The organism is Acidovorax sp. GW835-FHT14G06 (assembly GCF_058793595.1).
Window position 1 is genome coordinate 57168 of sequence record NZ_JBXAGA010000002.1, and the last position, 55276, is coordinate 112443.

At 65.5% G+C, this 55276-nt stretch carries 55 protein-coding genes (2 of these 55 only partly in view); 19 read left to right on the plus strand and 36 right to left on the minus strand.

Going from position 1 to position 55276, the window contains the following annotated elements; all coding sequences use genetic code 11:
- The 6 genes from AC1Q64_RS02690 to sbmA form a co-directional block, all read left to right on the plus strand.
- Positions 1-327, plus strand: partial view of a malate dehydrogenase gene (locus AC1Q64_RS02690; RefSeq protein WP_291435950.1) — the end only. 660 nt of this gene lie to the left of the window's left edge; the window shows 327 of its 987 coding nt (coding positions 661-987); its start codon lies off the left edge, out of view; its stop codon occupies positions 325-327.
- A gap of 20 nt (positions 328-347) precedes the next feature.
- Entirely contained in the window at positions 348-1415 is a 1068-nt protein-coding gene (locus AC1Q64_RS02695) for an HpcH/HpaI aldolase/citrate lyase family protein (RefSeq protein ID WP_492250363.1), read from the plus strand.
- A 32-nt stretch (positions 1416-1447) separates the two neighbouring features.
- A complete protein-coding gene (locus tag AC1Q64_RS02700; protein WP_492250364.1) occupies positions 1448-2089 on the plus strand; it encodes a hypothetical protein in 642 nt (213 codons plus the stop codon).
- Between the two features lie 106 nt (positions 2090-2195).
- On the plus strand, positions 2196-4787 hold the full coding sequence (gene acnB, locus AC1Q64_RS02705) for a bifunctional aconitate hydratase 2/2-methylisocitrate dehydratase (RefSeq protein WP_291435955.1): 2592 nt from the start codon (positions 2196-2198) through the stop codon (positions 4785-4787).
- Between the two features lie 143 nt (positions 4788-4930).
- Positions 4931-7489 carry an ankyrin repeat domain-containing protein gene (locus tag AC1Q64_RS02710; RefSeq protein WP_492250365.1) on the plus strand — a complete coding sequence of 853 codons (2559 nt, stop codon included), beginning with the start codon at positions 4931-4933 and terminating at the stop codon, positions 7487-7489.
- Positions 7490-7634: 145 nt separating this feature from the next.
- Positions 7635-8624 (plus strand): peptide antibiotic transporter SbmA, encoded by a 990-nt coding sequence (gene sbmA, locus AC1Q64_RS02715; protein WP_291435962.1) that lies wholly within the window; start codon positions 7635-7637, stop codon positions 8622-8624.
- 102 nt (positions 8625-8726) lie between these two features.
- Here sbmA and AC1Q64_RS02720 read toward each other — a convergent pair whose 3' ends face one another.
- Genes AC1Q64_RS02720 through cyoA form a run of 7 tightly spaced genes read right to left on the minus strand, consistent with a single transcriptional unit; the run spans position 8727 to position 15543 of the window.
- Positions 8727-9272 carry a response regulator transcription factor gene (locus AC1Q64_RS02720; RefSeq protein ID WP_492250366.1) on the minus strand — a complete coding sequence of 182 codons (546 nt, stop codon included), beginning with the start codon at positions 9270-9272 and terminating at the stop codon, positions 8727-8729.
- Positions 9273-9291: 19 nt separating this feature from the next.
- Positions 9292-10620 (minus strand): ATP-binding protein, encoded by a 1329-nt coding sequence (locus tag AC1Q64_RS02725; protein ID WP_492250367.1) that lies wholly within the window; start codon positions 10618-10620, stop codon positions 9292-9294.
- On the minus strand, positions 10598-11422 hold the full coding sequence (locus AC1Q64_RS02730; protein ID WP_492250368.1) for an SURF1 family protein: 825 nt from the start codon (positions 11420-11422) through the stop codon (positions 10598-10600). The genes AC1Q64_RS02725 and AC1Q64_RS02730 overlap by 23 nt, the downstream gene beginning before the upstream one ends.
- Positions 11422-11844: a cytochrome o ubiquinol oxidase subunit IV gene (cyoD, locus tag AC1Q64_RS02735; protein WP_291435970.1), complete on the minus strand. Its 423-nt coding sequence runs from the start codon at positions 11842-11844 to the stop codon at positions 11422-11424. The genes AC1Q64_RS02730 and cyoD overlap by 1 nt, the downstream gene beginning before the upstream one ends.
- Positions 11845-12480, minus strand: coding sequence for a cytochrome o ubiquinol oxidase subunit III (gene cyoC, locus AC1Q64_RS02740; RefSeq protein ID WP_291435971.1), 636 nt, complete (start codon positions 12478-12480; stop codon positions 11845-11847).
- Entirely contained in the window at positions 12473-14476 is a 2004-nt protein-coding gene (gene cyoB / locus AC1Q64_RS02745) for a cytochrome o ubiquinol oxidase subunit I (RefSeq protein ID WP_291435973.1), read from the minus strand. The genes cyoC and cyoB overlap by 8 nt, the downstream gene beginning before the upstream one ends.
- Positions 14477-14487: 11 nt before the next feature.
- On the minus strand, positions 14488-15543 hold the full coding sequence (cyoA, locus tag AC1Q64_RS02750) for a ubiquinol oxidase subunit II (RefSeq protein ID WP_492250369.1): 1056 nt from the start codon (positions 15541-15543) through the stop codon (positions 14488-14490).
- Positions 15544-15802: 259 nt separating this feature from the next.
- Between cyoA and AC1Q64_RS02755 the strand changes: the two genes are divergently transcribed.
- A complete protein-coding gene (locus AC1Q64_RS02755) occupies positions 15803-17143 on the plus strand; it encodes an MFS transporter (RefSeq protein ID WP_274114426.1) in 1341 nt (446 codons plus the stop codon).
- Between the two features lie 277 nt (positions 17144-17420).
- Here AC1Q64_RS02755 and tolA read toward each other — a convergent pair whose 3' ends face one another.
- The 11 genes from tolA to AC1Q64_RS02810 all read right to left on the minus strand — a co-directional run bounded on the left by tolA (position 17421) and on the right by AC1Q64_RS02810 (position 25477).
- A complete protein-coding gene (gene tolA / locus AC1Q64_RS02760) occupies positions 17421-18392 on the minus strand; it encodes a cell envelope integrity protein TolA (RefSeq protein WP_492250370.1) in 972 nt (323 codons plus the stop codon).
- Between the two features lie 31 nt (positions 18393-18423).
- A complete protein-coding gene (locus tag AC1Q64_RS02765; protein WP_291438153.1) occupies positions 18424-18846 on the minus strand; it encodes an ExbD/TolR family protein in 423 nt (140 codons plus the stop codon).
- Between the two features lie 15 nt (positions 18847-18861).
- A complete protein-coding gene (gene tolQ / locus AC1Q64_RS02770) occupies positions 18862-19575 on the minus strand; it encodes a protein TolQ (protein WP_291438154.1) in 714 nt (237 codons plus the stop codon).
- Entirely contained in the window at positions 19572-19991 is a 420-nt protein-coding gene (ybgC, locus tag AC1Q64_RS02775; RefSeq protein WP_056065182.1) for a tol-pal system-associated acyl-CoA thioesterase, read from the minus strand. Before ybgC ends, tolQ begins: the two co-directional genes overlap by 4 nt.
- 20 nt (positions 19992-20011) lie before the next feature.
- Complete coding sequence (locus AC1Q64_RS02780) at positions 20012-21196, minus strand: pyridoxal phosphate-dependent aminotransferase (protein ID WP_492250371.1); 1185 nt, start codon at positions 21194-21196, stop codon at positions 20012-20014.
- A gap of 118 nt (positions 21197-21314) precedes the next feature.
- Entirely contained in the window at positions 21315-21854 is a 540-nt protein-coding gene (gene nusB, locus AC1Q64_RS02785; RefSeq protein ID WP_492250372.1) for a transcription antitermination factor NusB, read from the minus strand.
- Positions 21851-22315, minus strand: a complete 465-nt coding sequence (ribH, locus tag AC1Q64_RS02790; protein WP_492250373.1) for a 6,7-dimethyl-8-ribityllumazine synthase — start codon at positions 22313-22315, stop codon at positions 21851-21853. The genes nusB and ribH overlap by 4 nt, the downstream gene beginning before the upstream one ends.
- 5 nt (positions 22316-22320) lie before the next feature.
- Entirely contained in the window at positions 22321-23442 is a 1122-nt protein-coding gene (gene ribBA, locus AC1Q64_RS02795; protein WP_492250374.1) for a bifunctional 3,4-dihydroxy-2-butanone-4-phosphate synthase/GTP cyclohydrolase II, read from the minus strand.
- A 226-nt stretch (positions 23443-23668) separates the two neighbouring features.
- A complete protein-coding gene (locus tag AC1Q64_RS02800) occupies positions 23669-23965 on the minus strand; it encodes a 2Fe-2S iron-sulfur cluster-binding protein (protein ID WP_492250375.1) in 297 nt (98 codons plus the stop codon).
- Between the two features lie 13 nt (positions 23966-23978).
- Positions 23979-24617, minus strand: a complete 639-nt coding sequence (locus AC1Q64_RS02805; protein ID WP_291438160.1) for a DUF938 domain-containing protein — start codon at positions 24615-24617, stop codon at positions 23979-23981.
- 578 nt (positions 24618-25195) lie between these two features.
- Complete coding sequence (locus tag AC1Q64_RS02810) at positions 25196-25477, minus strand: DUF427 domain-containing protein (RefSeq protein WP_056064826.1); 282 nt, start codon at positions 25475-25477, stop codon at positions 25196-25198.
- Positions 25478-25795: 318 nt separating this feature from the next.
- Between AC1Q64_RS02810 and AC1Q64_RS02815 the strand changes: the two genes are divergently transcribed.
- Both AC1Q64_RS02815 and gshA read left to right on the plus strand, forming a co-directional pair.
- Positions 25796-26704 (plus strand): SDR family oxidoreductase, encoded by a 909-nt coding sequence (locus AC1Q64_RS02815; RefSeq protein ID WP_492250376.1) that lies wholly within the window; start codon positions 25796-25798, stop codon positions 26702-26704.
- Positions 26705-26775: 71 nt separating this feature from the next.
- Positions 26776-28302 carry a glutamate--cysteine ligase gene (gshA, locus tag AC1Q64_RS02820; protein ID WP_492250377.1) on the plus strand — a complete coding sequence of 509 codons (1527 nt, stop codon included), beginning with the start codon at positions 26776-26778 and terminating at the stop codon, positions 28300-28302.
- A gap of 94 nt (positions 28303-28396) precedes the next feature.
- Here gshA and AC1Q64_RS02825 read toward each other — a convergent pair whose 3' ends face one another.
- Both AC1Q64_RS02825 and AC1Q64_RS02830 read right to left on the minus strand, forming a co-directional pair.
- On the minus strand, positions 28397-28567 hold the full coding sequence (locus AC1Q64_RS02825; protein WP_492250677.1) for an oxidoreductase-like domain-containing protein: 171 nt from the start codon (positions 28565-28567) through the stop codon (positions 28397-28399).
- A 56-nt stretch (positions 28568-28623) separates the two neighbouring features.
- Positions 28624-28875 carry a hypothetical protein gene (locus AC1Q64_RS02830; RefSeq protein WP_291438163.1) on the minus strand — a complete coding sequence of 84 codons (252 nt, stop codon included), beginning with the start codon at positions 28873-28875 and terminating at the stop codon, positions 28624-28626.
- Between the two features lie 96 nt (positions 28876-28971).
- On the opposite strand from AC1Q64_RS02830, the gene ylqF reads away from it, so the two are divergent.
- Both ylqF and AC1Q64_RS02840 read left to right on the plus strand, forming a co-directional pair.
- The gene (ylqF, locus tag AC1Q64_RS02835; protein ID WP_492250378.1) at positions 28972-29943 is read left to right on the plus strand and encodes a ribosome biogenesis GTPase YlqF; all 972 of its coding nucleotides are present in this window, start codon (positions 28972-28974) and stop codon (positions 29941-29943) included.
- A 190-nt stretch (positions 29944-30133) separates the two neighbouring features.
- Positions 30134-32410: a putative bifunctional diguanylate cyclase/phosphodiesterase gene (locus AC1Q64_RS02840; RefSeq protein WP_492250379.1), complete on the plus strand. Its 2277-nt coding sequence runs from the start codon at positions 30134-30136 to the stop codon at positions 32408-32410.
- Between the two features lie 141 nt (positions 32411-32551).
- Here AC1Q64_RS02840 and AC1Q64_RS02845 read toward each other — a convergent pair whose 3' ends face one another.
- On the minus strand, positions 32552-32695 hold the full coding sequence (locus tag AC1Q64_RS02845; protein WP_274114443.1) for a hypothetical protein: 144 nt from the start codon (positions 32693-32695) through the stop codon (positions 32552-32554).
- A gap of 80 nt (positions 32696-32775) precedes the next feature.
- Positions 32776-34062, minus strand: coding sequence for an MFS transporter (locus tag AC1Q64_RS02850; protein ID WP_492250380.1), 1287 nt, complete (start codon positions 34060-34062; stop codon positions 32776-32778).
- Positions 34063-34371: 309 nt separating this feature from the next.
- Here AC1Q64_RS02850 and AC1Q64_RS02855 point away from each other — a divergent pair, with 309 nt between their 5' ends.
- Positions 34372-35394 (plus strand): OmpA family protein, encoded by a 1023-nt coding sequence (locus tag AC1Q64_RS02855; protein ID WP_291438788.1) that lies wholly within the window; start codon positions 34372-34374, stop codon positions 35392-35394.
- 388 nt (positions 35395-35782) lie between these two features.
- Here AC1Q64_RS02855 and AC1Q64_RS02860 read toward each other — a convergent pair whose 3' ends face one another.
- Positions 35783-38911 carry a polymer-forming cytoskeletal protein gene (locus tag AC1Q64_RS02860; RefSeq protein WP_492250381.1) on the minus strand — a complete coding sequence of 1043 codons (3129 nt, stop codon included), beginning with the start codon at positions 38909-38911 and terminating at the stop codon, positions 35783-35785.
- 105 nt (positions 38912-39016) lie between these two features.
- Here AC1Q64_RS02860 and AC1Q64_RS02865 point away from each other — a divergent pair, with 105 nt between their 5' ends.
- Positions 39017-39952 (plus strand): M14 family metallopeptidase, encoded by a 936-nt coding sequence (locus AC1Q64_RS02865; protein WP_492250382.1) that lies wholly within the window; start codon positions 39017-39019, stop codon positions 39950-39952.
- A gap of 41 nt (positions 39953-39993) precedes the next feature.
- On the opposite strand, the gene AC1Q64_RS02870 is transcribed toward AC1Q64_RS02865, so the two are convergent.
- Positions 39994-40209 carry a hypothetical protein gene (locus AC1Q64_RS02870; protein ID WP_492250383.1) on the minus strand — a complete coding sequence of 72 codons (216 nt, stop codon included), beginning with the start codon at positions 40207-40209 and terminating at the stop codon, positions 39994-39996.
- A 128-nt stretch (positions 40210-40337) separates the two neighbouring features.
- Positions 40338-41267 carry a DMT family transporter gene (locus tag AC1Q64_RS02875; protein WP_492250384.1) on the minus strand — a complete coding sequence of 310 codons (930 nt, stop codon included), beginning with the start codon at positions 41265-41267 and terminating at the stop codon, positions 40338-40340.
- Between the two features lie 293 nt (positions 41268-41560).
- On the opposite strand from AC1Q64_RS02875, the gene AC1Q64_RS02880 reads away from it, so the two are divergent.
- Positions 41561-41986, plus strand: coding sequence for an NAD(P)H-dependent oxidoreductase (locus AC1Q64_RS02880; RefSeq protein WP_492250385.1), 426 nt, complete (start codon positions 41561-41563; stop codon positions 41984-41986).
- 34 nt (positions 41987-42020) lie between these two features.
- Here the strand turns inward: AC1Q64_RS02880 and AC1Q64_RS02885 are convergent, their stop codons facing one another.
- Positions 42021-42971 carry an NAD(P)H-dependent flavin oxidoreductase gene (locus tag AC1Q64_RS02885; RefSeq protein WP_492250386.1) on the minus strand — a complete coding sequence of 317 codons (951 nt, stop codon included), beginning with the start codon at positions 42969-42971 and terminating at the stop codon, positions 42021-42023.
- Positions 42972-43039: 68 nt separating this feature from the next.
- Positions 43040-43831: a pseudouridine synthase gene (locus AC1Q64_RS02890; RefSeq protein WP_492250387.1), complete on the minus strand. Its 792-nt coding sequence runs from the start codon at positions 43829-43831 to the stop codon at positions 43040-43042.
- Between the two features lie 273 nt (positions 43832-44104).
- Between AC1Q64_RS02890 and AC1Q64_RS02895 the strand changes: the two genes are divergently transcribed.
- Positions 44105-44440 (plus strand): ankyrin repeat domain-containing protein, encoded by a 336-nt coding sequence (locus tag AC1Q64_RS02895; RefSeq protein ID WP_056064787.1) that lies wholly within the window; start codon positions 44105-44107, stop codon positions 44438-44440.
- A 76-nt stretch (positions 44441-44516) separates the two neighbouring features.
- On the opposite strand, the gene AC1Q64_RS02900 is transcribed toward AC1Q64_RS02895, so the two are convergent.
- Positions 44517-44996 carry a tellurite resistance TerB family protein gene (locus AC1Q64_RS02900; protein ID WP_260667999.1) on the minus strand — a complete coding sequence of 160 codons (480 nt, stop codon included), beginning with the start codon at positions 44994-44996 and terminating at the stop codon, positions 44517-44519.
- Positions 44997-45120: 124 nt separating this feature from the next.
- Here AC1Q64_RS02900 and AC1Q64_RS02905 point away from each other — a divergent pair, with 124 nt between their 5' ends.
- On the plus strand, positions 45121-46038 hold the full coding sequence (locus AC1Q64_RS02905) for a DHH family phosphoesterase (RefSeq protein WP_146871464.1): 918 nt from the start codon (positions 45121-45123) through the stop codon (positions 46036-46038).
- A gap of 98 nt (positions 46039-46136) precedes the next feature.
- On the opposite strand, the gene AC1Q64_RS02910 is transcribed toward AC1Q64_RS02905, so the two are convergent.
- From AC1Q64_RS02910 to AC1Q64_RS02930, 5 genes are all read right to left on the minus strand, one after another.
- Positions 46137-47363 (minus strand): DUF1501 domain-containing protein, encoded by a 1227-nt coding sequence (locus AC1Q64_RS02910; protein WP_492250388.1) that lies wholly within the window; start codon positions 47361-47363, stop codon positions 46137-46139.
- Positions 47364-47375: 12 nt separating this feature from the next.
- Positions 47376-47498, minus strand: a complete 123-nt coding sequence (locus AC1Q64_RS02915; RefSeq protein ID WP_255409862.1) for a hypothetical protein — start codon at positions 47496-47498, stop codon at positions 47376-47378.
- 57 nt (positions 47499-47555) lie between these two features.
- A complete protein-coding gene (locus AC1Q64_RS02920) occupies positions 47556-49166 on the minus strand; it encodes a DUF1800 domain-containing protein (RefSeq protein WP_492250389.1) in 1611 nt (536 codons plus the stop codon).
- A 175-nt stretch (positions 49167-49341) separates the two neighbouring features.
- Positions 49342-50634: an MFS transporter gene (locus AC1Q64_RS02925; protein WP_492250390.1), complete on the minus strand. Its 1293-nt coding sequence runs from the start codon at positions 50632-50634 to the stop codon at positions 49342-49344.
- A 148-nt stretch (positions 50635-50782) separates the two neighbouring features.
- Complete coding sequence (locus AC1Q64_RS02930) at positions 50783-51217, minus strand: thermonuclease family protein (protein WP_099732174.1); 435 nt, start codon at positions 51215-51217, stop codon at positions 50783-50785.
- Positions 51218-51686: 469 nt separating this feature from the next.
- Between AC1Q64_RS02930 and AC1Q64_RS02935 the strand changes: the two genes are divergently transcribed.
- Positions 51687-52181: a DUF2242 domain-containing protein gene (locus AC1Q64_RS02935; RefSeq protein WP_492250391.1), complete on the plus strand. Its 495-nt coding sequence runs from the start codon at positions 51687-51689 to the stop codon at positions 52179-52181.
- Between the two features lie 28 nt (positions 52182-52209).
- Here the strand turns inward: AC1Q64_RS02935 and AC1Q64_RS02940 are convergent, their stop codons facing one another.
- Both AC1Q64_RS02940 and AC1Q64_RS02945 read right to left on the minus strand, forming a co-directional pair.
- Positions 52210-52764, minus strand: coding sequence for a dihydrofolate reductase family protein (locus AC1Q64_RS02940; protein ID WP_492250392.1), 555 nt, complete (start codon positions 52762-52764; stop codon positions 52210-52212).
- 97 nt (positions 52765-52861) lie between these two features.
- A complete protein-coding gene (locus AC1Q64_RS02945; RefSeq protein ID WP_492250393.1) occupies positions 52862-53752 on the minus strand; it encodes a LysR family transcriptional regulator in 891 nt (296 codons plus the stop codon).
- Positions 53753-53893: 141 nt separating this feature from the next.
- On the opposite strand from AC1Q64_RS02945, the gene gstA reads away from it, so the two are divergent.
- Positions 53894-54502 (plus strand): glutathione transferase GstA, encoded by a 609-nt coding sequence (gene gstA, locus AC1Q64_RS02950; RefSeq protein ID WP_492250394.1) that lies wholly within the window; start codon positions 53894-53896, stop codon positions 54500-54502.
- Positions 54502-55212, plus strand: coding sequence for a glutathione S-transferase family protein (locus AC1Q64_RS02955; protein WP_492250395.1), 711 nt, complete (start codon positions 54502-54504; stop codon positions 55210-55212). The genes gstA and AC1Q64_RS02955 overlap by 1 nt, the downstream gene beginning before the upstream one ends.
- A gap of 19 nt (positions 55213-55231) precedes the next feature.
- On the opposite strand, the gene AC1Q64_RS02960 is transcribed toward AC1Q64_RS02955, so the two are convergent.
- A protein-coding gene (locus AC1Q64_RS02960) for a pseudouridine synthase (protein ID WP_444825215.1) crosses the window boundary here: on the minus strand, positions 55232-55276 show its final stretch. Its footprint extends 492 nt past the window's final position; 45 of the gene's 537 nt are visible here — the last part of the coding sequence; its start codon lies beyond the right edge, outside the window; the stop codon is at positions 55232-55234.

A 55276-nucleotide genomic window follows, 5' to 3' on the forward strand; every position in this document is an offset into this window, starting at 1 on the left:
ACCTTCCTGCCCACCGTTGGCAAGCGGGGCGCCGCCATCATCGAAGCCCGTGGCCTGTCTTCGGCTGCGTCCGCAGCCAATGCAGCCATCGACCACATGCGCGACTGGGCTCTGGGCACCAATGGCAAGTGGGTCACCATGGGTGTCCCATCCAACGGCGAATACGGCATTCCCAAGGACACGATGTTTGGTTTCCCCGTGACCTGCGAAAACGGCGAGTACAAGATCGTTGAAGGTCTGGAAATCGATGCGTTCTCGCAAGAGCGTATCAACATCACGCTGGCCGAACTGCAAGGCGAGCAAGACGGCGTCAAGCACCTGCTGTAAGCGAGCCGGTGAACGACGCAATGCAGCCGACGCCTGTGGCATCGGGCCTTCGGGCCACCCAAGCCCCCGTATCGGGGCAGGGTGCTGCGTCCGTCCATCCGCGCGATGTGTTGCTCGGCGCCCAAGCGCAGACCGGTTTTCTACCGGTCTGCGACCACTACAGTGGCGTGGAAGTGCGCATGCGCAAAAGCCTGCAATTGCAGGCGGAGATGACCCAGGAGTTTGGCACCTGCGTCTTTGATGTCACCCTCGACTGTGAAGATGGCGCACCCGTCGGGCTGGAGTCGCAGCATGCGTCCCTGGTGGCAAGTCTGGCAGCCACTGCGGCCCCCGCAGCTCGGGTAGCGGCCCGCGTTCACGCGGTGGACCACCCTGCGTTTGCCAATGATGTCGCCACGATCGCGGGCGAGGCAGGGCACAAGCTGTGCCACTTCATGGTGCCCAAGGTCGAGTCAGTGGACGATGTGCTGCTGGCTGAACGTGCGCTGGAGCGCGCGTCGGCGGCCCATGTGCCTCTGCATGTGCTGATCGAATCCCCAGCTGCCGTGCAGCGCGCCTTTGAAATCGCTGCCCACCCCCGTGTGCAGAGCCTGAGTTTTGGCCTGATGGACTTTGTGTCCGCCCATGGGGGCGCCATTCCCGCGCAGGCCATGACCTCTGCCGGGCAGTTCACGCACCCGCTGGTGGTGCGTGCCAAGCTCGAAATTGCCTCGGCCTGTCATGCGCACGGCAAGGTGCCCTCACATTGCGTAGTCACTGAATTTGCGGGCATGGTTGCCCTGCAAGGCGCTGCCAGCCGCGCATCGCGCGAACTGGGCTACACACGGATGTGGAGCATCCATCCGGCGCAGATCCGCACCATCTTGAAGGCCTTTGCGCCGCAGCAGGACGATATCGATACCGCATCCCGGATCATTGCAGCGGCTGCGTTGGCAAACTGGGCCCCCATCAGTGTGGATGGGGTATTGCATGACCGTGCGAGCTACCGTTTTTATTGGCAGATTCTGGAGCGCGCCCACAGCACTGGGCGCGCGTTACCCTTGGCGGTGCGTCACTGGTTTGACGCATCGACTCTCGTTCCATCGTGAACACCCCTGGATATTTCCACGCAGGACTTCCCATGAAATTCGTCATTGCCTCCGCTCTCTTGTTGCTGGCTCCGGCCTTCGCCTTGGCACAAACAACAGCTCAGCCAGCGGCCAAGTCCGACACCAAGGCTGCAGCCAAACCCGCTGCCAAGCCAGCCGCCAAAACGGCCGCCAAGCCTGCTGAGGGCAAGACTGCGGCCAAGGCTCCTGCGAAGAGCCATGCCACTGCCAAGGCTGAACCCACCAGCAGCCGTACCCAACTCAAGAGCGCCACCAACCAGGTGGCGGCCGGCATCATCGCCGCTGAAGCGGCCCTGTCGCCTGCCGAGCTGGCGATTGCCGAGCGCGTGCATGTGGGGCGCATGCCCTGCGAGCTGGGGGCCTTTGTCACGGTGACAGCCGATCCCGCAACCCCCGGCCACTTCCATGTGGAAGGCAAGGGCTTTAAGTACTACATGTCGCCGGTGGCCACGACCACGGGCACGGTGCGCCTGGAGGACACAAAGGGTGGTGCGGTGTGGCTGCAGATCGCCAACAAGTCCATGCTGATGAACCAGCGTGCGGGCCAGCGATTGGCCGACGAGTGCATGAGCCCTGAGCAGGTGGTGGTGGCGGAAGCCATCAAGAAGAACCCGCCCGTGAGCGTGCTGGACCCCTTGCCCGCCGCCAAGTAAGCCGCGCGGATCAACCAACGACCGGTGTGTGCGGAGCACGTGGGCCCTGGTGCCAACCCCTCCGTCACACGCTACGCCCCAACTTAGAACGCAACTGGAGAAAACGATGTTGAAAGCCTACCGAGACCATGCCGCCGAACGCGCTGCACTGGGTATCCCGCCTCTGCCCCTGGACGCCAAGCAGGTGGCCGAACTGATCGAACTGATCAAGAACCCACCGGCTGGTGAAGATGCCTTTTTGCTGGACCTGCTGACCCATCGCGTGCCTCCTGGCGTGGACGATGCTGCCAAGGTCAAGGCCAGCTTCCTGGCTGCTGTGGCGCATGGTGACATCACCGTGGGTCTGATCTCCAAGGCCAAGGCCACGGAACTGCTGGGCACCATGGTGGGTGGTTACAACGTGCACCCGCTGATCGAATTGCTGGACGATGCCGAAGTGGCCGGTGTGGCCGCTGAGGGCCTGAAGAAGACGCTGCTGATGTTCGACTTCTTCAACGACGTTGCCGTAAAGGCCAAGGCGGGCAACGCCAAGGCGCAGGAAGTCATCAAGAGCTGGGCCGATGCCGAGTGGTTCACCACCCGCCCTGAAGTCGAAAAGAAGATCACCGTCACGGTGTTCAAGGTGCCCGGTGAAACCAACACCGACGACCTGTCGCCTGCCCCCGATGCATGGAGCCGCCCTGACATTCCTCTGCACTATCTGGCCATGCTCAAGAACACCCGCGAAGGCGCGGCGTTCAAGCCAGAAGAAGACGGCAAGCGCGGCCCGATGCAGTTCATCGAAGACCTCAAGAAGAAGGGCCACCTCGTGGCCTATGTGGGCGACGTGGTGGGCACGGGCTCCAGCCGCAAGTCGGCCACCAACAGTGTGATCTGGGCCACGGGCCAGGACATTCCGTTTGTGCCCAACAAGCGCTTCGGTGGCGTGACGCTGGGTGGCAAGATCGCCCCCATCTTCTTCAACACGCAAGAAGACTCTGGCTCCCTGCCCATCGAAGTGGATGTGTCCAAGCTCGAAATGGGCGACGTGGTCGATATCCTCCCCTACGACGGCAAGATCGTGAAGAACGGCGAGACCGTGGTGGAGTTCAAGCTCAAGAGCGATGTGCTGTTTGACGAAGTGCGCGCTGGTGGTCGTATCAACCTGATCATCGGGCGTTCGCTGACCGCCAAGGCCCGCGAATTCCTGGGCCTCCCTGTTTCCACGTTGTTCCGCCTGCCGACCGCGCCTGTGGCAACGACTGCAGGCTTTACGCTGGCACAGAAGATGGTGGGCCGTGCCGTGGGCTTGCCAGAAGGCCAGGGCGTGCGCCCCGGGACGTACTGCGAACCCAAGATGACCACCGTGGGTTCGCAAGACACCACGGGCCCCATGACCCGTGACGAGCTGAAGGACTTGGCCTGCCTTGGCTTCTCGGCCGATCTGGTCATGCAGTCGTTCTGCCATACCGCGGCCTACCCCAAGCCTGTGGACGTGAAGACCCACCGCGAACTGCCCGCGTTCATCAGCAACCGTGGTGGCGTGGCCCTGCGTCCTGGCGACGGTGTGATCCACAGCTGGCTCAACCGCCTCCTGCTGCCTGATACCGTGGGTACGGGCGGCGACTCGCACACGCGTTTCCCCATCGGTATTTCTTTCCCGGCAGGCTCTGGCCTGGTGGCTTTCGGCGCTGCAACTGGCGTGATGCCTCTGGACATGCCCGAGTCGGTGCTGGTGCGCTTCAAGGGCGAAATGCAGCCTGGCGTGACGCTGCGCGACCTTGTGCACGCCATTCCTCTGTATGCCATCAAGGCGGGTCTGCTCACGGTGGCCAAGGCTGGCAAGAAGAACGTCTTCTCCGGCCGCATCCTTGAAATCGAAGGCCTGCCAGACCTGAAGGTTGAGCAAGCGTTTGAACTGTCTGATGCATCCGCAGAGCGTTCTGCTGCCGGTTGCACCATCAAGCTCAACCCCGAGCCGGTCAAGGAATACCTCACCAGCAACGTCGTGCTGATGAAGAACATGATTGCCGACGGCTACGCCGATGCACGCACACTGCAGCGCCGTATCGAAAAGGTGGAAGCCTGGTTGGCCAAACCCAACCTGCTCGAAGCCGACAAGGATGCCGAATACGCAGCCGTCATCGAGATCGATCTGGCCGACATCAAGGAACCCATCCTGTGCTGCCCCAACGATCCTGACGACGCCAAGACCCTGTCGGAAGTGGCCGGCACTAAGATCGATGAAGCCTTCATCGGTTCTTGCATGACCAATATCGGCCACTTCCGCGCAGCTGCCAAGCTGCTGGGCGGCAGCCGTGACATCCCCGTCAAGCTGTGGGTGGCACCACCCACCAAGATGGACGAGAGCGAGCTGATCAAAGAAGGCCACTACGCCAACTTTGGTGCCGCTGGTGCACGTACCGAAATGCCCGGCTGCTCGCTGTGTATGGGCAACCAGGCACAGGTGCGCGAAGGCGCTACCGTGGTGTCTACCTCCACCCGTAACTTCCCCAACCGCCTGGGCAAGAACACCAACGTGTTCCTGGCCTCTGCCGAGCTGGCTGCCATCGCGTCCAAGCTGGGCAAGATCCCGACGGTGGCCGAGTACCACGACGCCATGGGCATCGTGAACAAGGACGGCGCGTCGATCTACAAGTACCTCAACTTCGACCAGATCGAAGAGTACGCAGAAACCGCCAAGGGCGTCACCGCCTGATCCTCGCGTTTTTTGCGCAACAGAAGCGGCCCTCAGGGGCCGTTTTTTTTGGCCCACCTTGTGTGTCACACAAACGTCATCCATTCGTCACTATGCTGGAGCCCATAACAAGACATCCATAACAACAACAAAAGGAGGGAGCCATGGGCAACACCATGGGACGAGGGGTTTTGCTGGTTTTCTGCGCCATCTTTGCGGTGGGGTTCGGGGCCGGCGGGTATTGGGCAGGTTTGCGGCCCTTGGCTGAAACGGCGCTGGCAGCCTGGACCGTGAGACCATGGCAGCCCGTGCCAGCCCAGGTGCTGGATGTGCAATTGAAACAGCACGCGGGCAGCGAGGGCGGCACCACCTACCAGGTGCTGGCCCGGTACCGCTACACCGTGGCGGGGAAAACGTACGAAGCGCAGCGCGTGGGGCTGGACCGGCACCCCAGTGCCGACAACGTGGGCGACTGGCAGGCGCAATGGCACCGCACCCTGCACCAAGCGCAGGAGCGGGGCGAATCCATCACCGCCTGGGTCAACCCTCAGGCCCCAGCCCAAGCCCTGCTGGACCGCAGCATTCGCTGGCGGCTGCAAATTTTTCGACTGCCGTTTGCCCTGGTGTTCACCGGCGTCGGGGGGACTGCTGCATGGATGTTCCTGCGCATCTTGAGGCGCCCCCAGGACGATGTGCCCGACGACCTGGAGCCAAAGCATTCCCTGGCCAAGGGGCAGGGGGCGTTGTGGTTCTTCGCGGTATTCTGGTGTGGCATCGCTTTCCCTATGGCAGCCTTGTTCTGGTCGGACGGCAAAGGGCCCTGGTGGGCCAAGGGCTTCATGGGCGTCTTTGTGGTGATCGGCGTGGGCTTGGTCGCTGCCGCCTGGCAGAACAGCCGCAAGGCCTGGCGCTACCAGGGGGTTGGTATGACGGCCCTGCCATCGCGGCCCACGGCGGGGCGGCCGGTCGAAATCACACTGGTGCTGCCTGTGCGGGCTGTGCAGCAAGCCGGGGCCGAAAGCCTGCACCTGCAACTGGCGCAATACCGTGTGGACGAATCCAGCTCCGGCTCGCCCGAGCGCCAGGTGGAGGTGCTGAAGGCCACGGCGCGGCGCCAGCCGACCGGTGAGGGCGCGATGCGCCTGGTGGCGCGTTTTGAGCTGCCTGATGACGCCCCCACCCACGGTGCGCGGCGCGGTGGCGAGCGGGTGGACTGGCGGCTGGAACTGGTGCGAGCCGATGGTGCGTTGGAGCTCGCGTACGACCTGGCGGTCCAGGCTGTCACCCCGTCCTGGGCGGAGGCCGCTTCGGTGCCAGACCGTTTCGACCGGCGGACCCAGTGGACGCAGGAAGTCCCGATCGAACCACCCGCCTTGGGGCGTGATGTGGCCTCTCAGCTGTTGGATTCTCCGGGCATGGGGAAGTCGGTTGAATCCCCGGGCTTTCTTCCCCCTGGCGTGCGTTTGACCGAAACGCCAGATGCTTGGTCCCTCGCGTTCACGCAGACCGCTTGGCGCTGGTCTGCGGCGGTGGCCCTGGCTTTGCTGGCGCTGGAGTGGTGGGTGAATGACCGCATCCAGCCCAGCGCCCTGGTGCTGCCGAGTGGCTTTGGGGGTTGGTTGGCTGTGTTGGCGCTGCCCGCCTGGGCCTTGCATGCCGCCACCCGGCGGTGGACGCTGCGGGTGCAGGACGATGGCCTGGTCGTGCGTCGCGGCTCTTGGGTTTGGTCTCGCGTGGCAACCCTGCCAGGCGAATCCAGCCAGTCGCTGGTGCACAAGCTGCAGTTCACGGCAGGGACCCAGGCCTACCACGCGGTGCTGGGCAAGGATGCGTCAGGGCATTCGCAAAAGCTGACGCCAGGGCTGAGCGGCCCTGCCGCCGCGCAGGCCGTGGGCCAGGCGGTGGCCCTTGCGTGGCTGGACCGACGGGGGCGCTTCACGCCAGGGGCGCAGCGGCCCCAGGTGGCTGCCCATTCACGCCCAGTCTGGGGAGGCTGGGCATGGCTCTTGTTTTTCGGCTTGCTCGTGTGGTGGGCCCATGGCGGGCGCGCGTTGTTGGGGACAGGTCGCAGCGCAGTGCTGCAAGCACCTGCGGCAGTGGCCTCATCGCGCATTTGGGCACCTGCAGATGCCCGCCTGATGGACGCCCAGAATGCGGGCGATGCCAGCGCACTGGCGCAGGCACTGCGCGATGGCGCCAACCCCAACCTGCTGGCAGACACCGGCTCCTCCGTGCTGATGCTGGCCGCCCACCGGGGGCAGCTGGCGCACGTGCAGGCGCTGCTGCAAGCGGGGGCCCAGCCCGATTTGCGGCAAACGGCCAAAGACAGCGAGCGCGGCGACACGGCCCTCCTGCGGGCCTTCTATGGCGGCCATCTGGCGGTGGCGCAACGCCTGGTGCAGGCAGGGGCCAGCCTGCAGGCCCGCAATCGCTGGGATTGGGGCCCTGTGCACATGGCAGCGCAAAGCGGGTGTGTTCCATGCCTGCAGTGGTTGGTGTCCCAGGGGCAGTTGCTGGATGAGCCTGCGCCTGCCAGCCGGGGCGAAACACCGGCCATGCTGGCCGCAGCCAAGGGGCAGGTGGCCGCGCTGCGTTGGCTGGATGAGCATGGGGTGGATCTTTCGCGGCGTGATCCGCACGGAAACAGTGCGATGGATTGGGCGCGTTTTGGTGGACAGCAGCCGGCGCAGCAGTGGCTGGAGGAGCGAGCCCGGCAGCGCTAGAGTCAGGAGTCTGGCATGCCCTGTGCAAGGATGCTGGTTCGCGTGTGCACCCTGTGGGATGTGATGAAGGGCTTGGTGTTCTCAGCGGAACGTTCATTCTGTGTTGCACTCAGAGTCCGCAGAACCATTCCAACACGGCCCTACGATGTTCAAGTCCTTCTTTTTTGCCCGCCGCTGGTGGGCCTGGTCTATCTTGGGTTCTGTCGTCATTCTTTTGGCCACGGCATACCGCGTGCAGCTGGACGTGCAGATCAACGACTGGTTCGGCAGCTTTTACGATCTCATCCAGGAGGCTTTGGGCAAACCTGGCAGCATCACTGCAGAGCAGTTCTGGGGGCAGCTCACGACCTTTGCGCGCATTGCCATGATCTACGTGACGACGGCAGTGCTGGTAGATTTTTTCAGCAAGCACTACATCTTCCGCTGGCGCCAGGCGATGAACGAACACTACATGGCAGCCTGGCCACGCCTGCGCCATATTGAGGGTGCGGCCCAGCGTGTTCAGGAAGACACCATGCGTTTCGCCCGCACCATGGAGGACCTGGGCCTGAGCTTCATGCGCAGCCTCATGACGCTCGGGGCCTTTCTGCCGGTGCTTTGGGCGCTGTCAGACAAAGTCACCGCGTTGCCTTTGATCGGTGCCGTTCCTCACTCCCTGGTCTGGGTGGCATTGGCCTGGTCATTGGGAGGCACGCTGCTGCTGGCCTGCGTGGGCGTGAAGCTGCCGGGGCTGGAGTTTCACAACCAGCGCGTGGAGGCGGCGTACCGCAAGGAGCTGGTATTGGGTGAGGATGATCCGAACCGGGCCTCTCCACCCACCGCAGCCGAGCTGTTCGCAGGCGTGCGCCGCAATTACTTCCGGCTGTTTTTTCACTACCTGTACTTTGATGTGGTGAAGTGGTCTTACCTGCAGGTCAGTGTGTTGGTGCCCCTGGTGGCTCTGGGCCCCACGCTGATTGCGGGCGTGATCACCCTGGGCGTGATGCAGCAGATTGCACGGGCCTTTGACAAGGTGCTGGAGTCCTTCCAGTTTCTGGTGCTGAACTGGAGCACGGTGGTGGAGCAGATCTCGATCTACAAGCGCTTGCGTGCGTTCGAGCAGCAGATGCTGAAGGCAGTGCCTGAGGCTGCCTGAGTGCCTTCGGGGCCCCAGAGGAGCGCATGACGGCCGTGCAGATTGCGCTCCACGAGATGGCTGGGCACCGCACAGGGGAGAGCGGGCCCAAAGCCGTTGGCGCTAACGCACCTGCTTTTTTTCGAGCTTGCGCGTGAGCGTGCGGCGGTGCATGCCCAGGCGCCGCGCGGCCTCTGACAGGTTAAAGCCAGTCTCTGCCAGGACCTCGTTGATGCGTTCCCATTCCAGGGTTTTGATGGAGCTGGAGCGATTGGTCAGCTCCACTTCGGCATTGCCTGCTTTCAGGCCAAAAGCAGCTTCTATGTCGTCGGTGTTGGAGGGCTTGGCAAGATAGTGGCAGGCGCCCAGTTTCACCGCCTCCACGGCTGTGGCAATACTGGCAAAGCCGGTCAGCACCACGATCAGCATCCCATCGTCAGCTGCGTGCAGCGTCTGCACGCAGGCCAGGCCAGAGGCCTCGCCCTTGAGCTTGAGGTCCACCACCGCATAGCCGGGCTGGTGCTGCTTCAGCAAGGCCTCCACATCGGCGAGGCTTGCAGCCTGCAACACGCTGTAGCCGCGCCGCTCAAACGAGCGTGCCAATGTTCGCGCGAAAGCCTCGTCGTCTTCGACGATCAGCAGCTGTCGTTGCGCTTCTTCAATGTCCACGGCGGGTTCTTTCGTTCATTCATACTTTCTCGGGCAGCGCAATGGCGGCCAGGGGCAGCTCTATGGTCACCCGTGCGCCCCCTTCGGGCCGGTTGCGTGCTTCGACGCTGCCACCCAGAGTCCGGGCCACGTTCAGTACCAGATACAGGCCCAGACCACCGCCGGGGCGGTTTTTGGAGGACTGGTACGGGGTGCCCAGCTTGGAGAGCATGTCGGGCGCAAAACCAGGGCCTGCATCGGTCACGGTCATGCACAAGGCGTCTGCATTGCGCGTGACCGCCAGCCGTACCCAGCCTGGCGAGGCGTCGCGTGCATTGTCCAGCACATTGAAAACCATTTGCTTGAGGGTGGTGTCCGACACCATGGGGGTGTCGGCGCCAAAGTCGTTGTCATAGTCAAACTGGGGGATCGTGCGCGTGCTGCGCCATTCCTGCGCCAGTGCATCCACAAACTTGCGCACGGTGGTCTGCATCGACGCCTCGCCCCGCGTTTCACCCGCCGACAGCAGGATGCCGCTCACGATGCTCTTGCACCGTTGCACCTGGGTCTGCATTTCGGCAATGTCTTCCTTGAGTGCTGCGTTGGCGGCCAGTCGCTTGTCGTGCTGCCAGTCGCCAAGGATGACCGCAAGTGTGGACAGCGGAGTGCCCAGCTCGTGCGCGGCGCCGGACGCCAGCAGGCCCATGCGCACGATGTGCTCTTCTTCGACGCGGCGACGCCGCGCTGCCGCAAGGCGGGCGTCGCGCTCGCGCAGGTTGCGGTTGATGCGGGTGATGAACACCATCACCAGCGTGGCGTTGAGCACGAAGCACACCAGCAGCCCGAGCACATACAGACTCGACAAGCCCTGGTGCAGATCCTGGGGCAGGGCCAGCGGCAGGTGGTGGTCTGCCAGCGCAGCAAAGCACAGGACGGTGATGATCACGATGGACCAGATGTAGGCCCCGCGCAGCAGCACCGCGCCCAGCGTGATCTGCAGCAGGTACAGAAAAACAAACGGGTTGCTGGTGCCGCCGCTCAGGTACAGCTGCACGGTGAGCACCGCCACGTCAATCAGCAGCGCCAGGAAGAGCTCCACGTTGCGCACCGCGCGGCCCGTGCCCAGGCGCAGCAGGCTCACCACGTTGAAGACCGCCAGGCAGCCGACCACGAGCAGCATCTCCTGAAGCGGGAGCTTCAAGCCTAGGCTGTAGTGCGCCATCTCGATGGTGAACACCTGGCCCACCACCGCAATCCAGCGCAGCTCGATCAGTTGCTGCAGGTTCTTGATGCCGGCTGCCGCGTCGGCTGAACGCGCATTGCGCTGCGCAGGGGGCGTGACGGGGTCAGGGCGTTGGAGGGTGTTCATCGGTGGTTGGTGGGCGGCTCTGGGCGCTCAAGCTGCGCTCGTAGCGTGCCACATACCAGCCCGCCGCCACAACCATGAGCGCAAGACCATACCAGGTCAGGGCGTACACCAGATGGCTGTTGTGGAATCGGATGACCGTCATGCCCGCGCGGGGCCAGCTGGGAGCTGCTGAAGCAGCCGCCGTTGCACCCGGAACTCCAGCACCCGGAAGTCCAGCGTCTACAAAAAACGGAGCCGCCCGGGGCAGACCCAGCGCGCTGCTGATGGCCGCCACATCGCGCGAGTACCAGCGCTGCTGCGCTGGGTCGTTTGTACGCAGAAAGCCGCCGTCTGGTTCGGTCATGCGCAACAGCCCCTGTACGGTGACAGGGCCACCAGCAGGGGTCGACGCTTCCAGCCATTGGGTGCGCTGCTCTTGGGGCACAAAACCCCGGTTCACCAGCACCTGGGTACCGTCATCCCGTTGCAGGGCCGTGATCACCCAGAAGCCTGCGCCCAGCTCAGTGACAGCCTGCGTCAGCACCGTCTTGCCGGGCAACCAGCGGCCCTGGAGGGCCACGGGCTGGTACTCATGGCGTGCTGCATCGATGCTGGACCAATGCTCCACAGGGGGCGGCGCGACCGGTGCTGCATGCACCCGTTGGTCCACCCTTTCGATGAGATCCAGCTTCCAGATACGGCGCTGGACCTGCCAGGTGCCCAGAGAAACAAAGCCCAGGAACAAGGCAATGCCCAGCACCAGCAGGACCGCGCGGCGCAACCCCCGGCGCGGCGGGGCCATGGTGGCGTGGGCTGCCGGCATCAAGGTGTGGAGTGCCCTGGCGCCTCGTGTGTGGGAGGCGTGGGGGTGGGGTGCTCCGGCATCATGTTGGCATTCATGTGGAACATCACCCACAAGGTACCCGCAATGGCGATGGCTACAAACACCACTGTGAAGATGGTGGACAGCAGGGTCCAGCCCCCTTCGATCTTGCCGTTCATGTGCAGGAAGAACACCATGTGTACCAGGATCTGGATCACGGCGAAGCCGCCCAGCACCAGCACGGCCGTGTTGCGGTCCGCGATCACCTTGGCCATCACCAGCCAGAAGGGAATGGCTGTGAGGATGATGGACAGCACAAACCCCGTCATGTAGCCCGAGAACGTGCTGTGCGGGCCTGCGTCGTGGTGGTGATCGTCATGACCATGCGCATCGTGCGCTTGTGTTGCGTGTTGTGCGCTCATTTACAGCACCCCCATCAGGTACACAAAGGTGAAAACGCCGATCCAGACCACGTCCAGGAAGTGCCAGAACATGGACAGGCACATCAGGCGGCGGTTGTTCTCGGGGATCAGGCCATGCTTGCCAATCTGGACCATCAGCACCACCAGCCAGATCAGGCCGAAGGTGACGTGCAGGCCGTGGGTGCCCACCAGCGTGAAGAATGCCGACAGGAAGGCACTGCGCTGCGGGCCAGCGCCTTCGTGCAGCAGGTGCGAGAACTCATACAGCTCCAGCCCCAGAAAGCACAGGCCAAACACGCCGGTTACCGCCAGCCACAGCAGCGTGCCGCGCACATCGCCCAGCTGCTTGCGCAGCATGGCAAAACCGAAGGTGATGGACGACAGCAGCAGGAAGGCGGTGTTGATGGCCACCAGGGTCAGGTCGAACAACTGCGCACCGGTGGGGCCTGCGGCATAGCTGCGACCCAGCACGCCGTAGGTGGCGAACAGCGCTGCAAAGATGAGACAGTCGCTCATCAGGTACAGCCAGAAACCCAGGGCCGTGCCGTTTTCAGGATGGGGCTCGTGCGCGAGGTGGTACTCGCGCGGGGCCAGGGCGCCTGCTGCGGCGCCAGCGTGGATGCGGATATCAGACATGGCGGGCCAGTTGGAGTGTGCGGGCTTCTTCGGTGGAGATCACCTCGGATGCCGGGATGTAGAAGTCACGCTTGTAGTTGAACGTGTGGATGATGGCGGCCAGAACGACGGCCGCAAACGAGACGCCCGCCAGCAGCCACATGTGCCAGATCAGTGCAAAGCCGAACACCAGCGACAGCCCCGAGATCACCACGCCAGCGCCAGTGTTGGCCGGCATGTGGATGGGCTGGAAGCCCGCCAGAGGACGCTTGTATCCGTGCTTCTTCATGTCCCACCACGCGTCGATCTCGTGCACCACGGGGGTGAAGGCAAAGTTGTAGTTGGGTGGAGGCGACGAGGTAGCCCACTCCAGCGTGCGGCCGTCCCAGGGGTCGCCCGTCCAGTCGCGCAGTTGGTCGCGCTTCAGGAAGCTGACCACCAGCTGGATCAGGAAGCAACCAATGCCTGCGGCAATCATGGCCGCGCCGATGGCAGCGATCACGAACCAGATCTGAAGTGACTGGTCTTCGAAGTGGTTGGCACGGCGGGTGACGCCCATCAGGCCTAGCACATACAGCGGCGTGAACGCCACCCAGAAGCCCACCAGCCACAGCCAGAAGGAGCGCACGCCCCAGGTGCGGTCGAGCTTGTAGCCAAACGCCTTGGGGTACCAGTAGTTGATGCCGGCAAACATGGCAAACACCACGCCGCCGATGATCACGTTGTGGAAGTGGGCGATGAGGAACAGGCTGTTGTGCAGCACGAAGTCGGCCGGGGGCACGGCCAGCAGCACGCCGGTCATGCCGCCGATGGCGAACGTGACCATGAACGCCACGGTCCACATCATGGGCAGCTCAAAGCGGATGCGGCCCTTGTACATGGTGAACAGCCAGTTGAATATCTTCGCGCCCGTGGGGATCGAGATGATCATGGTCGTGATACCGAAGAAGGTGTTCACGCTGGCACCCGAACCCATGGTGAAGAAGTGATGCAGCCACACCAGGTACGACAGGATGGTGATACACACCGTGGCGTACACCATGGAGGTGTAGCCGAACAGACGCTTCTTGCTGAAGGTGGCGACCACTTCGGAGAACACACCGAAGGCAGGCAGCACCAGGATGTACACCTCAGGGTGGCCCCAGATCCAGATCAGGTTCACGTACAGCATGGGGTTGCCACCCAGCTCATTGGTGAAGAAGTTGGTGCCGACATAGCGGTCCAGCGACATCAGCACCAGTGCGGCCGTGAGCACGGGGAACGACGCAACGATCAGCGCGTTGGTGCACAAGGCAGTCCAGGTGAACACGGGCATCTTCATCAGGCTCATGCCCGGTGCGCGCATCTTGATGATGGTCACGATCAGGTTGATACCCGAGAGCGTGGTGCCCACCCCGGCAATCTGCAGTGCCCAGATGTAGTAATCCAGACCCGTACTCGGGCTCTGCGCCCCCAGGTTGGACAGTGCCAGCCAGCCGGAGGTGGAGAACTCGCCCAGGAACAGCGACACCATCACCAGCACGGCGCCCGCCGTGGTCATCCAGAAGCTGAAGTTGTTCAGGAACGGGAAGGACACGTCGCGCGCCCCGATCTGCAGGGGCACGAGGTAGTTCATCAGCCCCGTGACCAGCGGCATCGCCACGAAGAAGATCATGATCACGCCGTGTGCGGTGAAGATCTGGTCGTAGTGGTGCGGCGGCAGGTAACCCATGTTGTCGCCAAAGGCCATGGCCTGCTGCAGGCGCATCATCACAGCGTCGGCAAAGCCACGCAGCAGCATCACCAAGCCCAGGATCATGTACATGATGCCGATGCGTTTGTGGTCAATGCTGCAGATCCAGTCGCGCCACAGAGGGCCCCACAGGCGGAACTTGGTGATGCCGGCCACGACGACCAGGCCGCCAAGCACCACGGCAATAAAAGTGGCCAGCACGATGGGCTCGTGCGCCATCGGCACGGCGTCCCAGCTGAGGCGGCCCAGCGCCCAATGGGCAGGAGATACGGTTTCGGAGGACATAGGAGTGCTCATTAACGGATGCTGGCGCCAGACGTTGGTGCCGGTGCGTTGCGGGTTTCGAGTGCTGCCACAACCTGAGAGGCGTTTTGCACGGTGCAGACGTCCTGGGGCAGGTTCAGCCCTGCAGCGCGCACGTAGGCGTCGCCACCCAGGGCGTCAACGGCCATCATGTGGTGCATGCACATCTTTCCGTCTTCGACGCAGCGGTTCAGCACCTTGTCATACAGGCCTTCTTCCACCGAGGCAAAGCGCTGTACCGGATCGCGTTCGCTGGGCTTGACCAGGTTCAGGTAGGTGCCCTTGTCCAAGGGCTTGCCTTCGGTCTTGGCTTTTTGCACCCACTGCGCAAATTCATCGTTGCTCAGGCCATGGAACTTGAACGTCATGCCCGAGAAGCCTGCGCCGCTGTAGTGCGAAGACATGCCCTTGAACACGCCGGGCCTGTTGATCACCGCGTTCAACTCGGTCTGCATGCCGGGCATGGCGTAGATCATGCCGGCAAGGTCTGGCACATAAAACGCGTTCATGGTGGACGTGGCCGTCAGCTTGAACAGGATGGGGCGGTCCACCGGCGCTGCCACTTCATTCACGGTGGCGATGCCTTGCTCGGGGTAGAAGAACAGCCATTTCCAGTCCATGGCCACCACCTGCACTTCGAGCGGCTTCACGTCGGCGGGGACGGCGCGCTGTGCGTCGATGCGGTCCAGGGGGCGGTAGGGGTCGAGCTTGTGGGTGCCGATCCAGGTGATGGCGCCCAGGGCGATGATGATCAGCAAGGGCACGGTCCAGATCACCAGTTCCAGCGTGGTGGAGTGGTGCCATTCCGGGTCGTACTCGGCCTCGGTGTTGCCCTGGCGGTATTTCCAGGCAAACAGCAGGGTGAGCGCGATCACGGGCACGATGATGATCAGCATCAGCAGCGTGGCGGTGATGACCATCTGGCCCTGCTGGGCAGCGACGTCACCGGCAGGGTTGAGCACGACAGCCTTGCTGCAGCCTGCCAAGCTGCCCAGGGCTGCCAGAGCGAGCAGCCAGGTGGGCCCACGAAGTTGGGGAAGTTTGAGCATGTGTATTGCGCGATCAATGCGTTTCAGGGTAAACGCGGATAACGGGATGTGTGCGAATGTACTAGCGCTAGCTTTTTTGTCGATTGGACATTTTGTCCAAGGTCAAACGCACGGATGGAAATTGCACCAAATTGGTGCAATTGGGGCTTTGAAGGACATTTCCTGCAGCCGGCATAGTGAAACCGCACTTGTGGCCTGCCAGCGTTGCGTGTAGAACGGAGTGGTCTTAGTTAGCTAACAACGTCAAGGAGCCATGTTCATGAGCAGCCCCGCCACTGCCACTTACCCTGCGGCCGGTTTTCAAGAAAGTGCCGCCTCTCTCTCGCGGGCTGATACGCATGAAGACGTCACCCCCAGCGAAATCGCTGTGGGCGTGATCATCGGGCGCTCGTCCGAGTATTTCGACTTCTTCGTTTTCGGGATCGCCTGCGTTCTTGTCTTCCCGTCCTTCCTTTTTCCCTTCCTGTCCCGTCTGGACGGCACACTGATGGCGTTCGCGCTGCTGGCCGTCGCCTTCGTGGTTCGCCCGGTGGGCACCGCCATCTCCATGGCCATCCAGCGGCGCTGGGGGCGGGGCACCAAGCTGACCATTGCGCTGTTCGTGCTGGGCGTCTGCACGGTGGGCATGGCGTTTTTGCCTGGCTACAAGGATGTGGGCACCGCAGCCATCGTGGCCCTGCTGATCCTGCGAGTGGGTCAGGGGCTCGCGCTCGGTGGCTCGTGGGACGGCCTGCCTTCGCTGCTGGCCATGTCGGCTCCCAAGGAGCGCCGTGGCTGGTACGCCATGATTGGCCAGTTGGGCGCGCCACTGGGCTTTGTGCTGGCTGCGGGCCTGTTTGCCTACCTGTACAGCAGCCTCACAGTGCAAGAGTTTCTGGCCTGGGGCTGGCGTTATCCGTTTTTTGTGGCTTTTGCCGTGAACGTGGTGGCCCTGTTTGCGCGCCTGCGCCTGGTGGTGGGGCAGTCGTACTCCGAACTGCTCAAGGACCGCGAGCTGCAGCCCGTACCTGTGAGCCGCGTCATGCGTGACGAAGGCAGCAACGTGCTGCTGGGCGCTTTTGCGGCGCTGGCCAGCTTTGCACTGTTCCACCTGGTCACGGTGTTTCCGCTGTCGTGGATCACGCTGTACTCCGACCAGCCCGTTACCCAGATCCTGGGCGTGCAGATCGTCGGCGCGTTCCTCGCGGCGGGCGCCATCATGGTGTCGGGCTGGCTGTCAGACCACCTGGGTCGCCGCAAGCTGCTGGGCGGCATGGCCGTGCTGATTGGCGTGTTCAGCTTCATGGCGCCCGTACTGCTCAACACTGGCGAAGTGGGCAGCACCATGTTCCTGCTGCTGGGCTTCGTGCTGCTGGGCCTGTCGTATGGCCAGGCATCGGGCACGGTCACGGCCAATTTCTCGCCGCAGTACCGCTACACCGGCGCCGCCCTGTCAGCCGACCTGGCCTGGATCATTGGCGCAGCCTTCGCACCGCTGGTGGCCCTGTATCTGTCGTCGCAGTTTGGCCTGCTGGCGGTGACGGTGTACCTGCTGTCGGGCGTGGCCTGCACGCTGGGCGCGCTGAACCTGAACCGTCGCATGGAGCGTCGCGACCGCTGATTGATGTTTTCGATTTGCTATTGAATGTATAGCTTGCGGCGCATATTCCACTAGCGCTACAGTCGTATAACTCTAAAAAGGGCGCCCGGTTCTGCCGGGCGCTTTGCTTTTGGGAGTTCGCAGGGCACGGCCCAGTCCAGCGTGTCAGGGCAAACTGCCACGAGGCTTCAGGCGCAGGCGGTAAACGCCGCTGCTGCGTGGACTCCCTGAGCGCATCAGCAACGAGGCAAGGGCCCACCGCAGCAGGGCAAGCCCTTGCCGGGGCTCGGAGTCCAGCTCAGTCTTGAGGCCTGAAGCCGATGGTGAGGGAGGGTGGCACGCGACCGTCCACATCGCGCGGCAGCGTCTCGGTCTTGTCCAGGGCCCGCAGCACCGCGTCGTCCCAGGCCTTGTTGCCGCTGGACTGCACCAGGCGCTTGCCCACGATGGTGCCGTCGGGCGACAGCCGCACTTCGACCTCGGCGCGCGGGTTGCCCGAGATCGCGTCCGGGTACACGATGTTGGGTTTGACCTTGGCCGCCACCTTGCCGCCGTAGCTGCCCGAGGGGCCCGCGCTGCGCTGCGCAGTGCCCGTGGCGTTCTCGCCCCCTGTGGCCCCGGCCATGCCCTGGATGCGGCGCAGGTTGGCCTCACGCTGTTCAGCCAGTTGCTTGGCCTCGGTTTCTGCCTTGCGCTTGGCGGCCTCGTCGGCCTTGCGTTTGTCTTCGGCCAGCTTCTTCTGCTTGTCCTGCTCAGCCTTTTTCTGCTCGGCCAGCTGCTTTTCGCGCTGTTCCTTTTCTTTGTCGCGTTCTTTTTGCAGACGCTCTTTTTTCTCCTGCTCCAGGCGGTCGCGGCGTTCTTCTTCCTTGCGCTCACGCTCGCGCTTTTCGCGCAGCTGCTGTTGCTCGCGGGCTTTCTTTTCCTGCTCCAGGCGCTTTTTCTCGCGCTCTATGGCGATGTCCGCCTCGCGTGTGTCGGGCGGCTCGGCAGCACGCACAGGGGGCGCGGGGGGCGGGGGAGGGGTGACTTGCTGTACCGGAGGCGGTGGCGGGGGCGGTGGGGGCTCCACGGCGCGCGGCGCGGCCTGTGTGGGCACGGCGGCCCACAGCTCGGCCTCCACTGCGGGCTGGTCGGCCGTGTTCTTCCAGTTCACACCCCAGGTCAACGCGCCGATCAGCACCGCATGCACCAGCACCGCCAGCGTGATGGCGCGCAGGCGTGCCGGTGGGCGGGGCGGGGCAAACTGGTCGCGGTCGGAGTGGGCGTGCATGGGCGTCTGAGCGGTGCCGGGCGGGTTCGGTTCAACCGCCTTGCTTGACCGACAGGCCTACGCGTTGCACGCCTGCTTTCTGCAGGGCATCCATCGCCTTCACCACGGTTTCGTACTGCACGCCTTTGTCGGCGCTGATGACTACGGCACTCTCGGGCCCTTGGCTCTTTTGCCAGCGGCTGGCGGCGTCGCCGATCTCGCGCTGGTTCAGGCTGCGCGTGGCTTCGGGGGTTTTGAACTGCAGCGTGCCGTCCTTGTTGACGATGACCTGGGCCACCACCTTGGGCATGTTCTTGCTCTTGCCCACGCTGGGCACATCAACAACGCCGGGCGTGAGCATGGGCGCCGTCACCATGAAGATGATGAGCAGCACCAGCATGACGTCGATGAACGGGACCATGTTGATCTCGTTGATGGTGCGGCGGCCTCGGCCGCGAGATGCCATGGCGGGCATGGGGTGCCTCCCGGATCAGTGGCCGGAGGCCGTGTGGCCCGTAGGCGCAGGCTGGGCGCCCAGGTTGCGCTGCAGGATGTTGGAGAACTCTTCGATGAAGGTCTCCTGGTGTGTGGCCACGCGGTCAATGTCGCGCGCAAAGCGGTTGTAGGCGATCACGGCCGGGATGGCCGAGAACAGGCCGATGGCGGTGGCGACCAGCGCCTCGGCAATGCCAGGGGCCACGGTGGCGAGCGTGACCTGTTCCATGCCTGCAAAGCCGGTGAAGGCGTGCATGATGCCCCACACGGTGCCGAACAGACCCACGTACGGCGATACGGAGCCGACCGAGGCCAGGAACGAAAGGCTCGACTCGACCACATCCATCTCACGCTGGAAGCTCGCACGCATGGCGCGGCGCGCGCCGTCCAGCAAGGTGCCCGGGTCGGTGATCCGGCGCTCGCGCAGTTTCTGGTACTCACGCATGCCGCTGGCAAAAATGCGCTCCATGGGTCCCGCCTGCTTGGCGTTTTGCGCGGCGGCGGCGTACAGGTCGTTCAGGCTGGTGCCCGACCAGAACTCGCGCTCGAAGTCTTCGTTCAGAGTCTTCACGCGCTTCAAGGCAAACAGCTTGCGGAAGATGGCGGCCCAGCTAGCCACCGACACGCCCAGCAGCAGCAGCATCACGAGTTGCACCACCCAGCTGGCGTGCAGCACCAGGGAGATGATGGACATGTTTTGGGAATTCATGGTGTGAGTTGTTCCAGGAGGGTGCTCGGAATTCTGGCGGGGCGCAGGGTGGCGGCATCAACCCATCCGATGCGGATGGTGCCTTCGGTCAGCAAGGTGGGGGGCTGGTCGGTCATCTGCTCTGGTTTCAGGAGCGCCTGCTGCACTATTGTCAACGATGCGCGGCCACTGCTCTGTAGGGCGGCGGTAACAATCAGTTCATCGTCCAGCCGTGCGGGGCGGTGGTAGCGCAGCTGCGCGTCGGTTACGACAAACATGCCGCCGGTTTGTTCCCGCAACTGCTGTTGGCCCACACCCAACGAGCGCAGCCATTCGGTGCGCGCGCGCTCAAAGAATTTGAGGTAGTTGGCGTAGAACACGATGCCACCGGCATCGGTGTCCTCCCAGTAAATCCGGATCGGAAATTCAAACGCCATCGTGGGGTCGCTCGCCTTGGTCATCCGAGCAGCTTGCGCAGCCGCTCCACGGACTCCTGCAGTTGCGCCATGGAGTTGGCGGTCGAAAAGCGGATGAAGCGCTCAGGCTCGGCCGTGCCAAAGTCTCGACCCGGCGTGACGGCAATGTGCGCGCGGCGCATCAGCTCAAACGCAAAGTCCCAGCTACCTGTCACACCCAGGCGCTGCGCGGCCTGCGTGCAATCGGCCCAGGCGTAGAACGCACCGTCGGGCATCACGGGCACATTCAGGCCCAGCGACTGCAGCGCGGGGATGAAGAAGTCGCGCCGGGCCTTGAACTCGGCGCGGCGGCGTTCGTATTCGGCAATGCTTTCGGCCTCGAAGCAGGCCAGTGCTGCGTGTTGCGACACGGTGCTGGCGCAGATGAACAGGTTCTGCGCCAGGCGCTCGACCACCGGCACCATCGCGTCGGGCACCACCATCCAGCCCAGGCGCCAGCCGGTCATGTTGAAGTACTTGCTGAAGCTGTTGATGCTGATGATGTTGTCGTCGATGGCCAGTGCGGTGTGGCCAAACTCTTCCTCGTACGACAGGCCCAGGTAGATCTCGTCGATCATCGTGATGCCGTCGTGCGCACGCACCACGTCGTGGATGCGGCGCAGCTCATCGGGCGCAATCGAAGTACCCGTGGGGTTGGAGGGCGAGGCCAGCAGCACGCCGCGCGTTTTTTCATTCCACGCCGCGCGCACCTTGTCGGCGCTCAGCTGGTAGCGCTCTGCCGCCGTGGTGGGCAGCAGCACGGCCTTGCCTTCTGCGGCGCTCACAAAGTGGCGGTTGCAGGGGTAGCTCGGGTCGGGCATCAAAATTTCGTCGCCCGAATCGATGAGCGCCAGGCACGCCAGCTGCAGCGCGGCCGATGCACCGGCGGTGACCACGATGCGGCGCGCAGGCACGTTGACGCCAAAGCGGCTCTGGTACCAGCCGCTGATGCGCTCGCGCAGCGCATCCAGTCCCAGCGCGTTGGTGTACTGCGTGGCGCCGTTGTGCACGGCGCGGGCTGCGGCTTCCTGCACCAGGGGCGGGGCGGTGAAGTCGGGCTCGCCGATGTTCAAGAAGATCATCGGTTCGCGCGTGCCCGCCACCTCGCGGGCCAGGGCCTGCGCGGCCTTGGCGACCTCCATCACATAAAACGGTTCAATGCGCTCGGCGCGCGTGGAAAACTTCATGGAATGGCATCCTGCCCCGACCGGGCCCCTTGTGGACGTGGTGGCGTGAGGGCGTAGAAAGAAAAGAAACCAAGCCGCCCCGGTTCAACGGGCAGGGCGGCAGCGGGGCGGTGACAGGTCAGGCAGCGCCCGCGCCTGCGGCCTTGTCGGCCGCCACTTCCACGGCGCGCAGTTGGGGGGCCAGGCCGTTGAGCACGGCGTTCACGTACTTGTGGCCGTCCGTACCACCAAACTCCTTGGCGAGTTCGATGCATTCGTTGAGCACCACGCGCCAGGGCACATCCAGGCAGTTCTGGAACTCGTACACGCCGATCCACATGCTGGCGTGTTCGATGGGCGAGATCTCGGCCATCTTGCGGTCCAGCAGCGGGGTGATCAGTGCATCCATGCTGGCGGCGTGCTCGATGCAGCCGTGCAGCAGTGCGTCGTAGTGTGCCGAGTCGGCCTTGTGAAAGCCCGCCAAGTCGCGCGTGAACGCGTCGATGGCCGCAGCGTCGTTGCCGCCCACCAGGTGCTGGTACAGCGCCTGCAGCGCGAACTCGCGCGCGCGGCTGCGGTTGGACTTGGAGGCGGCCTTGCGTGTGCCCGTGCTTTTGAGGCCGGTGCGGGTTTGCTTGGGCGGACGTGCCGACGATGGCGTAGGGGTGTTTTCGCTCATGACAGTGCGTCCAGCAGGTTGGCCATTTCCACAGCGACGCGGGCCGCGTCCACACCCTTTTCGGTCTGGCGGGCAATGGCCTGTTCCAGGTTTTCGGTGGTGATGATGGCGTTGGCAATCGGGATCTGGTAGTCCAGCGACAGGCGTGTGACGCCCGCGCCGGATTCGTTGGCCACCAGCTCGAAGTGGTAGGTTTCGCCCCGGATGATGCAGCCCAGCGCGATCAGCGCGTCGTACTCGTCGCTTTCGGCCATGGCCTGCAAGGCCACGGGCACTTCGAGCGCGCCCGGCACCAGCACATGCTTGATGTGTTTTTCTTGGACGCCCAGGGCCAGCAGCTCTGCGCGGCAGGCGGCGGCCAGGGTGTTGGTGATGCTCTCGTTGAAGCGGGCCTGCACGATGCCGATGTGCAGCTTCTTGCCGTCCAGCTTGTCCGCTGTTCCTTTGTCTGCGCCAAACATGTTCTTTATTCCTTGGGGATGAAACCGGTGATTTCGAGGCCGTAGCCGGTCATGCTGGGCATGCGGCGCGGCTGGCCCATCAGGGCCATCTTGTGCACGCCACACTCGCGCAGGATCTGCGCACCCACGCCATAGGTGCGCAGGTCCATGCGGCCGCGCTCGGGCGCCTGGGCGGAGCGGGCGGTGCCTTCAAATTGCGCCAGCAACTGGTCCGCACTTTCGCCGCAGTTCAGCAGCACGGCCACGCCCTGGCCCTGTTTGGCCAGGTACTGCAGGCTGGTGTCCAGCCCCCAGGAGTGCATGGAGCGGTTGACCTCCAGCGCATCGAACACCGACAGCGGCTCGTGCACGCGCACGGGCACCACGTCGTCGGCGCTCCACTGGCCCTTGACCAGCGCCAGGTGCACGGCCTGGCTGGGCTTGTCGCGGAACGCGTGGGCGGTGAACTGGCCATACGCCGTCTGCAGCGTGCGTGTGCCCACCTTTTCAACCAGCGACTCGTTGCGGCTGCGGTATTCGATCAGGTCGGCGATGGTGCCGATCTTGAGGCCATGCTCGGCCGCAAACAGCTGAAGATCGGGCAGGCGGGCCATGGTGCCGTCGTCCTTCATGATCTCGCAGATCACCGATGCGGGGCTGCAGCCAGCCATGGCGGCCAGGTCGCAACCGGCTTCAGTATGGCCTGCGCGCATCAGCACGCCGCCGTCCACTGCCTGCAGCGGGAAGATGTGGCCGGGCTGCACCAGGTCGGTGGGCTTGGCGTTGCGGTCCACCGCCACCTGCACGGTGCGGGCGCGGTCGGCGGCCGAGATGCCGGTGGTCACGCCCTCGGCGGCTTCGATGGAGACGGTGAACGCTGTGCTGTACACCGTGCCATTGCGTGCGGCCATGGGCGGCAGCTTGAGGAACTCGCAGCGCTCGCGGGTGAGCGTCAGGCAGATCAGGCCCCGGCCGAAGCGGGCCATGAAGTTGATGGCCTCGGGCGTCACATGGTCGGCGGCCAGGACGAGGTCGCCTTCGTTTTCGCGGTCTTCTTCATCCACCAGGATGACGATGCGCCCGGCGCGCATCTCGGCCACGATGTCCTCGACGGGCGAGATCGGCACGGGGGTGAGGGGGGTGTTCATGGAAGGTTGGGGCTTTCTGTGGAGCCTCTGGCGGTTGCCAGCTGGCGGCGTGCTGCAGCACAGGTTCCCGTGGCCGAAGGCAACTGCTGTGCCTCCAAGAAACCGCCCCAAAGAACATGCGATGCGGCGCTGCCGCACGTCAAAGGGGCATCGTGCCCCCAAAAACCTTGGATTTTAGTGCACCGGGGCTTGTCGCGTGCCTGAAAGGGGTTGCCCCTGACGCAGATCAGATGGCGCTGCCCTGCAGCACCACGTCCGATGTGGGGTAGGCCACGCAGGGCAGCACGCAGCCTTCTTCCTTTTCCTCGGCCGTGAGGCCCGGCCATTCGATGGCGTAGCGCACCGTGCCTTCGACCAGCTGGCCCAGGCAGGTGCGGCAGGTGCCGTTGCGGCAGGAGCTGGGCCAGTCGATGCCACCTTGCTCCATGGACAGCAGCAGGGGTTGTTCGGGCCACGCATCGCACTGGGTGCCATCGGGCTCGACCTTGGCGATGAAGAAGGGGGCTGCGGTAGATGTGCTCATGGGGCGTGTCTCTTCAGGGATTGCGTGCGGCGTGCGTCCAGACCAGCAGCAGATTGTTGGCGGGGAGCGCATGGCGCGCGGCCAGTTGCAGCCCTGCCTGGGCGGCAACGGCGGCCACGTCTTCGATGCGGCGGATGCCCCAGTGGGCGTCTTGCGCGCGCAGGCTGGCGTCAAAGGTCAGGTTGCCGGGGGCGGTGGGCACGCCGTCTTCCAGGTAGGGGCCGTAGGTGACCAGGTGGCCGCCCGGCGCCAGGTGGCGGGCGGCGCCCTGCATCAGCCCGGTGCAGCAGGCCCAGGGCGCGATGTGCAGCATGTTGGCGCAATAGACCAGGTCGAACGACGCAGCACCGAACGCCGGGCCCTCGCTGGGCCAGCGGTCATGCAGCACGTTGAGCCGCTGCGGCGCTTGCACGTTGCGGGCACCGGCCTGCGCCGCCCAGCCGGTGATCGATGCGAAGTGGGTGTCCTGCAGGTCGGTGGGCTGCCAGCTCCAGCCGGGCAGGGCGGCTGCAAAGTGCGCGGCGTGCTGGCCCGTGCCGCTGGCGATCTCCAGTGCGGCGCCGGTGGCGGGCAAAAGGGCCAGCAGCTGCGCCAGGATAGGGCCCTGGTTGCGCTCTGCGGCCGGGCTGTGCTGAAGGTGCGTGGTGGACACTGGGATATGGAGTGTTTTGGGCCGCTAGCGCTAGTGCATCATGCGCTGGCAGCTATGAAATAAAGAGCGGCCAGCAAAGGGCCGACGTGGACTGTACCGCAGACGCTTTACCCACCTCTGCTGCCTGTTTTTTCAGCGGTACAAGAACTGTCCTTGTAAATCAATGACTTAAGACTGTCATACAAGGCTTGTTCACAGTTATCCACAAGATTGTCCAGTGCAGGCAGGGATAACCGGGGGGTTTGGTGGCTTCGAAGGGGTGCCGGCTGCAAGTGGCGATTGAGGTTCCGCAATTGCCTGTTTTTTGAGCGGTGCAAGGATATCCCTTGTAAATCAACCACTTAAACCTGTCATACAAGGCTTATCCAAGGTTATCCACACCATTGTCCAGTGCCTGCCGGGATAACCCATGCCATGATTTTGCGGATTGATTAAAAATGAGGCAACGCAGTGCATTGCCTTGTAAATCAAGCACTTGCCACTGTCATACAGGACTTGCCAAAACTTATCCACATGATTGTCCAGCGCGGGCAGGGATAACCCGAACGGGGGCTGCCGCCGCGCGGCGGGACGCTCGTTCAGGCCGTGACCTTCACACCCTTCCAGAACGCCACACGGCCCTTGATTTCTGCGGCCTCGGGCTTGGGGTCTGCATAAAACCAGGCGGCGTCGGTGTTCATTTCGCCGTTGACCAGCAGCGACAGGTAGCTGGCCTGGCCTTTCCAGGCGCAGGTGGTCTTGTGGTTGCTGAACGTGAAGTAGTCGCGGTGGAGCGCGCTCTCGGGAAAGTAGTGGTTGCCTTCCACCACCACGGTGTCGTCGCTCTCGGCAACCACCACGCCGTTCCAGATTGCTTTCATGGGAGATCCTTGGGTAAAAATGGGCAATAGCGCCGGTGCTACATGCGCTAACAGCTATCAAAAAATGAGTGCAGGAGGGCTGCGCCGGCCCTACCTCAGGGCCTGTGCAGGCACCCATTATTCCCAATGTGCCGTGTGGGCGTGTGCGGTGCTCGGCCAGCGTGGGGGCCGGTGGCGGAGGATCCAGTCGCCTGTGCAACCCGCACGGGCTGCGCTGTGGCTTACAGTGCAGCGCGCGGCGCCAGCACATTCGGGCAGGTGCCATAGGTTTTTGTATTCCACTGATTGATTGACCAAGACAACAGGAGAACCTTCACCATGGGTATTGATTTCCAAGGCCGCGTGGCCATCGTGACGGGCGCAGGCGGCGGCCTGGGCCGCCAGCATGCACTGGCGCTGGCCCAGCGCGGCGCCAAGGTGCTGGTCAACGACCTGGGCGGCGCGGTAGACGGCAGCGGCGGTACCGTGGGTGCGGCGCAGGCCGTGGTCGATGAGATCCGCGCAGCCGGCGGCGAGGCGCTGGCCAATGGCGCATCGGTCACCGACTTTGCTGCGGTCGAAGCCATGGTGCAGCAGGCCATCGACGCCTGGGGCCGGGTGGACATTCTGGTCAACAACGCCGGCATCCTGCGGGATAAGTCGTTCGCCAAGATGAGCATGGACGACTTCCGCCTGGTGGTGGATGTGCACCTGATGGGTGCCGCCAACTGCTGCAAGGCCGTGTGGCCGCACATGGCGGCCCAGCAATATGGCCGCATCGTCATGACCACCTCGTCCACCGGCCTGTATGGCAACTTTGGCCAGGCCAATTACGGTGCGGCCAAGCTGGCCCAGGTGGGGCTGATGCAGACCCTGGCCATCGAGGGCGCCAAGTACAACATCCACGTGAACGCCCTGGCCCCCACGGCCGCCACGCGCATGACCGAGGGCCTGATGCCCCAGGAGGTGCTGGACGCCTTGAAGCCCGAGGCCGTGGTACCCGCCATGCTGGTGCTAGCGCACGAAAGCGCGCCCACGCGCACCATCCTGTGTGCGGGTGCGGGTACGTTTGAAGCAGCCCACATCACCCTCACGCAGGGTATTCATCTGGGCATCGGCGCCGATGTGCCCGAGCAACTGGCGGCCCGCCTGGCCGAGGTGACGGAGCGCGCTGGCGAGCAGGTACCACAAAGTGGCGCAGCCCAAGGAACCAATGAGGTTGGACGCGCTTTGGCCGCAAGGGCTTGATACCCCAGTGGGCGGGCCAGCGCTCAACGTGCTAAGTTCCGGGCCGACAGAAGTTGGATCGGTATAAACATATGAGCAAACTGCACGAGAGACTGGCCGCCTACCCGGCGGACGCCCTGGGGGGAATTCGCCGTGGCATCGAAAAGGAAGGGCTGCGTGTGCTGCCCACGGGCGGCCTGGCCCTGACGCCCCACCCGCTGGCGCTGGGCTCGGCCCTCACCCACCCCCTGATCACCACGGACTACAGCGAGTCGCAGCTGGAGCTGATCACCGGCGCCCACAAGGGCGTGCAGCAGTGCCTCGATGAGCTGACCGAGGTGCACCAGTTCGTGCACCACACCCTGAAGGACAGCGGTGGCGAGCTGCTCTGGGCCTCCAGCATGCCCTGCGGCCTGCCCACCGACGAGACGATTCCGATTGGCCGCTACGGCAGCTCCAACGTGGGCCGCGCCAAGAGCGTTTACCGCATGGGCCTGGGCCACCGCTATGGACGGCGCATGCAGACCATCTCGGGCATTCACTACAACTGGTCGCTGCCGGGCGTGGACAGCGAGCAATATTTCGCGCTGATCCGCAACTTCCGCCGCCACGCGTTTGTGCTGCTGTACCTGTTCGGCGCGTCGCCTGCCTTGTGCCCCTGTTTTGTGGAGGGGCGTGAGCACCGACTGCAGCGCATGGAGGGCGGCAGCGCGCTGTACCTGCCCCACGCCACGTCGCTGCGCATGGGCCGCCTGGGCTACCAGAGCGACGCGCAGGCCACGCTGGCCGTGAGCTACAACGGCCTCACGGGCTACGCCAATTCGCTGCATGAGGCGCTGACCAAGCCGTACCCGGCCTACGAAACCGTGGGCGTGCGCAACCCGGGTGGCGACTACAACCAGCTGGGCACCAGCCTGCTGCAGATCGAAAACGAGTTCTACGGCACCATCCGCCCCAAGCGCACCGTGCGCACGGGCGAACGCCCGCTGCACGCGCTGCGCGAGCGCGGGGTCGAATACGTCGAAGTGCGCCTGATGGACCTGGACCCGTTTGTGCCCGTGGGCATCACCGCGCCCACCATGCGGCTTCTGGATGTGTTTTTGCTGCACTGCCTGCTGTCCGACAGCCCGCCCGACACGCCCGCAGAAATTGCCGAACTCAAGCAGAACCAGCACCTCACCGCAGAGCGGGGCCGCGAGCCCGGCCTGCGCCTGTCGCGCAACGGCCAAAGCGTGCCGCTGACCGAATGGGGCTCCGAAGTGCTGGCTGCCTGCGAGCCTTTGGCCGCCGCGCTGGATGCCACCCATGGCACCAACGACTACAGCGCCGCACTGCGCGATGCCCGCGCGCTGATGGCTGCGCCCGAGCGCACGCCATCGGCCCGCGTGCTGGACAGCATGACGAGTGAGCACCAGCACAACTTTGAGGCCTTTGCGCGCCAGCAGTCCATGGCTGCGCGCGACGCACTGCTGGCCCTGCCCTGGACGGTCGAGCAGCAGGCGCGCTACCTGGCGATGGCTGACGAGTCAATTGCCGCGCAAAAGGCGATCGAGGCCGCCGACACGCTGCCGTTTGAGGAATGGCGCGAGCAGTACATGGCGGTGGAGCAGCTCGGCTGAGGGTGCGAACCGTGCCGAGTGGCATGGGTGCGCTATTTATTTGGTAGCTGCCTTGGCATATTGCACTGGCGCTACCAGCCAAAATGGCTGCAAATCAGTCTTGCAGCTGCAGCAGGGCCTCTTGCCGCCAGTATTCGGCGGCGTCCAGAAACCCCTCCCACACGCAGCCATTGCAGCCCCGGCCGCAGCAGGTGGTGGGCTCGGGTGGGGGGTTGCGCAGCGTGATGCCCGCAGTGGCCGCGCGCTGCTGCAGCGCCGTGAACATGGCTTGCGCCGTGGCGCCGTCCAAAGCCGGGCCTGGGGCAATCCCCTCCGGCAACGTCACGGCTTGCGGTGCCCGGCCTTGGCGCGGCGCATGCCGTACTGCACGCCGAACGCAATGCCCAGCACCAGCGCAAACCAGCCCACCAGCGCCGCCTGGGTCATGAGGTCGCGCACGCTGCTGGAGCGCGCCACATAGGGCGCCAGCAAGATGACCAGGCCGATGAGAGCCAAGGTCACGCCCTTGAACAGCACCTCCTTGTCGGCCTTGGTGGCAGTGGCTTTGCGCGGGGTGTCGATAGGGGCTGGCATGGTGGTCGAAAGCGCAGTGGCGCGGGGCAAGGGATGACCGCGATTATCCTTGCCACCCTCAGATCGTTTTGAATCAAGAAGAAAGTACCCCCCCGCATGGCCATCCAGTGGTTCCCCGGTCACATGCATCTGACCCGCAAAGCCATCACCGAACGCATCAAGGACATTGACGTGGTGATCGAGGTGCTGGACGCCCGCCTGCCCGGCTCCAGCGCCAACCCGCTGCTGGCCGAGATCACCGGCCACAAGCCCACGCTCAAGGTGCTCAACAAGCAGGACGTGGCCGACCCCGAGCGCACGGCGCTGTGGGTGGACTGGTACAACGCCCAGAGCGACACGCGCGCCTTGCCGCTCGATGCGTCCGACCCGGCCCCCACGCGCAAGCTGATTGACGCGTGCCACCTGCTGTCGCCCAACCGCGGCGGCATGGCCAAGCCCATGCGGGTGCTGATATGCGGCGTGCCCAACGTGGGCAAGTCCACGCTCATCAACACGCTCAGCAACAAGCGCCAGGCCAAGACGGGCGACGAGGCGGGTATCACAAAGCTGGAGCAGCGCATCACGCTGGCCGACGACTTTTATCTGTGGGACACGCCCGGCATGCTGTGGCCGCGCATTGTGGTGCCAGAAAGTGGCTACAACCTGGCGGCCAGCGGTGCCGTGGGGCGCAATGCGTATGACGAAGAACTGGTGGCGCTGGAGCTGCTGCGCCGCCTTCAGAAACACTACGCCCCCTTGCTGGAGACGCGCTACAAGCTGGGTCTGCCTGCAGGCGCCGTCGCCGAGATGCACGACGAAGAACTGCTCGAAGCCATCGGCCGTAAACGCGGAGCCATGCTGGGCGGTGGCCGGGTCAACCTGCAAAAGACGGCCGAGATTGTGATGACGGACTTTCGCACCGCCATCCTGGGCCGCATCACGCTGGAGACACCCACCGAGTTTGAGGGCTGGCGCGTTGCGGGTCTGGCCGAAGATGCCAAGCGCCAAGCCAAAAAGGATGCGCGCGCCAAAGCCAAGGGCAAGGGCTCCGGCGTGCGCGAGCCTGCGCCGGACAGCGACGCGGACTGATTGACCAGGCCTGCGCCTGCGGGCCTGTAGGCTGCGGCGGCCATTCTGGGACGAAGCTGGCGACGGTTCCTGGTGACACCGATGCAGATGCCGATGGATGGGCGCCGCAGCCACGCCAGCGGCGTTTTGTTCATAGGCGTTTTCTATGCCTGCGGTTACGATGGTTTCCTCCCCCGCAATTTCCGTCGCCATGGCCGAAGCCCCCGTTGTTCCGCTGCCAGACCACGAAGACGCTACAACGCGCCACCTGGTGCGCGTAGCGGGCTGGTCCGTGATGTTGCTGGGTTTTGTCATCGGCTTGCTGCTGCTGTGGGACCAGCCTGTGCAGCCGGTGCGCGTGGCGCTCAACTTTGTCGCCGGCTGCATTGGCGGCACGGCGCTCCTGCTGGCGCGCTGGCGTCGGTGGACGCTGGCCATCCATCTGCTGGTGTGGGGCGTGTGGGTATCGGTGTCGCTGGTGGCGGCTCGCAATGGCGGCGTGAACGGCCCCAACCTGCTGAACTATCCCGTGATCATCGTGCTGGCCGGATGGCTGCTGGGCGCGCGTGCCACGCTGACGCTTGTGGGGCTCACGGCCCTGCTGTTCCTGGGCTTCATCTGGGCGGACGTTCAGGGCCTGCTCAAGCCCGTGCAGGTGGCCAACCGCGTGGCGGGTGCGGTGTACCTCGCGGGCATCCTGGTGCTGACCGCTGCAGCCACGCTGCTGTCGCGCCGCAACTACATGAGCCGGGTGCGCGAGGCCCAGCAGACCGCGGCCAACCTGGCGGCCAGCGAGGCGTCGCTGCGCAAGCTGTTGCGGGCCGTGGAGCAAAGTCCCGAGGCCATCGTTATCACCGATCTGCGCGAGGACATCGAGTACGTGAACGAGGCCTTTGTGCGCCGCACGGGCTACGCGCGCGACGAGGTGGTGGGCCGCGCCTCGGCAGACTATTCCAGCAACGGCCTGGCGCCCGCGCAGCGCGAGGGCCTGCGCAGCACGCTGGCGCGCGGTGACAGCTGGGCGGGTGAGCAGGTCAACTACCGCAAGGACGGGCAGGCATTGATCGAGTCTGTGGTGGTGGCACCCATCCGCCAGACCGATGGTCGCGTGAGCCACTTTGTGGAACTCAAGCAGGACGTCACCGAGCGCAAGCGCGCTGCCGACGAGATCCATCGCCTCGCGCATTTCGACAGCCTCACCAGCCTGCCCAACCGCTCCACGCTGATGGAGCGCCTGCATGCGCTGCGGGGGCGTCCAGGCCGTCCGCCGTCCACCCAGCACGCCCTGCTGCTGCTGGACCTGGACCGGTTCACCACCTTCAATGACGCGCGCGGCAGCGAAATGGGCGACCGCCTGCTGTGTGCCGTGGCGCTGCGCCTGTCCGAGATCCTGCCCCCCCAGGACCTGCTGGTGCGGGTGGCGGGTGACGAGTTTGCTGTGGTGCTTCACGGCCTGGGGGTTGACGCCTCGCTGGCGGGCCGCCACGCACTGGCCTTTGCCGAAAAGCTGCAGACAGCCTTGCTACTCCCCCTGCGCCTGGAGGGCGATGCGCAGGACGCCCAACTGGGCGCCAGCGTGGGCATCACCCTGTACCCCCAAACGTCGGACGACGGTGCACACGATGCGCTGCGGCGCGCGGGCACCGCCCTGCACCGTGCCAAGCAGGCCGGGGGCGGACGGGCTGCGTTTTTTGAGCAGGGCATGGGCGAGGCCGCCGAGCAGCGCTTTCGGGTGGAGCGCGAACTGCGCCATGCCATTGGCGCAGGCGAGCTGCGGCTGCACCTGCAGTCGCAGGTGGATGTGTCGGGCCAGGTCACAGGCGCCGAGGTGCTGGTGCGCTGGCAGCATCCGCGCGACGGCCTGGTGGCGCCGGGCGTGTTCATCCCAGTGGCCGAGGAGTCCGACCTCATCGTCAGCCTGGGCGATTGGGTGCTGGCCCATGCCTGTGCGCTGCTGGCGCAGCCGGTGTTCCGCGAACGCCGGTTGCGGCTGTCGGTCAACCTCAGTGCGCGGCAGTTCCGGCAGGCGGGTTTTGTGGGGCAATTGCGGACGGTGCTGGCTGCCACGGGGGCCGACCCGCGGCTGCTCACGCTGGAGGTGACCGAGGGTCTGGTGATCGATGACTTTGATGATGCAGTGGCCAAAATGCGCGCCCTGGCTGCGCTGGGCGTGGACATGTCGCTGGACGACTTTGGCACCGGCTACTCATCGCTGGCCTACCTCAAGCGCCTGCCCATCCAGGAGATCAAGATCGACCGGTCGTTTGTGCACGAGGCACCCACCAACGCCGACGATGGTGTGCTGGTCGAGGGCATCTTGTCGGTGGCCCGGCACTTCGGCCTGCGTGTGGTGGCCGAGGGGGTGGAGACCCATGCCCAGGCCGACTTTCTGCGCCAGCGCGCGCCGGACATCGTGTACCAGGGCTACCTGTTTGGCCGGCCAGAGCCGGATGCCCAGTGGCTGGCGCGGTTGACCCAGCCTGCCTGAGCCATGGGGCGGTGCGCGCCGGATGAGGGGCTGCTTATTGCGGCTTTTGAAAAAAATAGCCGCAGGCGCTTATGCAATATGCGCCCGCAGCTATTGTTTTGGTAGCGTATTCGCCTGGCCCAGGCGGTGCGCTGTCGTGACTTACTTGTTTTTGTCTTTGCCCTTGGGCAGGACGGTGGTCATCGGCGGCATGGGCCGGTCCGATGCGCTGTGTTCCTTGGGCGGCGAGGTGTCCTTTTTGGGTTTCTTCGCCATCTTGTTGCTGCGCTGTTCGCCTTTGGCCATGGGGCCTCCTTGAAAGGTCTCGGGATGGGACCGTGCGAGGATGTTACGTCACAAATTGCGTCGTTGGCGGCTGCAGGTGGCTACGCGCCCGCGCCTTCCGTGGCCCCCCGTGCGGCATCACTGCGCGCCTGCACGGCCAGCCGCTGGTCGCAGGCCAGTGCCAGTGCGTTCAGCACAGCAATGCCCATCCCCAGCGCGCAAGTGGCGCTCCAGCCGCCCCACAGCCAGGCCACCGACCCCATCGCCGAGCCCGTGGCCGCGCCCACAAAGTAGCTGGTCATGTACACCGCGTTCAGCCGCGCGCGGGCCGTGGGGTCCAGCCGGTAGATCACGTTCTGGTTGCTGATGTGCACACCCTGCAGCGCCAGGTCGGCCACCAGCATGCCCACCACAAACCACACCAGGCTGCTGGCGCCCAGCCACAGCGCGCCCCAGCCCAGCAGCAGCAAACCTACCGATGCGGTGGTGGCCACCTGCGCTTGCCCACGGTCGGCCATGCGGCCCGCCACATTGGCCATGAGCGCACCGGCCACGCCCGCCAGCCCCACCAGGCCGATGCCCGCGTCGCTCAGTCGGTGTGCAGGCCCCGCCAGCAGCAGCGCCATGGTGGAGAACAACACACTGACCGAGGCAAATGACAACCCGCCCAGCAAGGCCCGGCTGCGCAACCGGGGGTGGCGCAGCGCCAGTGTGCCCAGCGACCGCAAGACCTGCCCATACCCCTGCGTCTGAGCCGAGGCCGCATTGCGCGACACGGGCATCACCCACCACAACGCCAGCGCCACGGCCACCATGGCGACGCCCGCCACGCGGTACACCAGCGTCCAGCCGCCCACCTCCGAAAGCAGTCCCGCCACACTGCGCGCTGCCAGAATCCCGGTCAGCAGCCCGCTCATCACCAGCCCCACGGCCCGGCCGCTGCGGCCCGGCGCTGCCAGGGTGGCTGCCAGCGGCACCAGCACCTGTGCCGCCACCGAAAACAGGCCAGTGAGCAGCGTGCCCAGCGCCAGCATGGCGTAGTTGTGCGCGAACCCGCTGGTAAACAGCCCCAGAGCTGCCAGCAGCATCAGCGTGGTGATGAGCCGCCGCCGCTCCAGCAGGTCGCCCAGCGGCACCAACAGCAGCAGCCCTGCTGCGTACGCCACCTGCGCCAGCGTCACGATGAGCGCCGCCGACGCGTCCCGCACCTGCAGCTGCATGGCAATGGAGTGCAGCAGCGGCTGGTTGAAGTAGTTGCTGCCTGCACACAGGCCGCAAGCCACGGCCATGAGCAAGAGCACGGGAGTGCTGATGCCGGGGGGGCCGGGTGGCGGTGCCTCTGGATGGGTGCGTGCGGGGGAGGAGGCTGAGTGGGGGGATGAAGTCATGGAGGGTGCAGGTGCAGGCTTGGGGCGCATGCAACGCGCGTGCCATGAGCCATGGCCTGGGCTGCAATTTTCGCTGGCATCCGCTTCGGCGTTTGGCGGGTGACATGCATCCTGCGGGGGGTGTCAAACACCAAGCCGGTGTGAAACTGTGATGGATTTCGCAAAAACGGGTCTCTGCGCCACGGCGCTGCACGCAGGTTGGGTGGTATGTCTCCAGGTGCTCGCCTATGATGGTTGCGAGCCCGCCGCCTGTCGCAGCGCCGGGTGCCGCACCAGTTAGCGATGCGTGTTTTCAACCGGAGATTGCCCATGAGCATGAAGCTGTTTCGTCAGTGGGGCGCATCGCTGTGCCTCGGGTTCCTGGCCTCGGTCAGCGTGTTGCCGACGTTTGCACAGGACCTTGCCGGTGCCAAGGACCACCCCGCCGTGAAGCGTTTTGGTGGCAGCACCATCGTGGGCTATGAGGTGCGCAACTTCGACGCCGTGGAGTTCCAGACTTCCACGTTCAAGGAGTTCGACCTGCAGACCTACAAGCGGCGCTATGTGCAACCGCCGCTCGCTCTGGAAGGCAAGCTCACCCGCTTGTGGTACGAGGCCCCCGGCGCCACGCGGTCGCTGGAGCTGTTTCGCAACTATGCCAACGACCTCACCGCCAGCGGCTTCACGGTGCTGTATGACTCCACCCGCGACGGCGCTGCGGGCAACTACACCAACTTTTTGGCCAACTTCAGCAGCGGCCAGCGCGACTTCATCAAGAACAACCGCAGCGAATACGTGATGTATGGCGCCGATGCCAGCACCGTGCGCACCGGCACCTTCCAGAAGGGCAACACCACCGTGCGCCTCGTCTCCATCGACTGGCCCAAGGAAGACGCCACCTACAAATCCAGGCAGGGGGCCTATATCGCCGTGGACATCCTGGAGTCCAAGGCCATGGAGCAGAACATGGTGGTGGTCAGCGCCTCCGACATCAGCAAGTCCATCACCGCCAACGGCAAGGTCGCCATCTACGGCATCCTGTTCGACACTGGCAAGGCCGACGTGAAGCCCGAGTCCAAACCCTCGCTGGAGCAGATCGCCGCCTTTCTGAAGGCCGAGCCTGCCGTCAAGCTGCACGTGGTGGGTCACACCGACAGCGTGGGCGGATTCGACAGCAACCTGACCCTGTCCAAGCGCCGCGCCGATGCTGTGGCCGCCGTGCTGGCCAAGGACTACGGCATTGCCGCCAACCGCCTGGTGGGCAACGGCGTGGCTTCGCTCGCACCTGTAGCCAGCAACAGCAGCGATGAGGGCAGGGCCAAGAACCGGCGCGTGGAGTTGGTGCCGCAGTGAGATTTTTGTCGCTGGGGCACGCAGCTGGGTTGGGCACAAACTACGCAACCTGGACACTGCACTTGTTGGTGCCCACTCATGCAACGCCACTTCTTCGCCGCGCGGGCAATAGATCTGCATGAGACTTCTTGCGGCCGGATTGGGCTTGGCCATTGCGGTGGCATCGACAGGCTGCCAACCGCGAGTTGTGGAGTCTTACGACTTCGGCGTGCAGATCGCCAGGCCCGCTTTTGCGACAGAAGAAGACGTCAAGAACCTCCGAGCCAACGCAGCGTGCGGAAGCGGGCGGGAGGCCGTGTTCCAGCGCTTTCACGGACGTGGTCGGTATGTGTTTTCCTGCAGATCAGAATGAGAGTCTGGTGTTGCCGCCGTGGGCAGACTTGCTCTGCTACCACCGCACCGGCCCCACCTCATCCCCCCAGAATATCCACCGCCGCGTCTCCACATACGGTGACGTGCCAATGGAGTATGGGTCCATGCCCGCCTCGCTGCGCTGCAGCCGCACCAGGTACCCACCATAGCTGGCCGCCCACAGGGTTTCGCCATCCGGGGATATGTCAATCGCGCTGATCGTGCTGCCGATGTGGTGGCGCCACAGGGCTTGTCCCTCGTCGCTGAAAGCGTGCAGGTAGCCATCAGCGTCGCCCAGGATCACCTGGCCGGGCAGGGTGGCAGAGGCGTATACGCGGCAGCGTTCGTCCAGTGGTGGGGTGTCCTCATGGGCCGCTTCTTGCGGTGCCGTGCCGATGGGGATCGAGCAGGTGCTGCCCCAGTACAGATGGCACGAATTGGCAAACAGGCGTGTGCTGTCGTGCGAGAACACTGTGTGGTGGGGGTAGGAAGATAGCGGCTCACGCTCGGCCACTACAGCGCCACGCGTGTCCAGCAGGATATGGCGACTGTCCTGGTCGCCCACGGCGATGTGGCGCTCATCAGGCGACAGGGCCATGTGCAGCATGTCCAGCGCCAGCACTGTCACGGTCGCACCGCCCACCTCATCATCCATCTGGTTCTTGGGCCAGGTGTAAGGGCCGTCTTCATCAAATGTCTGCGGGTGCAGACGTTGCATGGGGCTGTCGGCGCCTTGAGCTGTGCGGGTCAGTAGATACACCCCGGTGGGGTTGCGCAGCAGCACGCGCTGGCCGTCGTTGAAGGGAATGATTTCATCGCAGCGCTGCCCCAGCGGGCCTGCCGACACCTGCACCTGCGGGGGCAGGCCTTCGTTGCCGCGCGGCAGGGCAAATTGTGCAATCACGGGGCCATTCCATCCGTGGTGGGTGGTGATGTGCAGGCCGTCGCATTGGGCAAAGCACCGGCGATCGGGCGAGCGGCCCAGGCCCTGGATGGCGGGCAAGGGCGTGTGCTCTATGCCATGCAGCAACGCCCAGCGGGCGTCGCCGTCATGGGCCGCGCCGATGCGGGCGACCACACGGTCATCGTCCAGCACAAATACGGGGCCGATGAATTGGCCGGCCTGGGCGGCACGCGCCACATAGGCATCCGGAGCAAAGGCAAAGCGCTGGCGAAACCGCGTGGCAAGCTCTTCGTCGGCCCAGTGGCTCACCACCCGCGCCAGTTGCAGTACGGTGGGCGCATCGGCCTTGCGCGGGTCTTCGGGCAGGGCGTTGTCGCGTTCTTCTGCTCCGTTGTCCTCATCGCCGCCACCGGCTGTTGCCGAGGCCTCGGCGCGGTGGGCATCGTTGGCCAGCTGGTGCGCGCGGATGGCCGCCACGTAGGCTTGCCCATCGGCCTGCCATTGCTCCGACAGCGTCATGAGTTCGACGGGAAACACGGCCGCATCGGGTAGATCGGGGGGCAATGGTGGGGTGGCCAGCAGTTGCACGGCGGCTTCGATGCGGAGGGACTCGGCCTGCTGGGCCTGCGCCTCTTGATGCCGAGCGCGGATGCGGGCCTGCACCAAGCCATGAAAGCGCAGCAGGCGTGCAATGTGGTCGGCGGCGCAGCGGGGCAGGGACACGCGGCCGTCGCTCTGGCGCTGGGTGTAGCTGAACTCGACAGCGGCAGGCCCCTCGCGCGCCTCGTCCACATGGATCTGGTAGGCGCTGTGGGCGTTGTCTTCGTCATCGCCCGGCGCGTCGTCACCGTTGCGCCAGCTGTACTTGAGCGCGCGGCCCCAGGGTTCGCCGTCGTGCATGCAGGGCTGGCGCGCCCCCACCCAGACCTCGCCCTCCCAGTAGCCGTTGCGGTCGCTGTCCCACCAGTCGTTGTACTGCTCGGTGAACACGGGCAGGCTGGTGAAGGCCTCGATGTGCTCTGCCGTCATCGTGGCTTGCAGGCGTTGGTAAAGGGGGTAACGCGCACGGTGCTGGCCCACGGCCTTGCGCACATAGTCCAGCACACCGTGCCAGGCGTGTTCGCAGGCCTTCCAGACGTTGGGGTCGTGACCGGGTTCCTTGGGGGGGGGCAGCACCTGCCAGTCCCCAGGCTCGCCCTGTGTGTAGCGGCGGTACAGCAGCGTGCGCTGCGCTACCGTGGGGGCCGCGTGGCGCCACAGCTTGGTGGCCAGGCGCTCCAGCCAGTTGCGCGGCGCGGGCACCTGCTCCACCGACAGGTAGAAGTCCCAGGTTTTCCACACCGTGATGAACACGTTGTCGTCCCGCGCATCACCCTCGTCGTCCACGTGCCGCTGGCAGAGCGAAAAATCGGTCTGCTGGAACCAGCCGTAGGCCTTGTGCTCCTTGTGCGCAATCACTGGCGTGTGCACCACGGCCAGGATGTTCTCGATGCTGATGGAGTTGTCGGCGCACAGGTCGTCGGCCACAGGCTGGTCGGCGTGGATGTCTGCGCTGCTGCGCACCGCGCTCTGGCCTGCCCGCACGGCGGCCAGCACCTGGCGGCGGCTGATCATGGCGGCCAGGCCGTCTTCGCCGGCATCTACGCCCTCGTGGAACTCGGGGGCGAACACGGCACGCACGATTTCGGCCGAGAACTCCGCACGGTGCGGCACACCGCGCACCTCGTCCAGCAAAAACTCCACCTGTTCTGGGTCTGTGATGTCTACGTGGTACTCGTCGGTGAACAGCGCCACCCGGGCTTGCAGCCCACCACGCACGCGCAGCTCGCCATGGTTGTAGTGGCCCCAAAGCAGGTCATGCACCTGCAGTGCACCTTGCACACACACCAGCTGTCCGCCGATCACGGCGTTCTGCACATGCATGTTACCGTTGACGACCAGGTGCGTCGTGCCATCGGTGTCGGCGCTGGTCAAGGCGCCGTCGATGCGCAGATCTCCATCCACCACGATCACAAAGGGCGCACGGGGTACGGAGGCCTCATTGGGGCCGTCGGGTTGCTCTTGCAGCCATTGGCGCAGCGGGCTGCCCTGGGCCAGGGGGGCGTTGAGGTGCAGCGCAGGCCAGTGCGCGTCGCCTGTGATCCACAGCGCGGTTTCATCGGCCAGGGCCTCAGGGTCCTGCGCCAGACGCTCTGCCATCCAGCTGTCGGGGGGAATGCGGTGGGCCACATCGGCCAGCGGGCAAAGTCGGGCAGTGGGCATGGGGCGGGGCGCAGGAGGGACTCAACCGGCGGGCATGGTACACCGCGCCCAGCAACGATCCTGCTTTGCGCTGACAATGATGTGTCATCTTATTAATTCATCGCCATGACGCAGAACCCCCCTGTTTTTGAAGTCCTCCCCCGCGACCTCTCTGCCTACCGCCAGGGCAATGTCGGCATCGACTACGTGCACCGCTTCGAGTCGGGCAAGCCCGGACCGCATGTGCTCATCAATGCACTCACGCACGGCAACGAGATCTGCGGCATGGTGGCGGCCACCCACCTTCTGGACACGGCTGTGCGCCCCCTCATCGGCACGCTGACCATCAGCTTTGCCAACGTGGCTGCGTACGAATCGTTTGACGAGACCCGCCCATTCGAGAGCCGCCAGCTGGTGCACAACCTCAACCGCATCTGGTCGGCGGCCGAGCTGGACGGCACGGCGGACAGCCCCGAGCTGCAGCGCGCCCGCATCCTGCGCCCCGTGGTGGCTGTGGCCGATCACATCCTCGACATCCATTCCACCAGCCAGGACGTGCAGCCGTTCTGGGTGTACCCAGCCTACCCGCGCAATGCTGAGGTGGCGCTGGCCATCGGCCGCCCGCCGGTGCACCTGGTGATGCCCAGCGGCCTGGGCTCGGGCACGCCGCTCATCCAGCACGGTCGCCACGGGCAGGCCGACGGAGATGGGGTGGCACTGGTGGTGGAATGTGGCCAGCACTTCCGCCAGTCGGCGGCCGACATGGCCACGGCCGTGGCGCTGGACTTTCTGGCGCACTTCGGCCTCATCGCCCCGGTAGCCGATCAGCCCAAGCCCGCCGAACAGCGCCGCTACGAGCTGCTGGAGACCTGCATGGTGCGCACGAACGACTTCCGCTTCACACGGTCCGTGCAAGGGTTTGAGGTGTTTGCCAAGGGCGACCTCATCGCCACCGATGGTCCGCATGAAATCCGCGCGCTGTGCGACGACTGCACCATCCTCATGCCCACCCGCGAACCCATCGTGGGCCGAGAGGCGGTGTATCTCACGCGGCCGATCTGATCAGGCTGGGGCGGCAGGTTGCCGGGGCATGGGCGCCCGGACTATTTCTTGAAACGGATCTTCCCGTCCTTGACGTACTGGTTGAACTGGTCGGGCGGCAGCGCAGCAGAGCCGGCGATATCCTCTTCGACCGACCAGCTCAGCGTGGTGCTGTCCGCGCTGGTGGTCACCTCGATCGGGCCCTCGGGGATGGCAATGGGGGCGCCGTCGCCCGGGGTGTAGGTCACGTGGCCGTGTACGGTGGCGTGTTGCGTCATGGCGATTTCCTTGCGGCAGTGCCGCTGTGGTCATCGCTTCATTACAGGGCGAACTGCCTGACTGCCGTGTCAGCGCATGCCGCGCCGGTGCGACGGCAAGTGGCCGGTCTCGCACCCGCTGCTGTCGGTCAGGGTGGCACCACTGCCTGTGTGCGTTCCTGGCGCACCAGGTACAGCCCGCTGCCGATGATGATGGCGCCGCCCAGCAGCGTGCTGTAGCCCGGCACCGTCTGCCACAGCACCCAGTCCAGCCCCATGCCCCAGGCCAGCGCCGTGTATTCAAACGGCGCCACCACCGAGGCCTGTCCATGGCGAAACGCCTCGGTGATCGCCAGCTGGCCCGCAAACCCCGTGACGGCCAGTCCCGCCACCAGCGGCCAATGGGCCTGCGCCACGCCCACCCATTGAGGCCAGGCCAGCGTGCCTGCGCCCAGTGCCAGCAACGTGGTCGTCCAGAACACCAGGCTGGCGCTGGAGTCGGTGCGGGTGAGCATGCGGCCCGTGATGGCCGACACCGCATAGCAGGTGGCTGCCGCCAGCACGGCCAGCGCGCCCAGGGTAAAGAACGCCTCCTGGTTGGGCCGCAGGGCCACCAGCACGCCCACCATGCCCAGCGCAATGGCGACCCAGTGGGCAGGGCGCACCTTTTCGCGCAGCACCACGGTGGACAGCGCTGTGATCAGCAGTGGGGCAATGAAGAACAGCGTGTAGGCCTCTGCCAGCGCCAGTTCGCGGATGGCAAATGCAAACAGTGCCAGCATGGCCACGTTGAGTCCGCCACGAAGCAGGTGCAGGGGCCAGCGCACTTTCAGCAGCCGGGGCACCTCGCCACGCCACAGCACATACAGGGCCACCAGCGGCAGCGCGGCCCAGCCCCGCAGCGCCGCTACCTGCATGGCCGGGTAGTGGGCGGTCAGCGTCTTGAGCAGCGCATCCATCAGCGAAAAGAAGCCCACCGCAGCCACCATGGCGATGACGCCGCGCAGGTTGCTGGACGATGCAGCCTGTGTGGCTGGGGCGGGCGATGCTGAGGACTGGGAGGAGGCGTTGTCAGCCATGGGTATGCCTCAGAGGCTGCGGGGCGTGCGCCATGGCCGACAAGGCGTGGGGTGTGGAATGGTGCTCACATCTGCCGAACAGGGAGGGCTCTAAGGAGGGCATTGGCCGTTGCATGAAAAAAGGAGAGCGTCGGTGCCATGGCGGCCGACGCGCAGAACAGGGGCAAAAAGTGTAGCGCAGCGGGTGGCGGTGTAGTGCCGCGGACCGCAGCGCAGCTTGTTTTGCGTGGCGGTCTGCTTCAGGGGATGCGTCCATCAACGGAAACACCGGGCAGTGCGCCCAGCCGACCACGGTGGAGGTGGAGCTGGGCCTGGTGCCTGCGTCTCTCAAGCCTGCGCAGGCGGACATCGGCTTGGCTCAGCACATCGGGCTGTTCTTTCCACTGTGGCTGGGCGACATGCCCGCCTTGCTCAAGGTTTTTCTGGAGCAGGTGGCACGGCCCGGTCTTGCCTTCAGCCCCGAAGGCAGCAACCCCTTTGTCCGCAAGGGGCTCACAGGACGCAGTGCGCGGGTGGTGGTCACCATGGGCATGCCGGCGCTGGTCTACCGCTGGTACTTCCGCGCGCACAGCGTGAAGTCGCTGGAGCGCAATATCCCGGGCTTTGTGAGCATTGCGCCGGTGCGCGAGACGCTGGTGGGCAGCGTGGAGCAACTGGGCGACGGTGGGGTTGCCAAGTGGAAGGCGCGCATGTGCGCGCTGGGGGCCAAGGCAGCGTAGGCCACAGGCGTGGCTGGCCGAACCGCCGCGTTCTTCAGCCAAACGTGCGCGCCATGCCCATGGCACCCATGCGCTGGCTGATGGCAAAAAACTCCGCCACGGTGTCCTCAATGATCTGCTGCGCGGTCTTGACGGAATCGATGAGCCCGGCCGTCTGCCCCGCCAGTGCCGGGGCTGCCTCCATGTCACCGTCAAAGTACACGCGCTGGATGCCCGAAAAGCTGTCGGCGGGCATGAGGCCTTCCTCGTGGATGGCCTGGGTGCGCTGCGACTTGAGCGCGCGGATGCAGGGGCTGGCCTTGGTGTTGAGCATCCAGGTGCCGGTCACGCCCGCATCGACGATGGCGTTCTTGTAGTTGGCGTGCACGGGGCTTTCGGCGCAGCTCACAAAACGTGTGCCCATCTGCACCGCCTCGGCGCCCAGCGCAAAGGCTGCGGCCATGCCGCGCCCGTCGCAGATGCCACCTGCCGCCACCAGCGGCACGTCCACCCGCGCCCGGATGGCCTGCAGCAGGACCAGGGTGGAGACTTCTTCTGGGTTCTTGAAGCCGCCGCCTTCACCGCCTTCCACCACCAGGCCGTCAATGCCTGCGTCCACACATTTGAGCGCAGCATCCACCGTGGGCACCGCGTGGTACACGGTGATGCCCGCATCCTTGAGCGGCGCAATGAACTTGGCAGGGCTACCCGCTGAGGTGGTCACAAACTTCACGCCCGACGCGCACACAAAGCGCAGCATGGCGTCGTCCTTCAAAAAGCGGATGGGCAGGTTCACGCCAAACGGCAGGCCCAGCGCGCTCATCTTGGTGATCTCGGCCTGGCAGTTGGCGGTTTCGCCCGACGAGGTCTCGATGATGCCCAGGCCCCCAGCGCGGGACACCGCCGAGGCCAGCTGCGTGCGCGCGATCCAGCCCATGGGTGCCTGGATGATGGGGTAGCGCGCACCGGTGTGGGCAAGGACGCGGTTGGTGGCGGGTGCGGTCATGGACAAAGTCTCCTGATTTTGGGAGCGTCCATTATTTCGACGGGCAGGCCGTCGTCGTGTCGCCCGCGTTACGGGGGCAAGGCGTGTGTCTCGTCCCAGGGCAGCCGTGCCAACAGGCGCTGCCAGTCGGCGCTGGGGTGCGCGTTGGAATCGTCGGCGGGGGCGTGCCCGCAGTCCAAGTCCGCGGGTCCCGGCCAACGCAGCCCGCTGTCGAAGGTCATCGCCGCCCCCGTCACAGGGTGCGGCACCGTGAGCTGCCAGGCATGCAGCCACAGCCGCTGCTGGCCCAGCCGCTCGGCCCACCAGCGGTTGAGCGGGCCCTTGCCATGCGTGGCATCGCCAATGATGGGGTGCGCCAGGTGCTTGAGGTGGCGGCGGATCTGGTGGCGCCGCCCCGTGGTCGGGAGGGCCTCGACCAGCGAGGCACGGGTGGTGGCAAAACGCGCATCGCTGGCCTCGGGCAATGTGAGCTGCGCCAGCCGCCGAAAGCGTGTGTGGGCGTCCTGTACGGCGGCATCCGCAGGCGCATCGTCAGGCTTCAAGGCGTGGTCCACCTCGATGGCCTCAGGTGCCCAGCCGCGCACCATCGCCAGGTAGCGCTTGTGCGTGGCGCCATGCTCAAACGCCTGCGACAGCGCGCGCGCCGCATCGCTGTGCAACGCCATCACCAGCACGCCGCAGGTGCCCTTGTCGAGCCGGTGCACGGGGAACACATGTTGGCCCAGCTGGTCGCGCAGGGTCTGCATCACAAACCGCGTCTCGCCCGCGTCCAGCCCCGTGCGGTGCACCAGCCAGCCTGCGGGCTTGTACACGGCCACCAAGTGCTCGTCGCGCCAGAGGATGTGCAGGGGAGGGGGCATGGAGGAATGTGTGTGCGCCATCGCGGGCTAGGGATCCTCTGCACGAATCTCGCTGGCCAAGTGAGCGCAGCGGATCGGGAGGGGCTGCAAGGCGCAAAACGCAGCAATAGCCGTAGCTATTGCGAGTATTTGCAACGCAGCAGACCGCCCGAGGCCGCTGATGCACACGGCGCGCTGATTCGTGCAGAGGATTCCTAGGGGAAGGCGCGGATTGTGCCGCACGCCCCGCTGCCTACACTGGCCCCGTTCAACCCTTGCAAAGGATGCCCAGGTATGTCCGCTGGAGACTGGAAAGACATGTACGCCGCCGCCGTGGCGGGCGACCTGGCGCTGGTGCGCCACCACATCAGTGCAGGCGTGAACCCCAACTACCAGCATCCCGAGATCCTTTGCACGCCGTTGGTGGCGAGCCTGATCCACGGCCACCACGAGATCGCTCACTACCTTCTGGCGCATGGGGCTGACCCGGGGCTGCGGTCGGACTTCGACGACATGACCCCGTTGGAGGCCGCGCGCCGCTACCGGCGCACCGAGTTCATCGCCTTGCTACAGGCGCAAGGCGCCAAGGAAGAGCGCAAGCCGTTCTGGTGGCGCTGGTTGCCCATTTAGCCCCCGGGTTGCTTGGCGTCCTTTCCCCAAGGGACGCCACCCGTGCGCTGCGGCGCACACCGGGGCCGCGTCCGTCTCAATGGGGCGACTGGCCGGCGTGTGCCGTTTCTTTCGCCCTGAGCTTGGCGCCGATGTACTCGCCGTGCGTCACATGCAGCAGGCCGGCCACCTTGCTGATGGTGTGCATCTCGTTCTCGTCCGGGCGTGCGTCCGCGTAGGCGACCTGCCACATGGCTTCAACGAGCTGGATTTTCTCGTCCTGCGTGAAATGCTCGTTCAGCTGGCTGGTGAAGCGCTGGTAGTCGTAGGCGGTTCTGGAGGTGGCTGCGGCCTGTTCCAGCAGGCGCTGCAGTTCATCGTCACTTAGTGCAAATTGCCGGTGCAGTGCAGTCTGCATCACGCTGCGCTCCGCATCGCCCACCGCCGACTGGGTCCGTACCACCTCCACCAGCAACACGGCGGCTGCCAGTTGCACAGACCGCGCACGCTCTGCAGGAGATGGCACGGGGTTGAACGGGGTGAGGCTTTCAAGCAGGTCTTTGAGGGCTTGGAACATCGTGTGGTTTGCTGGCTGCGTCAGTAGGGTGGAGGCGTTGGGGATGGGGTTGGTTCCGCTGACGTGTGCTGGCTGCGCACGTTGCGCTCGCTGCGGCACAAAGCCCCGGCGACAATCGGGGGCCATGACGAAGAAAACCATACTCCCCTTGCAACTGCTGGTTGCCCCCGACAAGAACGACCCCGCACCGCTGATCCTGTATCACGGGCGCAACTGCCCCGATGGCTTTGGCGCGGCGCTGGCGGCATGGCTGTACTACGGCGACCAGGCTGAATACGTGGGGCTGGACCACGGTGATGTCAAGACCGTGGACGACCTGCCGCCCCTGCAAGGCCGCGCGGTCTACATCCTCGACTTCTCGTTTGCCAACGAGGTGATGGCCGCCATCGACGAGCGCGCCGCCAAGCTGGTCATGCTGGACCACCACAAGAGCGCGGCCGAAAAGCTCACCGGCTTTGCCTGCCGCTGCGGTGTGGTGCACTTCGACATGAACAAGTCGGGCGCGCGGCTGGCGTGGGAGTTTTTCCATCCGCACGAACCGATGCCTGCCCTGTTCAAATACGTGGAAGACCGCGACATCTGGAAGTGGGAGTTTGCCGAGAGCGCTGCCTTCCTGTCAGCCCTGGACATGGAAGAGCAAGGCTTTGCGCGCTGGCGCGAGATTGCCGACTTCACGCCCGAGCAGCTCCAACAGTTCATGGTGCGCGGCGAGGCCATGGACCAGAAGTACCGCAAGCTCTGTGCCGACATCGCCGAAGGCGCGCAGCCGCTGGTGTTCAACGGCATCACCGGCCTGATGGTCAATGCCCCCGGCATGTTCCACAGCCTGGTGGGCGACATCCTCTCGGCCAAAACGGGCACCTTTGCGCTGATGTGGAGTGCAGGCGAAAAGGGCGTGAAGGTGGGGCTGCGTGCGCAGCGCAACTTTGACTGCATCGCGCTGGCTGAAAGCATGGGCGGCGGTGGCCATGCGCAGGCCTGCGGCTTCAAGATGAAGGTGGAGCGCCTGCCAGAGCTGCTGACAGGTACCTTCAACGCGTGATGCCCGGGCGATTTTGAGGATAAATCGCCTGTAGCGCTACATCTACATGCCTGAGTAGCTATCAAAAATATAGTGAACGATATGGCGCGCCAGCGCGGCTAAACCAGCCGCAGGTCGGCCCCCTGGGTCCCCGGAAACACCCGCGCCACGGCCGCCGCGTTCAGCCCGTACATGCGGGCGAACAGTCCCCCCAACACACTGCGGTAGTCGTTGAGCACGGGGTAGTCGCGGTTCTGGAACAGCGTGGTGGCGGTCAGCGCCTGCTGCTCGCCCGCAATGCGGCCGCCATTGACCCCGCCGCCCAGCACCCAGAACACCGTGCCGTGGCCATGGTCCGTGCCCCGGTTGCCGTTCTCGCGGAAGGTGCGGCCAAACTCGCTGATGACCACCACCACGGTGGACTTCCACGCGGGGCCCATCTCGTCGGCAAAGCCTGCCAGGCCACGGCCCAGTTCCTCCAGGCGGTTGGCCAGCGTGCCGGTGGCGGCGCCCTGGCCCACATGGGTGTCCCAGCCGCCCACGTCCACAAAGCCGAGCTGGTAGCGCGACTGCATGAGCCGCGCCATGCGCCGGGCAGTGCCCTCAAAGCCCTTGGTACTCAGCGCATTGCGGCTGGCAGCTTCCATCTTGCCCTGCATGGTGCGGGCGACCTCATCGCGGGTGGCAAAGCCTTCGTTCACGGGCGTGGCCAGCGGTGTGCCCTGATACATGGAGGCGATGAGTTCAGCCTGCCGCGCATCCACACCACCGCGCCCCGCGCCTGCGCTCAGTGCGGTGTTGGGCACATCCACCGCCCCGCGCAGCACCAGGGGCAGGGTGCTGGTGAACGCCATCGGCTGCAGCGCCACCGGGGCACCGTCGGCGCGCGGGTTCAGCTCCGCCACCAGCCGGTTCAGAAAGCCCGATCGGTAGTCGCGCCGCCCGCCCAGGGGCTGGCCCAGCTCGATGCTGTCCTGGGTGTCGAAATGGCTGCGGGAGAGATCGTCCGTGCCCGCAAACGGTACAAACGCCAGCTGGCGCTGCTGGTACAGCGGCAGCATCGATTCAGCGAGTGCCGGGTGCAGGCCCCAGTCGGGCGTGAGCGGCAGGGCGCCGCCCTCCTGCCCCGGCCGGGCGATGGCGATGTTGGGCCTTGTCTCGTAGTAGTAGCTGCTGGCCGTGGGCACGAGCAGGCTGGCGCAGTCGTAGCCACCGCGCAAGAACACAAGCAGAAAGCGCGCGTCTTGCGCGCGGGGTGCGGCGAGCACGCTGGCGCTGTGCACGCCCAGGCCCGTGCCGAGTGCGCTGGCGACCAGGGCCTGGAGAAGGTGTCGTCTACAAAGCATGGGGCTGTCCTTTCAATCGCGCCCGAACGCATCATCGGCTGCTGCGCAGGCGCGTGCGCGGCCAAAGCCATGGCAGCCGTGCAAGGGCCGCCCCGCCGCACGGGCTGCGTCCCCCTTGCCGAAGGGCGAAGCCATTCGAGAGAAGGGGGAAGGCGCGAAGCGACTCAAGGGGATGTACTCCATCTCTTCTCCTCATCCGTGCATGAACTCAGGGGATGCGAGGAACAGCAGATTCCATTCGCGCGGTGAGGTGGCCTGCGCCAGGGCGCTGCGCGTGGCCGGGGACCAGGTGGGCTCCAGCGTACGCACGTAGGCGGTCTGCGCCAGGCCGGGCGGCATGCGCGGGGCGGCGCGGGGTGCCGCGTCAACGCTCGCTGGTGGGGCGGCCATGGCGCCTGCACCCAAGGCCCGCGCCATCTCAAAGCGCGTGCTCATTTGCCCCGAGCCTGACCATGTCGCGGAGTCCAGCGGGTAGCCATCGGGCGTGACACGGCCATACAAAGGCTCGGCCAGCCGTTGTAGCCACGCCAGCGCAGGGTCGGTGCTGGGCAGCACGGCATCGCCGTGGGCCAGGCGCAGGCCCGCCAGCGCGTAGTGCACCGGGTCCCGAAAACGCTGGCCCAGGGACGCACGGAACTCTGGTGTGTGGAACAGCGTTTCCAGCACTGCCGCAATGTCGCCGTCCGTGCGCTCAAAGCTGCGGGCCAGTGTCTGCAGCAGTGCAGGGGGCGGGTTGTCGCCCACCAGAAAGAGCGCGATCTTGCGGGTGATGAAGCGGGCGGTGGCAGGCGCACGGGCCAAACGGTCCAGAGCCTCGTCCACCTCGGCCAGGCCTTGGGCCCGCAGGGGTTGGCCCAGCAGCGTCTTGGGCTCCCAGTCATGCCGCTGGGGGTTGAATTCAAACAATCCCTCGCGCACGTAGTGGCGGCGCAGCGCGGGCTTCATGCGCGGGGGCTCGTCACCCGGCGGCCGCAGCGACACGCCTACGCCGGTCAGCACCCGAGCCAGCTCCTGCACGTCCTGCTGGCTGTAGCCACCGTCCACGCCCAGCGTGTGCAGTTCCATCAGCTCGCGCGCGTAGTTTTCGTTGATGCGGCCTGCGGCGTTCTGCGCGTTGTCCAGGTAGCGCAACATGGCCGGGTGGCGCACGGTGGCGCCCAGCAGGTCGCGAAAGCGGCCCAGGGCGTGGGGGCGCACCGCGCGCTCTTCGTAGTCGCCCACCAGTGCGCGCAGGCTGCCTTTGCCTGCAAACACGTTGAAGTGGTTCATCCAGAACCAAGTCATCTTCTCGCGCAACTGGCTTGGCGAATACAGCGCGCGCAGCACAAACCGCGCGGCAGCCTCTTGCTGCAGGGCGCGCATGTCCTGCTGCCAGGCCTTGAGCGCAGCCTTGCGCTCGTCTTCGGTGGGTTGGGCCTTGGCGGCGCGGTTGCGGGCTTCCATGTTGGCCGCCAGCGCCTCGATGGGGGTGCGCGAGATGGCCATGGCGTCGATCTGCGCCTGGGCTTCGCGGGGCAGTGCGGCGTTGGCACCTGGGCGCAGTTGCGCAGCCAGATACGCGCTGATGCCCCAGCCGCCCAGCGCTTGCGTGCCCTGGGCGGTGCAGCCCCAGGTCACGCGGTCCAGCAGGCGGGCCAGGGTGGGCTCGTCGGCCGCGCTCCAGGTGCCCGGGCCTGTTGTGTGGGGCACTGCGGCTGCGGGGGGCGCGGCTTGTGTGGCAAGGGGGGCGCCAAAGACGGCGCAGCCCGCCAGGCCGAGCAGCAGGGTGCGGCGGTGGAGGTGCCGTGGGTTAGTGGGGGTCATGGGGCCTCGCGGGCAGCCAGCCAATGGCTGTCCGCATGGTGCCGCTGCCACCACCCGCATGCAAGCCCGCACGGCGGGTTTTACCTGCGCGACACAAACGCCAGGGAGGATGTATCGAGGGGTATCTCCAAGCCCCCAGACATGATCATGATCGCCTGAGAACAGGTTCTCGGTGCTATGGCGCTGCGCCCGTGGCCTGTGCGGCCTCCTCAAAACGGTCTACCTTGCGCAGGGTCTGGAACGCCATCATCCAGCCACCCACCACACCCAGCGTGCACAGGCCGCCCACGATGGCGGCGGGCACCACGCCCAGCCATGCGGCGCTGGTGCCCGCGCGGAATTCGCCCAGTTCGTTGGACGAGCCGATGAACAGCATGTTCACCGCGTTCACCCGCCCGCGCATGGTGTCGGGCGTGGAGAACTGCACCAGAGCGCCCCGGATGTACACGCTCACCATGTCGGCCGCGCCCGCCACCAGCAGCGCCGCAAACGACAGCCAGAACAGTGTGGACAGCGCAAACACCAGGTTGGCCACGCCAAACACCGCCACCGCGATGAACATGGTGCGGCCCACTTGGCGGTTGAAGGGCCGCATGCTCAGGTACAGCCCGGCGCTGACTTCGCCCACAGCCATGGCACTGCGCAGCGCACCCAGCCCCGCCGGGCCCACATGCAGCACCTCTTGCGCATAGATGGGCAGCAGCGCCACCACGCCGCCCAGCAGCACGGCAAACAGGTCCAGCGAGATGGTGCCCAGGATGATGGGCCGCGTGCGGATGAAGGTGATGCCCGCGCCAAAACGCTCGAACATCGTGCCTTGCGCGGGGCCGGGTGCCGTGGCATGGGCCACCACCACGCGCAGCAGCAGGGCCACCCCCAGCACAAAACACGCGCAGCAGATGGCATAGGTCAGCTCGCCGCCGCCCAGCGCATACAGCAGCCCGCCCAGCAGCGGCCCGCCAATGCTGGCCACACGCATCAGCATGCTGTTGGCGGCAATGGCCTGGGCCAGCTGCGCACGCGGAACGATCTGTGGCAGCAGGCTCTGCATGGCCGGGCCCGAGAACGCGCGGGTGCAGCCATACAGCACCAGCACGGCATAGATGCCCGCCACACCGCTGCTGCCGTGGCCAGACAGCCACCACAGCAGGGCGCTGCACACGCCGCCCACCGACCAGGCAATCGCCAGGATGCGCTTGCGGTCGAAGCGGTCGATCAGGTCGCCCGCCGGCAGCAACAGGGCCAGCATGGGCAGAAACTGCGCCAGACCCACGTAGGCCAGTGCCAGCGGCTGCCGCGTCAGGTCGTACACCTGCCAGGCCACCACCACGGCCTGCACTTGGGTGGCGATCACGGCCACGACACGGGCGATCAGGAACGAAAGGAAACCCGCGTGGCGATAAACGCTGGCAGGTTCTTCTGGTACGGCAACGGCGGCGCGTGGGGCGGTCGGCTCTGGGCTGGACATGGAAGGGGTCGGAGAGTGCGGGGCGTGCCGCAGACGTTGCGCGGCCTTGTGGGTGGGAGGCCAGATGCTAGCTTTTGTGGACGCAGTCTGCTGTCAATGGCTCGCAAAGTACCTGTCCAGTGCCTCTGTGGGCGCGGCGCAGCTGGAATCAACGGCGATGCCGGTGCCGGTAGTCCCAGGGTGCCAAGGGCCGCTTTTGGGACCACAGGCCCGCATGCTGGGCCTGTGCCGAGCGCTGCAGGGGCGCCAGGTGCGGGTAGCTGCTGGCGTACGGCGTGTACACCCAGGCCATGCCCGCGCGCACCTGTGCTGTGGCGACATCGGTGCCACCGCAACGCACCTGCGCCACCATACGGCCATAGCTGTCCTCGTCCACGGGTTGCAGCGTGGCGCGTTGCCGAAAACACAGCTGGGCCAGATGCTGCCGTGCCTTTTGTCCAAAGGCCTGGCGCGACTCGGGCGCATCGATGGCGGCGATGCGCACCTTCACCTGCTGATAGGCGCCGGGCGTGCCGCAGCGGGCGGTGAGGGTGTCGCCGTCGCTGATGGCGACGACCAGGCAAAACAGGGAAGCGAGGGGCACGGGGGGCTTGATAGTGGGTTGCAGGCGCTGGCGGCGGTGTTTTTGCTGCAGTGAGCCAATTTTGGCTAGATGCGCTACTGCAGCGTGCCTTTGTAGCTATGAATGGTATAGCGCTTTGCATGGGTGCAAGAGCGTCGTGGCAGGTGCTGGTGCGCGGGGCATGTTCTGTGCCAAGCCCCCGGCGTATCACCGGACCGCTTTGCTTCAAGGTGTTACCACGCCAGTTTGTGCATGGCATGAAGAATGTGGGGAACCGGGAGCGGTTACTACCGTCAGACACCCCAGGCGCTGTGACAATGGGGCGCATTGTCGAATGCGCTTGTAACGCGCTTGTTATTGTCGGCGGTAGCTACCCACCACCCAAGGAGTCCCGGTTTTGCGTTTCCCCTGGTCCACAGAATCCCATGCACCCCAACCAGCGCCCCTGCGCGCCGCCCTAATGGCCCTGGCCTGTAGCGCGACTTTGGTCATGGCAGGCTGCACCAGCACGGGGGCCAAGACGTTTGGGGTGCAAGAGAACTTTGGCTCGGTCGCCACCTACTCGCGCCTGTTTGACGCCACGCCTGCCCAGACTTGCGAGGCCTCGCGCCGCGCGCTGCTCAGCCAGGGCTACGTCATCTCGTCCAGTGCGGCCGACCTGGTGGAAGGCAAGAAGAGCTTCCAGCCCGAGCCTGAGTCGCACCTGCAGATGGTGGTGCGCGTGGTGTGCGTGCCCGAGGCCAACGAAGGCAAGGTCAGCCTGGGCTTTGTGACGGCCACCCAGGACACCTACGCATTGCGCAAGACCAACAACTCGGCCAGCGTGGGCGTGGGCGCCATCGGTTCGGTGTCGCTGCCGTTCTCATCCAGCAGCGAGTCCCTGGTCAAGGTGGGTAGCGAGACCATCGCCAAAGACACCTTCTACGACAGCTTTTTTGACCTGGTCAAACGCTACCTGGTCATCGACCAGGCGCTGGCGGACTGAGCAGCCCTAGCGGGACGACCGGCCGCACTCACCGGGCAAAGCGTGACGGCACCCGGTAGCGCAACTCTGCAAACACGCCACCCAGCGTGGTCACCGACTGCAGCTGCAGCGGCGGCTGCACCACGCGGCGCGGAAACAGCGGGGTGCCCGCACCCAGCGTGACCGGCGCCACCTGCACGATCAGCTCGTCCAGCAGGCCTGCGTCGTCAAACTGTCCCACCAGGTCACCCCCGCCCACCACCCACACATTGCGCCCCGCTGCGGCCTGCACCAGTGCCTGGTGCACAGGGCGCACATTGCCACGCACAAAACGCACATCGGCACCGGCAATGCTGCGGAGTGTGCGCGTGCTGAACACCCAGGTGGGCTGTGTGTACGGCCAAGGCTGCCCCGCATCGATGGCATGTTTCAGCATCCATTCGTAGGTGTGTGATCCCATGGCCAGCGCCCCCACGTCGCGGATGAATGCCGGGTAGCTGGAGCCCTCGATTTCGCCAAATTGCAGCAGCCAGCCCAGGTCATGGTCGGGCGTTGCGATGAAGCCGTCGAGGCTGGATGCGCCGTAGAACTGTGTGAGGGTCATGGCCGCGCACTGTAGGGACCGGCTGCTGACAACGTGCTGGCAGCAGGCGCGGGTGTGGTGTGCACCTTGGATTCATCGGCCAGAGGCCCCAAGTGACTCAGGGCAGCTGCACCGTCTCCGCCAGATGCCCGTACACCGCCGCAATGCGCCGCAGGTGCCGCGACTCCGGGTGGGTCAGCAGCCACAGCTCGGTCTCGCCGTCGGCCAGCGCGCCCGTGAGCGGGCGCAGGTCGCTGCGGCCCTGGGCCAGAAAGAGGGGCAGCACCGCCACGCCCATGCCCAGTGCTACCAGTTCCATCACGGTGAGCAGGCTATTGACGCGGTAGGTGGGCTGTGCCCTGGGGTATTGCTTCTTGCGCCAGCGCACCGAGGGGTGGTCGGGCAGTGCGTCGTCGGGCGCAATCCAGGCGGCGCGGCCCGCCTCCACGTCCGACAGGGCCAGGGTGCTGGCGGTGCCTGCGTAGAGGGCCGAGCGGATCATGCCCAGCTGCCGTCCCACCAGGTGCTGCGGCGGGCGCTTGGTGGCGCGCACGGCGATATCGGTGTCGCGCCGCGTCAGGCTCACCAGCTCGTTGCCGGCGTGCAGCTCGTACACCAGGGCCGGGTGCTGGGGCTGCAGCATTTGCAGGGCCGGGGCGATGAGGCCGTGCAGGATGGTGTCGGTGGTGGAGATTCGCACCGTGCCCGACACCTGTTCGGGCTGCGCCTGTGCGGCAGAGCGCGCGGCCTCCAGGGCGGCTTCCACCCGCTCGGCCTGTTCGGCCAATGCCTGGGCCAGTTCGGAGGGGCGGTAGCCGGCGCGCGACCGGTCGAACAGCGACTGGCCCAGCCCCCGTTCGATGCGCTGGATGGCGCGGAACACCGTGGACGCATCCACCCCCAGTCGCTCACCGGCGGCCGCCAGGGTGCCGGTGCGCACCATGGCCAGCAGCACTTCCAGCTCGGCCGCGCCCAGTTGGTATTGCGCTGATGCAACGGTTGATTTCATGGGTGCTTATTTTGTTTGCGTTGTTGCAAGCATAGATTCTGCCTGTCGCCGGGCCTTGCCGTGTACCGATGGGTGTCCGTGGGTGCTAGTGGGTAGCAACGGCGACACATTCCAACCGTTTTTACAGAAAGCCCCGTTCCCATGAAGCTCTACTACGCCCCCGGTGCCTGCTCGCTCGCCGTCCACATTGCCCTGCGCGAGGTCGGCGTTCCGTTCGATCTGGTCAAGGTGGACCTGGTGCGCCACACCACCGAGACCGGTGCCAACTACCTTGACATCTCCCCGCGCGGCTATGTGCCCCTGCTGGAGCTGGCCGACCAGTCGCGCCACACCGAAGCAGCGGCGCTGCTGCAGTACTTGGCTGACCTGGACCCGGTGCGCGCACTCATCGGTCAGCCCGGCTCCAGCGAGCGCCTGGCCGTGCTGGAGTGGCTCACCTTCGTCAGCACCGAACTGCACAAGGGCTTCAGCCCCTGGCTGTGGCACAAGGAGACGGCCGACGCCACGCGCCAGGCCGTCAAGGCCAAGCTGGCCGTGCGTTTTGCCGAGATGGAGGCCGTGCTGTCGCGCAGCGATTTTCTGGCAGGCGGCTACAGCGTGGCCGACGCGTATGGCTTCACCATCGTCAACTGGTCGCACCTGCTGGGCATCCCGCTCACTGCCTACCCGCACCTGCAGGCCTGGATGGCACGCGTGGCGGCCCGCCCGCAGGTGCAGGCCGCGCTGCAGGCTGAGGGGTTGTTGTCGTGATGGCACAGACCACAGCGCCCGCTGCGCTCACTTTGGTCTCGCACGCGCTGTGCCCCTATGTGCAGCGCGTGGCCATCGTGCTGCACGAAAAGGGCCTTGCGTTCGAGCGCCGCACCATCGACCTGGCCCGCAAGCCCGACTGGTTCCTGGCCCTCTCGCCGCTGGGCAAGACCCCGGTCCTGCAGGTGCGCGGCCAGAGCCTGTTTGAGTCGGCCGTGATCTGCGAATACCTGGACGAGGTGGCCATGCCCGTGCTGCACCCGCCAGATCCGCTGCAGCGCGCACGCCACCGGGCGTGGATGGAGTTTGGCTCTGCGGTGCTGAACACCATCGGCGGCTTCTACGCCGCGCCGGATGAGGCCACGCTGCAGGCCCGCGCGCAAGACCTGCGCAGCCGTTTTGTGCAGATCGAAGAGGCTCTGGGCCAGCGCAGCGTGCCGGGGCCGTACTTTGCCGGGCCGGACTTTGGCATGGTGGACGCGGTGTTCGGCCCGGTGTTCCGGTACTTCGACGTCATCGACACCTTGCCGGGTGTGGATGACCTGGGGCTCTGGCAAGGCTTGCCGCTGGTGCATCAGTGGCGCGCCGCGCTGGCGGCACGCCCTTCGGTGCAGCAGGCCGTGGGTGCGGACTATGCCGAGGGCTTGCGGGCCTTTTTGCGTGCGCGCGGGTCAGCCCTGTCGCGGCGCATGCAGGCGGTGGCCGCGTAGACCCCGCACGCCTGCCGGCTCAATCCGCCCAGGTGCCCGGCGCCAGCCCGTCCAGCGTGTACGG

Coding starts and splice junctions, on each gene's coding strand:
- AC1Q64_RS02695 (WP_492250363.1), top strand. CDS start 348: ATGCAGCCGACGCCTGTGGCATCGGGCCTTCGGGCCACCCAAGCCCCC.
- AC1Q64_RS02700 (WP_492250364.1), top strand. CDS start 1,448: ATGAAATTCGTCATTGCCTCCGCTCTCTTGTTGCTGGCTCCGGCCTTC.
- acnB (WP_291435955.1), top strand. CDS start 2,196: ATGTTGAAAGCCTACCGAGACCATGCCGCCGAACGCGCTGCACTGGGT.
- AC1Q64_RS02710 (WP_492250365.1), top strand. CDS start 4,931: ATGGGCAACACCATGGGACGAGGGGTTTTGCTGGTTTTCTGCGCCATC.
- sbmA (WP_291435962.1), top strand. CDS start 7,635: ATGTTCAAGTCCTTCTTTTTTGCCCGCCGCTGGTGGGCCTGGTCTATC.
- AC1Q64_RS02725 (WP_492250367.1), bottom strand. CDS start 10,620: ATGAACACCCTCCAACGCCCTGACCCCGTCACGCCCCCTGCGCAGCGC.
- AC1Q64_RS02730 (WP_492250368.1), bottom strand. CDS start 11,422: ATGCCGGCAGCCCACGCCACCATGGCCCCGCCGCGCCGGGGGTTGCGC.
- cyoD (WP_291435970.1), bottom strand. CDS start 11,844: ATGAGCGCACAACACGCAACACAAGCGCACGATGCGCATGGTCATGAC.
- cyoC (WP_291435971.1), bottom strand. CDS start 12,480: ATGTCTGATATCCGCATCCACGCTGGCGCCGCAGCAGGCGCCCTGGCC.
- cyoB (WP_291435973.1), bottom strand. CDS start 14,476: ATGTCCTCCGAAACCGTATCTCCTGCCCATTGGGCGCTGGGCCGCCTC.
- cyoA (WP_492250369.1), bottom strand. CDS start 15,543: ATGCTCAAACTTCCCCAACTTCGTGGGCCCACCTGGCTGCTCGCTCTG.
- AC1Q64_RS02755 (WP_274114426.1), top strand. CDS start 15,803: ATGAGCAGCCCCGCCACTGCCACTTACCCTGCGGCCGGTTTTCAAGAA.
- tolA (WP_492250370.1), bottom strand. CDS start 18,392: ATGCACGCCCACTCCGACCGCGACCAGTTTGCCCCGCCCCGCCCACCG.
- AC1Q64_RS02765 (WP_291438153.1), bottom strand. CDS start 18,846: ATGCCCGCCATGGCATCTCGCGGCCGAGGCCGCCGCACCATCAACGAG.
- tolQ (WP_291438154.1), bottom strand. CDS start 19,575: ATGAATTCCCAAAACATGTCCATCATCTCCCTGGTGCTGCACGCCAGC.
- ybgC (WP_056065182.1), bottom strand. CDS start 19,991: ATGGCGTTTGAATTTCCGATCCGGATTTACTGGGAGGACACCGATGCC.
- AC1Q64_RS02780 (WP_492250371.1), bottom strand. CDS start 21,196: ATGAAGTTTTCCACGCGCGCCGAGCGCATTGAACCGTTTTATGTGATG.
- nusB (WP_492250372.1), bottom strand. CDS start 21,854: ATGAGCGAAAACACCCCTACGCCATCGTCGGCACGTCCGCCCAAGCAA.
- ribH (WP_492250373.1), bottom strand. CDS start 22,315: ATGTTTGGCGCAGACAAAGGAACAGCGGACAAGCTGGACGGCAAGAAG.
- ribBA (WP_492250374.1), bottom strand. CDS start 23,442: ATGAACACCCCCCTCACCCCCGTGCCGATCTCGCCCGTCGAGGACATC.
- AC1Q64_RS02800 (WP_492250375.1), bottom strand. CDS start 23,965: ATGAGCACATCTACCGCAGCCCCCTTCTTCATCGCCAAGGTCGAGCCC.
- AC1Q64_RS02810 (WP_056064826.1), bottom strand. CDS start 25,477: ATGAAAGCAATCTGGAACGGCGTGGTGGTTGCCGAGAGCGACGACACC.
- AC1Q64_RS02815 (WP_492250376.1), top strand. CDS start 25,796: ATGGGTATTGATTTCCAAGGCCGCGTGGCCATCGTGACGGGCGCAGGC.
- gshA (WP_492250377.1), top strand. CDS start 26,776: ATGAGCAAACTGCACGAGAGACTGGCCGCCTACCCGGCGGACGCCCTG.
- AC1Q64_RS02825 (WP_492250677.1), bottom strand. CDS start 28,567: ATGTTCACGGCGCTGCAGCAGCGCGCGGCCACTGCGGGCATCACGCTG.
- AC1Q64_RS02830 (WP_291438163.1), bottom strand. CDS start 28,875: ATGCCAGCCCCTATCGACACCCCGCGCAAAGCCACTGCCACCAAGGCC.
- ylqF (WP_492250378.1), top strand. CDS start 28,972: ATGGCCATCCAGTGGTTCCCCGGTCACATGCATCTGACCCGCAAAGCC.
- AC1Q64_RS02840 (WP_492250379.1), top strand. CDS start 30,134: ATGGCCGAAGCCCCCGTTGTTCCGCTGCCAGACCACGAAGACGCTACA.
- AC1Q64_RS02845 (WP_274114443.1), bottom strand. CDS start 32,695: ATGGCCAAAGGCGAACAGCGCAGCAACAAGATGGCGAAGAAACCCAAA.
- AC1Q64_RS02850 (WP_492250380.1), bottom strand. CDS start 34,062: ATGACTTCATCCCCCCACTCAGCCTCCTCCCCCGCACGCACCCATCCA.
- AC1Q64_RS02855 (WP_291438788.1), top strand. CDS start 34,372: ATGAGCATGAAGCTGTTTCGTCAGTGGGGCGCATCGCTGTGCCTCGGG.
- AC1Q64_RS02860 (WP_492250381.1), bottom strand. CDS start 38,911: ATGCCCACTGCCCGACTTTGCCCGCTGGCCGATGTGGCCCACCGCATT.
- AC1Q64_RS02865 (WP_492250382.1), top strand. CDS start 39,017: ATGACGCAGAACCCCCCTGTTTTTGAAGTCCTCCCCCGCGACCTCTCT.
- AC1Q64_RS02870 (WP_492250383.1), bottom strand. CDS start 40,209: ATGACGCAACACGCCACCGTACACGGCCACGTGACCTACACCCCGGGC.
- AC1Q64_RS02875 (WP_492250384.1), bottom strand. CDS start 41,267: ATGGCTGACAACGCCTCCTCCCAGTCCTCAGCATCGCCCGCCCCAGCC.
- AC1Q64_RS02885 (WP_492250386.1), bottom strand. CDS start 42,971: ATGACCGCACCCGCCACCAACCGCGTCCTTGCCCACACCGGTGCGCGC.
- AC1Q64_RS02890 (WP_492250387.1), bottom strand. CDS start 43,831: ATGCCCCCTCCCCTGCACATCCTCTGGCGCGACGAGCACTTGGTGGCC.
- AC1Q64_RS02895 (WP_056064787.1), top strand. CDS start 44,105: ATGTCCGCTGGAGACTGGAAAGACATGTACGCCGCCGCCGTGGCGGGC.
- AC1Q64_RS02900 (WP_260667999.1), bottom strand. CDS start 44,996: ATGTTCCAAGCCCTCAAAGACCTGCTTGAAAGCCTCACCCCGTTCAAC.
- AC1Q64_RS02905 (WP_146871464.1), top strand. CDS start 45,121: ATGACGAAGAAAACCATACTCCCCTTGCAACTGCTGGTTGCCCCCGAC.
- AC1Q64_RS02910 (WP_492250388.1), bottom strand. CDS start 47,363: ATGCTTTGTAGACGACACCTTCTCCAGGCCCTGGTCGCCAGCGCACTC.
- AC1Q64_RS02915 (WP_255409862.1), bottom strand. CDS start 47,498: ATGGCTTCGCCCTTCGGCAAGGGGGACGCAGCCCGTGCGGCGGGGCGG.
- AC1Q64_RS02920 (WP_492250389.1), bottom strand. CDS start 49,166: ATGACCCCCACTAACCCACGGCACCTCCACCGCCGCACCCTGCTGCTC.
- AC1Q64_RS02925 (WP_492250390.1), bottom strand. CDS start 50,634: ATGTCCAGCCCAGAGCCGACCGCCCCACGCGCCGCCGTTGCCGTACCA.
- AC1Q64_RS02935 (WP_492250391.1), top strand. CDS start 51,687: ATGGCAGGCTGCACCAGCACGGGGGCCAAGACGTTTGGGGTGCAAGAG.
- AC1Q64_RS02940 (WP_492250392.1), bottom strand. CDS start 52,764: ATGACCCTCACACAGTTCTACGGCGCATCCAGCCTCGACGGCTTCATC.
- AC1Q64_RS02945 (WP_492250393.1), bottom strand. CDS start 53,752: ATGAAATCAACCGTTGCATCAGCGCAATACCAACTGGGCGCGGCCGAG.
- gstA (WP_492250394.1), top strand. CDS start 53,894: ATGAAGCTCTACTACGCCCCCGGTGCCTGCTCGCTCGCCGTCCACATT.
- AC1Q64_RS02955 (WP_492250395.1), top strand. CDS start 54,502: ATGGCACAGACCACAGCGCCCGCTGCGCTCACTTTGGTCTCGCACGCG.